Annotated in this window: 27 protein-coding genes; 9 read left to right on the top strand and 18 right to left on the bottom strand. The window is 74.1% G+C overall.

Annotation, left to right across the window (positions count from 1 at the left end; all coding sequences use genetic code 11):
- Positions 1–24: 24 nt before the first annotated feature.
- The gene (locus ADY01_RS04410; RefSeq protein ID WP_049565760.1) at positions 25–2655 is read left to right on the top strand and encodes an alpha-L-rhamnosidase; all 2631 of its coding nucleotides are present in this window, start codon (positions 25–27) and stop codon (positions 2653–2655) included.
- A gap of 24 nt (positions 2656–2679) precedes the next feature.
- Here the strand turns inward: ADY01_RS04410 and ADY01_RS04415 are convergent, their stop codons facing one another.
- Positions 2680–5577, bottom strand: coding sequence for a glycoside hydrolase family 2 TIM barrel-domain containing protein (locus ADY01_RS04415; RefSeq protein ID WP_049565683.1), 2898 nt, complete (start codon positions 5575–5577; stop codon positions 2680–2682).
- Between the two features lie 157 nt (positions 5578–5734).
- Between ADY01_RS04415 and ADY01_RS04420 the strand changes: the two genes are divergently transcribed.
- Positions 5735–6118: a beta-L-arabinofuranosidase domain-containing protein gene (locus tag ADY01_RS04420; protein WP_234320056.1), complete on the top strand. Its 384-nt coding sequence runs from the start codon at positions 5735–5737 to the stop codon at positions 6116–6118.
- On the opposite strand, the gene ADY01_RS04425 is transcribed toward ADY01_RS04420, so the two are convergent.
- Together ADY01_RS04425 and ADY01_RS04430 are read right to left on the bottom strand one after the other, a co-directional pair.
- Positions 6102–8765 carry an alpha-L-rhamnosidase gene (locus tag ADY01_RS04425; RefSeq protein WP_049565689.1) on the bottom strand — a complete coding sequence of 888 codons (2664 nt, stop codon included), beginning with the start codon at positions 8763–8765 and terminating at the stop codon, positions 6102–6104. The genes ADY01_RS04420 and ADY01_RS04425 overlap by 17 nt on opposite strands.
- A gap of 24 nt (positions 8766–8789) precedes the next feature.
- Positions 8790–9548 carry a DeoR/GlpR family DNA-binding transcription regulator gene (locus ADY01_RS04430; RefSeq protein WP_049565692.1) on the bottom strand — a complete coding sequence of 253 codons (759 nt, stop codon included), beginning with the start codon at positions 9546–9548 and terminating at the stop codon, positions 8790–8792.
- Between the two features lie 197 nt (positions 9549–9745).
- On the opposite strand from ADY01_RS04430, the gene ADY01_RS04435 reads away from it, so the two are divergent.
- Genes ADY01_RS04435 through ADY01_RS04450 form a run of 4 tightly spaced genes read left to right on the top strand, consistent with a single transcriptional unit; the run spans position 9746 to position 16020 of the window.
- Positions 9746–11467, top strand: coding sequence for a beta-L-arabinofuranosidase domain-containing protein (locus tag ADY01_RS04435; RefSeq protein ID WP_049565695.1), 1722 nt, complete (start codon positions 9746–9748; stop codon positions 11465–11467).
- Complete coding sequence (locus tag ADY01_RS04440; protein ID WP_078899985.1) at positions 11461–12948, top strand: glycoside hydrolase family 28 protein; 1488 nt, start codon at positions 11461–11463, stop codon at positions 12946–12948. The genes ADY01_RS04435 and ADY01_RS04440 overlap by 7 nt, the downstream gene beginning before the upstream one ends.
- Positions 12945–14297 (top strand): glycoside hydrolase family 28 protein, encoded by a 1353-nt coding sequence (locus tag ADY01_RS04445; RefSeq protein ID WP_199826157.1) that lies wholly within the window; start codon positions 12945–12947, stop codon positions 14295–14297. Before ADY01_RS04440 ends, ADY01_RS04445 begins: the two co-directional genes overlap by 4 nt.
- Complete coding sequence (locus ADY01_RS04450) at positions 14284–16020, top strand: acyltransferase (protein WP_078899986.1); 1737 nt, start codon at positions 14284–14286, stop codon at positions 16018–16020. The genes ADY01_RS04445 and ADY01_RS04450 overlap by 14 nt, the downstream gene beginning before the upstream one ends.
- 46 nt (positions 16021–16066) lie before the next feature.
- On the opposite strand, the gene ADY01_RS04455 is transcribed toward ADY01_RS04450, so the two are convergent.
- A complete protein-coding gene (locus ADY01_RS04455) occupies positions 16067–18118 on the bottom strand; it encodes a hypothetical protein (protein WP_053170499.1) in 2052 nt (683 codons plus the stop codon).
- A gap of 160 nt (positions 18119–18278) precedes the next feature.
- On the opposite strand from ADY01_RS04455, the gene ADY01_RS04460 reads away from it, so the two are divergent.
- Complete coding sequence (locus ADY01_RS04460) at positions 18279–19766, top strand: ABC transporter substrate-binding protein (protein WP_049565702.1); 1488 nt, start codon at positions 18279–18281, stop codon at positions 19764–19766.
- Positions 19767–19793: 27 nt separating this feature from the next.
- Here ADY01_RS04460 and ADY01_RS04465 read toward each other — a convergent pair whose 3' ends face one another.
- From ADY01_RS04465 to ADY01_RS04505, 9 genes are read right to left on the bottom strand one after another with little or no spacing between them, the layout of a single operon-like run.
- Positions 19794–21017 (bottom strand): DUF5605 domain-containing protein, encoded by a 1224-nt coding sequence (locus ADY01_RS04465; protein WP_049565704.1) that lies wholly within the window; start codon positions 21015–21017, stop codon positions 19794–19796.
- Positions 21014–22429, bottom strand: a complete 1416-nt coding sequence (locus tag ADY01_RS04470) for a DUF5060 domain-containing protein (protein ID WP_049565709.1) — start codon at positions 22427–22429, stop codon at positions 21014–21016. Before ADY01_RS04470 ends, ADY01_RS04465 begins: the two co-directional genes overlap by 4 nt.
- A complete protein-coding gene (locus ADY01_RS04475; protein WP_049565714.1) occupies positions 22426–23520 on the bottom strand; it encodes a sialidase family protein in 1095 nt (364 codons plus the stop codon). Before ADY01_RS04475 ends, ADY01_RS04470 begins: the two co-directional genes overlap by 4 nt.
- Complete coding sequence (locus ADY01_RS04480; RefSeq protein ID WP_049565719.1) at positions 23517–24560, bottom strand: ABC transporter ATP-binding protein; 1044 nt, start codon at positions 24558–24560, stop codon at positions 23517–23519. Before ADY01_RS04480 ends, ADY01_RS04475 begins: the two co-directional genes overlap by 4 nt.
- The gene (locus tag ADY01_RS04485) at positions 24557–25588 is read right to left on the bottom strand and encodes an ABC transporter ATP-binding protein (protein WP_049565722.1); all 1032 of its coding nucleotides are present in this window, start codon (positions 25586–25588) and stop codon (positions 24557–24559) included. Before ADY01_RS04485 ends, ADY01_RS04480 begins: the two co-directional genes overlap by 4 nt.
- Before the next feature lie 31 nt (positions 25589–25619).
- Positions 25620–26798: an ABC transporter permease gene (locus ADY01_RS04490; RefSeq protein ID WP_078899989.1), complete on the bottom strand. Its 1179-nt coding sequence runs from the start codon at positions 26796–26798 to the stop codon at positions 25620–25622.
- A gap of 6 nt (positions 26799–26804) precedes the next feature.
- Complete coding sequence (locus ADY01_RS04495; RefSeq protein ID WP_049565727.1) at positions 26805–27806, bottom strand: ABC transporter permease; 1002 nt, start codon at positions 27804–27806, stop codon at positions 26805–26807.
- Between the two features lie 18 nt (positions 27807–27824).
- Complete coding sequence (locus tag ADY01_RS04500) at positions 27825–29819, bottom strand: ABC transporter substrate-binding protein (protein WP_049565732.1); 1995 nt, start codon at positions 29817–29819, stop codon at positions 27825–27827.
- A complete protein-coding gene (locus tag ADY01_RS04505; protein WP_078899990.1) occupies positions 29809–30771 on the bottom strand; it encodes a dihydrodipicolinate synthase family protein in 963 nt (320 codons plus the stop codon). Before ADY01_RS04505 ends, ADY01_RS04500 begins: the two co-directional genes overlap by 11 nt.
- A gap of 205 nt (positions 30772–30976) precedes the next feature.
- On the opposite strand from ADY01_RS04505, the gene ADY01_RS04510 reads away from it, so the two are divergent.
- Complete coding sequence (locus ADY01_RS04510; protein WP_049565740.1) at positions 30977–31708, top strand: GntR family transcriptional regulator; 732 nt, start codon at positions 30977–30979, stop codon at positions 31706–31708.
- Positions 31709–31715: 7 nt separating this feature from the next.
- Complete coding sequence (locus ADY01_RS04515; protein ID WP_063784111.1) at positions 31716–33653, top strand: glycoside hydrolase family 127 protein; 1938 nt, start codon at positions 31716–31718, stop codon at positions 33651–33653.
- Here ADY01_RS04515 and ADY01_RS04520 read toward each other — a convergent pair.
- The 5 genes from ADY01_RS04520 to ADY01_RS04540 form a co-directional block, all read right to left on the bottom strand.
- On the bottom strand, positions 33643–35928 hold the full coding sequence (locus ADY01_RS04520) for an Ig-like domain-containing protein (RefSeq protein WP_049565744.1): 2286 nt from the start codon (positions 35926–35928) through the stop codon (positions 33643–33645). The two genes, ADY01_RS04515 and ADY01_RS04520, sit on opposite strands and share 11 nt — an antisense overlap.
- 42 nt (positions 35929–35970) lie before the next feature.
- The gene (locus ADY01_RS04525; protein WP_049565748.1) at positions 35971–38403 is read right to left on the bottom strand and encodes a glycosyl hydrolase family 95 catalytic domain-containing protein; all 2433 of its coding nucleotides are present in this window, start codon (positions 38401–38403) and stop codon (positions 35971–35973) included.
- A 66-nt stretch (positions 38404–38469) separates the two neighbouring features.
- Positions 38470–39666 (bottom strand): hypothetical protein, encoded by a 1197-nt coding sequence (locus ADY01_RS04530; RefSeq protein ID WP_049565751.1) that lies wholly within the window; start codon positions 39664–39666, stop codon positions 38470–38472.
- The gene (locus ADY01_RS04535) at positions 39663–40562 is read right to left on the bottom strand and encodes a CoA transferase (protein ID WP_049565754.1); all 900 of its coding nucleotides are present in this window, start codon (positions 40560–40562) and stop codon (positions 39663–39665) included. The genes ADY01_RS04530 and ADY01_RS04535 overlap by 4 nt, the downstream gene beginning before the upstream one ends.
- A 119-nt stretch (positions 40563–40681) precedes the next feature.
- The gene (locus tag ADY01_RS04540; protein WP_234320057.1) at positions 40682–42544 is read right to left on the bottom strand and encodes a right-handed parallel beta-helix repeat-containing protein; all 1863 of its coding nucleotides are present in this window, start codon (positions 42542–42544) and stop codon (positions 40682–40684) included.
- Between the last annotated feature and the right edge of the window lie 98 nt (positions 42545–42642).

A 42642-nucleotide genomic window follows, 5' to 3' on the forward strand; every position in this document is an offset into this window, starting at 1 on the left:
GTCACCAAGAGCGAGGAGACCGCCGTGTCGTCCGTTGCCCCGTCCTCCCCCACCTCCCTCCAGGTCGCCGCGCCGGTCGCCGAGCACCACCGTGAACCCCTCGGCATCGGCGAGCCGCGGCCCCGGCTGTCGTGGACGGTCCGCGCCGCGCGGCCCGGCTGGCGGCAGGCGGCCTACGCCGTCGAACTGCGCGACCCGGCCGGGGCGGCGTGGCGCTCCGGCCGCCTCCCCGGCCCCGACTCCGTGCTGGTGCCCTGGCCCGCCGGCGCGCCCGCGCTCGCCTCCCGGGAACGGCGCGAGGTGCGGGTCCGGGTCTGGGGCGAGGACGGCTCCGCCTCGGACTGGAGCCCGGCGCTGACCGTGGAGGCCGGGCTGCTGACCCCGGGGGACGTCACGGCCGCCATGGTCGCGCCCGCCGTCCCGGCCGCCGCGCGGGAGCCGGACCGCCCGGTGCTGCTGCGGGGCGAGTTCACGCTGCCCGCCGCGCCGGTCACCGCCCGGCTGTACGCGACGGCGCACGGCGTCCACGAGCTGGAGCTCAACGGGGTCCGCGTGGGCGACCAGGCGCTGGCCCCGGGCTGGACCAGCTATCACCACCGGCTGCGGTACGCCACGTTCGACGTCACCGGTCTGCTGCGCCCCGGCCCCAACGCGCTCGGCGCCTGGCTCGCCGACGGCTGGTACCGGGGCCGCGTCGGGTTCCAGGGCGGGGTGCGCGCCTTCTACGGCGACGAACTCGCGCTGCTCGCCCAGCTGGAAGCCGACTGCGCGGACGGGACCGAGGTGCGCTTCGGCACCGGCGAACGGGACTGGGTCTGCCGTTACGGCCCGCTGCTGGCCGCGAGCCTGTACGACGGCGAGCGCCACGACGCCCGGCTGATGCCGGAGGGCTTCTCCCGGCCGGGGTTCGACGCCGCCGCCTGGCATCCGGTCCGCGCCGTCGCGCGCGACAGGGCCACGCTCGTCGCCCCCACCGGGCCGCCCGTGCGCCGCACCGAGGAACGCCCGCCCGCCCGCGTCCTCACCTCGCCCTCCGGCCGCACGATCCTCGACTTCGGCCAGAACCTCGTCGGCCGCCTGCGGATCCGGCCCGAAGGCCCCGCCGGCGCCACCGTCACCCTGCGCCACGCCGAGGTGCTCCAGGACGGGGAGCTGTGCACCCGGCCGCTGCGGGACGCCGAGGCCACCGACCACTACACCCTGCGCGGCGGCGGACCCGAGGAGTGGGAGCCGCGGTTCACCTTCCACGGCTTCCGCTACGCGGAGGTCACCGGCTGGCCCGGCGCGCTCGGCCCCGGCGACGTCACCGCGCGGGTCCTGCACACCGACCTGCGCCGCACCGGCTGGTTCGACTGCTCCGAGCCGCTGCTCAACCGGCTGCACGAGAACGTCGTGTGGAGCATGCGCGGCAACTTCCTCGACGTCCCGACCGACTGCCCGCAGCGCGACGAGCGGCTGGGCTGGACCGGCGACCTCCAGGTCTTCGCGCCCACGGCCTGCTTCCTCTACGACTGCGCCGGCATGCTGACCTCCTGGCTGGCGGACCTGGCCGCCGAGCAGTACGAGGACGGCACCGTGCCGTTCTTCGTGCCCACCCTGGACGCCGAGGCGTGGCGGCCGGACTGGTCGCCGTCCTGGCCCGCGGCCGTGTGGGGCGACGCGGCCGTGCTCACCCCCTGGACGCTGTACGAGCGGTACGGCGACGCCGGGGTGCTGCGCGCGCAGTACGCCAGCGCCCGGGCGTGGGTGGAGCTGGTCGCCTCCCGGCTCGACGGGGACGGGCTGTGGCGGCACGACCGGCAGCTCGGGGACTGGCTGGACCCGGCCGCGCCCCCGGACGACCCCGGCCGCGCCCTGACCGACCCGGACCTGGTGGCCTCCGCCTACGCCGCCGCCTCGGCGGGGCGGCTGGCGGACATCGCCCGGGTGCTGGGCGAGGAGGAGGACGCGCGCCGGTACGCGGCGATGGCGGCGGCGCTCCGCGCCGCGTTCACCGCCGCCTATCTGACCCCGGCGGGCCGCCTGGCCTCCGACACGCAGACCGCCTACGCGCTGGCGCTGCGCTTCGGCCTGCTGCCGGCCTCCTCGCGGCGCGCGGCGGCGGCCCGGCTGGCGCGGCTGGTCGCCGGCGCGGACCACCGCATCGGCACCGGCTTCGCCGGCACACCCGTGGTGTGCGACGCCCTCGCAGACGGCGGCGAGGTGGCCACGGCGTACCGGCTGCTGCTCCAGCGAGCGTGCCCCTCCTGGCTCTACCCGGTGACCCGGGGCGCGACCACGATCTGGGAGCGCTGGGACAGCCTGCTGCCCGACGGCACGGTCAACCCCGGCGAGATGACGTCGTTCAACCACTACGCGCTCGGCGCCGTCGCCGACTGGCTGCACCGCACCGTCGCGGGGCTGGCCCCCGCCGCGCCCGGCTACCGGCGGCTGCGCGTCGCGCCGCGCCCCGGCGGCGGGCTCACGCACGCGCGGGCCCGGCACCTCACCCCCTACGGGCCGGCGGAGGCCGGGTGGCGCGTCGAAGCCGGGCGGCTGGAGGTGGAGGCGGTGGTGCCGCCGGGCGCGACGGCGGTGATCGACCTGCCCGGCTCGACCCCGGTCGAGGTGGCCGCCGGCACCCACCGCGTCGGCACCCCCTGGCCGCTCGGCTAGGGGCGGCAGGGAGGTCAGGAGAGGTCAGGGGAGGGAGCGGAAGAGGAGGGCGAAGGTGGTCTCCGTGGCGGCCAGCCGGTGTTCGGGCAGGGGTCCCGGGCCGCAGGAGGCGCTGCCCAGGCCGTGCTGGGCGAGGTCCAGGTTCACCCAGACGCGGTCGCCCGGCACCAGGTCCGTGGGGTGCCGGGCGACCTCCAGGTCGCGGGAGGTCCAGCGGCGGGCGGTGAGGCCGAAGTGCGGCGCCCCCTCGATCCGCAGCCCGTGGTCCGCGCCGCCGAGCTCCGCCCACCGGACCTCCGCGCGGTGCCCGTTCTCCTGCGGCACGACGTAGGGCGTCTGGAGGCCGGCGACCGTGGCCGCGAACAGCCCCACCCGGGCGGCCTCGCGGCTGTCGGGGTAGGACTCCCCCGGCCCCCGGCCGAACCACCGGACGGCCTCGCAGTCCGCCGGCAGCGCCAGCCGCACCCCCAGGCGCGGCAGCGGCAGGTCGTGCCAGGGGCCCTCGGGGACGACATGGACCTCCAGCCGCAGGCCGGGCCCGGCCGCGGTCCAGGTGTAACGGGCGCGCAGCGCCCGCTCGGTGCCGGCGGCGGCGACCCGGGTGTCCACCACCAGCCGGTCCTCGCCCGGGGCGACGCGGACGGTGCGGTGCTCCATCCGGTCCAGCCCGGCGCGGCGCCAGTCGCGCGCGAGGGAGCGCGCGCCCATGCCACGGTCGTTGTCGGTGGGCGCGCGCCAGACGTCCAGGCGGGGCCCGTCCAGCCCGAGGGGGCCGAGCCGGCCGAGCACCCCGGTGTGGGCGTCGAACAGCCCCTCGCCGAGGGCGATGGCGTCCCCGCGGCGCCGGGCGGCCCGGCCGGGGGCGGCTGGACGCGGGGGCGGAGCGGGCGAGGCGGGCGGAGCGGGCACGGCGAACTGGGCCCAGGCGACCTCGTGTCCGGCCGCGGCCCAGGGCGCGTCGTCGGCCAGTTCGGCCCGCACCGTCAGCCACCCCTCCCCCGCGGTGGCCGGCAGCCGCGGCAGCGGCAGCGCGGCCTCCCCGCCGGCGGGCACGGGCGGCACGGGGAGCTCACCGGCGGCGACCCGTTCCCCCTCGTCCTCCAGGATCCAGGTGAACCGCAGGTGGGACAGATCGCGGAACGCGTGACGGTTGGCCACGCGCACGACGCCGGCGGCCGGTTCGAGGGCAACCGGCTGGAACACCTTCTTCAGCTCGACCAGGCCGGGGGACGGGCTGCGGTCGGGGAAGACCAGGCCGTCGATGCAGAAGGTGCCGCCGTTCGGGTGGTCGCCGAAGTCGCCGCCGTAGCCGAAGTACTCGCGGCCGTCGGCGGTGCGGCGGCGGAAGCCGTGGTCGATCCACTCCCAGACGAAGCCGCCCTGGCAGCGCGGGTACGTCTCGAAGACCCGCTGGTACGCGGCCAGCGAGCCGGGGCCGTTGCCCATGGCGTGGGCGTACTCGCACAGCAGGAACGGCAGCGCGCGGCGCCTGGCCTCAAGCTCCGGATCGCCGGCCGTCTCCGGCGGCGCGGCCTCCTCGCGCCGCCCGATCCGCTCGACCTCGGCCACGGGCGCGTACATGAGGCTGTAGAAGTCGGAGTGGCGGTAGCTGCGGTCGCGCTCGTAGTGCAGCGGCCGGCCGGGGTCGCGGGAGCGGGTCCAGTCGGCCAGCAGGCCGAGGTTGCGGCCGTGGTGGCTCTCGTTGCCCAGCGACCAGACGACGACGCTGGGGTGGTTCTTGTCCCGCTCGACCATCCGCCGCATCCGGTCCAGCAGCATCGGCGCCCAGCGGGGGTCGTCCACGGGGTTGCCGCGCCAGTCCGCGTGGATGAAGCCGTGGGTCTCGATGTCGCACTCGTCCACGACCCACAGGCCCAGCTCGTCGCAGAGGTCGAGGAAGGCCGGGTGCGGCGGGTAGTGGGCGGTGCGGACCGCGTTGACGTTGTGCCGCTTCATCAGCAGCAGGTCCGCGCGCATGGTCGCCACGGACAGCGCCCGGCCGTGGTCGGGGTCGTGCTCGTGCCGGTTGACGCCGCGCAGCAGCAGCGGCGTGCCGTTGACGGTGAGCAGGCCGCCGGTGATCGCGACGGTGCGGAAGCCCAGGCGCAACGGGATCCGCTCCCCGGGGGTGGTGAGGTGGCCGTCGTACAGCCGCGGGGTCTCCGCCGTCCACGGCTCCACGGCCAGGCCGGCGGCCTCCCGCCCGGCGGGCAGGTCCCGCACGCCCAGCTCCGGCACCGTGAGCAGGGCGGGTGCGTCGGCGTCCACGGTGAGCGTGCCGCGGCCGGTGAGGTGGTCGTAGCCGGCGTGCACGAAGAAGTCGTCGACGCCGCCCGCGGGCCGCTCCAGCAGGGTGACCTCGCGGAAGATGCCCGGCAGCCACCACATGTCCTGGTCCTCCAGGTAGCTGCCGGAGGACCAGCGGTGCACGCGCACGGCGAGCACGTTGGGCCCGGGGCGCAGCGCCGGTCCGGCGTCGAACTCGGCCGGCAGCCGGCTGCCCTTGGAGGTGCCGAGGCACCGCCCGTTGAGCCAGACGCGGAAGCAGGAGTCGACGCCCTCGAAGCGCAGCACGCTGCCCGCCGCCCGCCAGCCGGCGGGCAGGTCGAACGCGAGCCGGTGGTCGCCGGTGGGATTGTCGTCCGGCACGTGCGGCGGGTCGATCGGGAAGGGGTAGGCGGTGTTGGTGTAGCGCGGGACGCCGTGGCCGTGCAGCACCCAGTGCGAGGGGACGGGCAGTTCGGTGAAGCCGCCGGCCGGCGGCCGGGGGCCGAGGAAGTCCAGCGGCGCGCCGTCCGCGGTGGCGGAGAGCCGGAACTGCCAGGTGCCGGTGAGGCTCAGCCGCCCGGCGTCGGAGGTGAACGCGGCGCGGGGCCGGCGCAGCCCGGTGCCGGGGGTGAGGTCCTCGTGGTACGACGGCATCACAACTCCCCACAAAAAGCAGAGAACGGCCGAAAACAGCTGAAAGGGTATTGACAGGGGGAGGCCGCGGGCGTCTTCCTGAGGCGATGCGATCGTCTCCCGCCCTCACGGCGCGTTCGCGCTCGCGCTGCGGGTGCCGGAGCGGGTGAGCGGGCCGGTGACGCTCACCGTGAACGGCCGGCGGCACGAGGTGCCGGACGGCGCCCGTTCCGCCACCGTGCGCCGGACGTGGCACGAGGACACCGTGCGCCTGGAACTGCCCCGCGCGCTGCGGGCGATACCCCTGCCCGACCGGCCGGAGGCGGTGGCGTTCCGCTACGGACCCGAGGTCCTGGCCGGGCTGTGCGACGAGGGGCGCCGCCTGGTCGGGGACCCGGCCCGTCCGGAGACGCTGCTGGCCCCCGACGAGGAGCGCGACCCGTTCGCCTGGCGGGGCTCCTGGCGCGCCCGCGGCCAGGACCGGGGGCTGCGCTTCGTGCCGCTCCACGAGGTGGAGGAGGAGAGCTACGCGGTCTACTTCCCGGTCACGCCCCGGCGGTGAACCGCGCGTCGCCCGGCCCGGCCTCGTAGACGGCGCGGGCGCCCTCGACCCCGAGCGCCCGCGCGCCCGGCGGCGCCGGGTCCGGGGCGGCGCCGCCGGGCAGCGGCACCTCGACGCGGGCGGGCGCCCCCGGGGGAACGGTGACGTCGAGGAGGAGGCCGCCGCCCGGCGGGCGCCGCCAGGCGCTCCGGACCCGGCCGCGGGGGGTGTCGTACCAGGCGTCGACATGGGTGAGGTCTCCTACCGGGGTGGGCCGGATGACGATCCGGTCGAAGGCGACCGAGTCGTCGGCCTGGCGGATGCCGGCGAGCGAGGCGGTGAGCCACTCCTGGATCGCGCCGAGCATGAAGTGGTTCTGCGAGGAGCCGCGGGTGGGCCCGTCCCAGCGTTCGGTGAGCGCGGTCGCGCCGTGCGCGATCTGGTAGCCGTAGCTGGGGTTGTCGGTGCGGGTGACGAGGTCGTGGACGACGTCGTCACGGCCGTGGGCGGAGAGCGCCCGCAGCAGCGAGGGCAGGGCGATCTCGCCGACCGTGACGTGGTCGCCCTCGGCCCTGATGGCGGCGACGAGGTGGCCGAGCACGGCCGCGCGCTCGGCCGCCGGCACGACGCCCATGTCCAGGGCGAGGGCGTCGGCGGCCTGGCTGCCGGTGGCGTAGGTGTGCTCCCCCGGGTCGAAGAAGGCCCGGTGGAAGGCGTGGCCGACGCGGTCGGCGAGCGCCGCGTACTGACGGGCCTCGCCCTCCCGGCCCAGGACCGCGGCGATCCGGCCGATCGTCGTGGCGAGGCGGTGGTAGGCGTAGGTCGCGGTGACGGCCTTCGGCGTGGAGGTGTCGAAGGCCATCCAGTCGCCGAGGCCGTGGGAGAGCAGCTCGCCCTCGGCCCGGGTGGCCAGGTGGTCCAGATAGCGCCGCATGTGCGGGTAGTGGGCGCGCAGTGTGGCGGTGTCGCCGTACCTGCGGTGGAGGAGCCAGGGCGCCAGGACGATCGCGCCGCCCCAGTTCGGGTCGTCGCGGAACTTGTCCGCGAAGACGGTGTACTCGGGCGCGATGCCCGGCACGAGTCCGGAGTCGGTCTGCGCGTCCGCCATGTCGCGCACCAGCTTGCGGTAGTACGCGGCGACGTCGTAGTTGTCGGCGACGGCCGGGAAGACGAGGTGGGTCTCCTCCAGCCAGCCGAGCTTCTCCCGGTGCGGGCAGTCGGTGAGGACGCTGTACATGTTGGACTGCACGGCGCGGTCGACGAGCCGGTGGATGCCGTTGACGAGCTCGTCGGAGCAACGGAAGCCGCCCGCGGGCGGGTTGGCGGCGCGCAGCACGTGGGCGCGGACGGTGCCGGTGGTGGCGGGCCGGGGAAGTCCCTCGACCTGGACGTAGCGGAAGCCGTGGTAGACGGTGACCGGGTGCCAGACCTCCGGGGTCTGCGGGTCGCCGCCGCGCAGCGTGTAGGTGTCGTAGCAGGGGCGGCCGGTGAAGCGCTGGTTGACGGTGCCGTCCTCGTTCAGCAGCTCGGCGGGGCGCAGGGTCACGGTGGTGCCGGCGGGCCCGGCGACGCGCAGCTCCGGGCGGCCGGCGACGTTGACGCCGAAGTCGACGACGTGGACGCCGGGCCGCGGCTCGGTCACGGAGACGGCGGTCAGCTCCTCCACGACCTCGACCGGCGGGTGGGCGCGGGCGGTGAGCGTGACGTCCGGGGCGGGCACGACCACCGCGGGGCGCCAGCCCGCCCGGACGGCGGCGCGGTCGGCCCCGTGGGCCCCGTCGGCGCTCGGCACGTCCCAGCCGGGCCGCTCGCGGCGGGCGTCGTACTCCTCGCCGCCGAACCAGTCGGAGAGGGTGACGGGGCCGGCCGCCGTGCGCCAGCTCTCGTCGGTGACGAGGGTGGTGAAGGAGCCGTCGTCGGCCTCCACGCGCAGCACCGCGAGGAGCCTCGGCAGGCCGTAGCTGACGTGCAGCTTCTGGTAGCGGCCCGGCACGTCGGGAACGTGGGCGATGCCGCCGGCCAGCTGGAAGCCGACGGTGTTGGCGCCCGCCCGCAGCGCGCCGGTGACGTCGTAGGTGGCGTACAGCAGCCGCTTGTCGTAGGCGGTGTAGCCGGGTTCGAGCTCGGCGGCGGCGACGCGGCGCCCGTTGACGGTGGGGTGGTAGACGCCCAGGGCGGTGGCGTACAGGCGGGCGCTGCGGATGGGCGGCTTCAGGTGGAAGTCGCGGGCCAGCAGGGGCATCGCGCGGTCCGGGTCGTGTTCCGCGGTGGCGGGCGGGGCCCACTCGGGGGCGGTCACCCAGCGCGCGCCGCCCCAGTCGGCGGGCCGGAGCAGCCCCGTCTCCCACACGGCCGTCCGGCTCCAGGCGGACGCCACGTCGTTCTCGTCCCACACCCGGACCCGCCAGCAGGCCCGCCGGCCGGAGCCGAGCCGCCGGCCGGCGTAGGGCACCGCGACCCCGCGTTCGCCCGCCACCCGGCCGCTGTCCCACAGGTCGTGCTCGCCGCCGGCGAGTCGGCCGGGGGTGGACGCCACCTGGATCCGGTAGGCGCGCTGCCGTCCGGCGGCGAGCCGCCAGGAGAGGTCGGGGCGTTCGGCGTCGATGCCGAGGGGGTCGGTGAGGTACCCGGTCCTGAGGTGGGTCGGCGCGGCGGGGGCCTCTGCCATGTCAGGTCTCCTGTCTGCCCGTTGTCAGGCGATCACCAGCTCGACTCCGCTCTCGCGGCACAGCCGGGGGTAGGGCGGCGGGGGCTCGACGTCCGTGACGAGCACGTCCACCTGGTCGAGGCGGGCGACGGAGATCGTCTCGGTGCGGCCGAACTTGGTGTGGTCCATGACGACGATCACCGTCTCGGCGATCTCCAGCATCGCGCGGCGCACCTCGGCCTCCTCCAGGTCGAAGAAGGTCAGGCCGCGCTCCGGGGTGAGTCCGCCGCAGCCCAGGACGAGCTTGTTCACGTGCAGCTTGCGGATGGTCTCCGTGGCGAGCGCGCCGACCAGGCACATCTCCGGGGCGATCACCCCGCCGGCGAGCAGCACCTTGGCCGAGGTGCCGGGCGCCTTGCGGAACTCCCCGGCCACGTGGATGGAGTTGGTGACGACCACCAGGTCCCGGGTGCCGCGCAGCGCGCGGGCCACGCTGTGCGCCGTGGTGCCGGTGTCGATCGCGACGCTGTCGCCGTCCTGGATCAGCCCGGCGGCGCGGGTGGCGATGCGGAGCTTCTCCGCCGCGCGGGCGACCGCGCGGGTCTCGAACGGCGAGCGCTCCCGGCGCACGGCGCCGCCGTGCACCCGGCGCAGCACGCCGTCCTGTTGCAGCTGCCCGAGGTCGCGGCGGACGGTCATCGCCGAGACGCCGAGGCACCGGGTGAGCTCGGCGACCTCCAGGCGTTCCCGCTCGTCCAGCATCCGCAGGATGACGTCCCTGCGCGTCCGTCCGCTCTCTCCCATGCCCCTCCGCCTCGTCTCGACCCGGATTGTTCGAGTGAACAGAAGCTAGAGCGGTACCCGGTCCGCGTCAACCGCGCCGATCGCTCGCGAGATGAATATCCATCCAGCTGTCCGGCCTTGTTGACGGCGGCGACGGCCGCTCCTAGCCTGTCCCGCATTCGTGTTCGTTCGAACATTGAGAACGGTGTGAGGGATCCATGCCCGACATCCCGGCGACGTTGCTGCTGGAGGAACGCGCCGAGCAGGCGATGAACGCGGTCACCGGACTCGCCGACCCCGAGCTCGGCCACGTCCCCTTCTTCAGCGCCGACCTCCTCGCCGAACCGGCCTCGCTCGTGCACGGCGACTACGACTACGGCTCCAGCCACGGCCGCCTCACCGACGCCTGCGTCCTCGCCCGGCAGATGACCGGCGCGTCCTGGTGGCGCGAGACCGAGGAGCGTTACAAGGCCACCCTGCTGGACCTGCTGGCCGAGGACGGACTGAGCTACCGGCGCACCCACCCCCGTGGCCACTGGGCGGCGCACGCCAACCTCATCGACCAGCGCGCCACCCTCCTCGCGCTCACCACCTGGTACACGGACAGCGGCGACGAGCGGGCGCGGCGCGCCGCCGACCGGCTCGTCGCCGCCCTGCGGCGGATCGCCGTCAAGGAGCGCGACGCGTGGTACTACCCGGCCTCGGAGTGGACCCCGCGCGGCTGGCCCTCGGACAACGCGGTCCACCTCCGCCTGGCGCCCGACCCGGCCACGTTCTGCGGCCGGCTCGTCATGCCGCTGCTGCGCCACCACCAGGCGACGGGCAGCGCCGACGCCCTGGAACTGTGCGGCTGGTTCACCCGGCTCATCACCGAGCGGAGCGGCGTCTTCCTGCCCGACGGCAGCTTCAACCCGGCGCTCGCCTACCGCAGCGGCCACTTCCACACCCGGCTCGGCACGCTGGACGGCATCGCGCGGTACGCGGTCCACACCGGCGACCACGCCCTGACCGCGTTCGTGAAGAACGCCTTCGACTGGGCGCTGACGCAGGCCACCGCCTTCGGCTGGACCCCGGGCGACCTGGCCGACCAGCGCCACGAGCACGAGACCTGCTCGCTCGTCGACCTGATCGGCATCGGCACCACCCTGGCCCGCGCCGGGCACACCGGGTACTGGACGGTGGTGGAGCGCTTCCTGCGCAACCACCTCGCCGCCTCCCAGCTCACCGACACCGACTGGGTCCGCTCGGCGCCCGACCGCTCGCTGGACACGCCGGGCTGGGAGACCCACCACCGCGTCGGGGAACGGGTACGGGGCGCCTTCGCCGGCTACGGCGCGCCCAACGACTACGTGTGCGACGTGGCCCTCGGCCGCGGTCACACCAGCGACGTCCAGGCGTGCTGCGTCGGCTCGGGGGTGCGCGGCCTGTTCACGGGCTGGAACGCGGTGCTCACCGGCGACGAACGGCTCCTGCGCGTCAACCTGTTGCTCAACCGCGGCAGCGGCCTCGTCGACGTGCTCAGCCATCTGCCCCACGAGGGCCGGGTGGACCTCGACGTGCGCGCCGACTGCCGCGAGCTGCGGCTGCGCGTGCCGCCCTGGGCCGGCTGGGCCCACCTCGCCGTCGCCCGCCGCCCGGCCGCCGGCCCGCCCACCACCGCCTCCGGCCGGGAGCCGGGCCTGTGGGCGCCGGACGGCTACCTCCGGCTCGAACGCCCCCGGGCGGGCGAGCGGATCACCGTCACGTTCCCTCTCGCGGAGTCCACCACCGACGAAACCGCGGCCGGGCGCGTCTTCCGCGCCCGGTGGCGCGGCGACGACGTCGTCGGCATAGAACCGGAAGGCAGGTCACGTCCGATGTACAGTCCCCGCACCCTGGAGCCGAAGGCGCCACGGCGCGCCCACACGCTGCACGTCCCGGACCGGGAGTGGTCATGGTGAGCCGCCAGGAGGGACCGCGGGAGCCCGGCGCCGCGGCCGGGCCCGCCCGCCGGGCCTTCGTGCTCGGCGCGGGCTCGACCGCCGCGCTCGCCCTCGGCGTCGGGTCGGCCGCCGGAGCCGGGTCGGCCGCCGGAGCGGACGCCGGAGCGCCGGGGCCGCGGCGGCCGAGCGACGCGCAGGCCGCGGGGATCCTCGCCGGGATACGCCCGCCCCGCTTCCCCCGCCGCACCGTGTCCATCACCGCCCACGGCGCCGTGGGCGACGGGACCACCGACTGCACGCAGGCCATCGCCCGCGCCATCGCCGCCTGCCACGCCGCCGGCGGCGGCCGCGTCCTCGTGCCCGCCGGCACGTTCCTCACCGGCGCGGTGCACCTGCGCGACACCATCGACCTGCACCTCGCCGAGGGCGCCACGCTGCGCTTCAGCCGGGACCCGGCCGCGTACCTGCCGGTGGTCCACACCCGCTACGAGGGCGTGGAGTGCCTCAACTACTCCCCCTTCGTCTACGCCCACGGCTGCCGGAACATCGCGCTCACCGGCAGCGGGGTGATCGACGGGCAGGCCGACGACACCCACTGGTGGGACTGGACCAGGGGCCAGGACGGCGGGCCCTCGCCCGAGAGCGGGGACAAGACCGCGCTGCGCGCCTGGGCCGAGCAGGGCGTGCCCGTCGCGGAACGGGTCTTCGGCGCGGGCCACCACCTGCGGCCGAACATGATCCAGTTCTACGACTGCCGCGACGTGCTCATCGAGGGCGTGACGGTCAAGGACTCGCCGATGTGGAACATCCACCCCGTGCTCTGCCGCAACGTCACCGTCCGGGGCGTCACGGTGGAGAGCCCCGACGGCCCCAACAACGACGGCTGCAACCCCGAGTCCTGCGCCTATGTCCTGATCAAGGACTGCGTCTTCAACACCGGCGACGACTGCATCGCCTTCAAGGCCGGGCGTGACGCCGACGGCCGCCGGCTGAACGTCCCCTGCCACAGCGCGCTCGTCGAGGGCTGCGAGATGCGCGACGGCCACGGCGGCGTCACCATCGGCAGCGAGATGACCGGCGGCGTCCACAACATCCTCGCCCGCGACTGCCGGATGGACAGCCCGCAGCTCGACCGGGCGCTGCGCCTGAAGTCCAACCCGGTGCGCGGCGGCCACATCACCGACGTCGTGTTCACCGACATCACCGTGGGCACGGTCGGCGACGCCGTGATCGAGATCGCGCTCGACTACGAGAACGTCGACACCGGCGACCACTACCCGGACGTCCACGGCATCGCGGTGCACCACCTCACCGCCGAGTCGGGCACGCTCGCCTGGAACCTGCTGGGCAACGACGCCAACCCCATCCGCGACGTGCTGCTGACCGACTGCGCCTTCGAGGGCATCGAGGAGGGGTACGTCACCGAGAACGTGGAGGGCCTGGTGCTGCGCGGGGTCACCGTCAACGGCGCGGACGTCGGTGACGGAGGAGGCGCGTGAACGCCTCACCGGCCGACCTGGCCAGGCGACAGGCCGACGCCATCGCCGCGCGCGTGCGCCCGCCGCGCTTCCCCGACCGCGAGTTCCCGGTGACCGACCACGGCGCCGTGGGTGACGGGACCACCGACTGCACGCGGGCCATCGCCCGCGCCGTCGCCGCCTGCCACGCCGCCGGCGGCGGCCATGTCATCGTGCCCGAGGGCACCTGGGCCACCGGCGCGATCCGGCTGCTCTCCGGCGTGGACCTGCACCTGCGCGCCGGGGCCACGCTCGCCTTCAGCCGCGACCCGGCCGCGTACCTGCCGCCCGTCCTGACGCGGTTCCAGGGCGTGGAGACCTACGGCTACTCCCCGCTCGTGTACGCGCACGGCCAGCGGAACATCGCGGTCACCGGCGCCGGCGTGCTGGACGGCCGGGCGGACCCGGACCACTGGTGGCCCTGGTCGGGGCAGGAGGAGTTCGGCTGGCGGCCCGGCCTGCCGCAGCAGGAGGACGACTGGCCGCTGCTGTGGCGGCAGGCCGAGCGGGGCGACCCCGTCGAGGAGCGGGTCTACGCCACCGGCCACCACTTCCGGCCCAACTTCCTGGAGACGTACCGCTGCGAGAACGTCCTCGTCGAGGGCGTCACCTTCGTGCGCTCCCCGATGTGGGTCATCCACCCGGTGCTCTGCCGCGGCGTCCTCGTGCAGGACGTCACCGTCGACAGCATCGGCCCCAACAACGACGGCTGCGACCCGGAGTCCTGCCGGGACGTGGTCATCCGCGGCTGCGTCTTCAACGCGGGCGACGACTGCATCGCCGTCAAGTCGGGCCGGGAGGCCGACGGCCGCCGGGTGAACGTGCCCAGCGAGGACATCCTCATCGAGGACTGCGTCATGCTCCACCGCTACGGGGCGATCACCCTGGGCAGCGACATGACCGGCGGCATCCGCAACGTGTTCGCGCGCCGCTGCCGCATCGGCGGCCCCGGCCTGTACTTCGGCCTCTACATCAAGACCAACTCCGTCCGCGGTGGCTTCGCCGAGAACATCCAGCTGGACGAGCTCACGGTGACCCACCTCACCAAGGAGTTCCTCACCTGCGACTTCCACCGCGGCGAGGGTGACACCGGCGCGTACCCCCCGCGGGTGGCGAACATCGGCGTCCGCGACGTCACCGTCGGGAAGGCCCGGCGCGCCATCCTCGCCCAGGGTTACCCGCACGCCCCCATCCGCGACCTCCGGCTGGCCGACTGCTCCTTCGCCGAACTGGACGAGGCCGACCGGCTGGAGCACGTCGAGGGGCTCATCCTGGACGACGTCACCCGGCCGGAACCGACCCCCGAGGACGCCCCTCATGACGCCACCTGACACCCCAGGCCCCGACCCCGCCCCCGTTGCGCCCGACCTCGCGGCGCCCGGGACCACGCCGGGGCGCCACGACTGGTGCCCCTGGTTGTACTTCGGCTCCGCCACCGACGCCGAGCGCGGCGCGCAGCGCGCCTGGCAGCGAGGGCTGACCGAGCGGCTGGCCGCGCGGGGCGGCGAGACGGAACTCACCGGGGACGTCTACCTGTCCCCCTGGGCCGGGGTCCTCACCGACCGGCTGACCATGGGGGAACGCTCCTACGTCGCCGCCCACGCCTACGTCACCGACGAGGTGACGATGGGCCGCGACTGCACGGTCAACCCCTACACGGTCGTGCGCGGCCGGGTGCGCATGGGCGACGGGGTACGCGTCGGGGCGCACAGCTCCGTGCTGGGCTTCAACCACTCGGCCGCCCCCGACCGGCCCGTCCACAAGCAGCCGCTCGTCTCGCGGGGGATCGAGATCGGCGACGACGTGTGGATCGGCTCGCACGCCGTCGTCCTGGACGGGGTCTCCATCGGCGCGCACTGCGTGATCGGCGCGGGCGCGGTGGTCACGCGCGACCTGCCCGAGTGGTCGGTCGCCGCCGGCAACCCGGCGCGGGTGCTGCGCGACCGCAGGGACCCCCCGGCGGCGCGCGCCGCCGGGGCGGCGGCGGGGCCGCGCTGCCTGGAGGCGCGGCTGGAGGGATTCGCCGCGCGCGCCCGCGAGCAGGCGCCGCGGGTGCTGGCCCGCTGCCTGGGCGAGGCACCCGACGGCAGCCCGGCGTACACCGACCGGCCGGGCGCGCCCCGCACCGTCCGGGCGGACTGCGACGCCGTCGAGATCGCGCACCTGCTGCTCGGCGGCCGGCCGCCCGGCATCGGCGCCGAGGACCTGGTCGCCCGGCTGCGCGGGGCGCAGGACCCGGCGACCGGACTCGTCCCCGAGCACGGGGCCGGGCCGCCGACGCTGGACGACGACAGCGCGATGTACCACATCCTGTGCGTCGGCTACGCGCTCACGCTGCTCGGCTCCGGCTTCGAGCACCCCGTGCGGGCGGTCCACGAGCTGAGCCCGACGGAGCTCACGGCCCGGCTGGAGGCGTTGCCGTGGGAACGCGCGGCCTGGCGCTCGGGCCACTGGGTGGACGGCGTCGGCACGGGAATCCTGGTGAACCTGGAGGGCTTCGGCCTGCGCGCGCCGGCCGCCGACACCCTCTTCGGCTGGCTGCTCACCCATGCCGACCCCTGGCACGGCCTGTGGGGCAGCCCCGGCGCGGAGGACCGCTGGCTCCAGCCGGTCAACGGCCTCTACCGGCTCTCGCGCGGCACCTTCGCCCAGTTCGGGCTCGGGCTGCCGTACCCGGAGCGAGCCGTGGACACCGTCCTCACCCACAGCGCGGACGCCGCGTTCTTCGGGGCGGGCCGGGGCAACGCGTGCAACGTCCTCGACGTCATCCACCCGCTCTGGTCGTGCGCCCGGCAGACCACGCACCGGCTGGAGGAGGGCCGCCGGTGGGCCCGCCGGCAGCTCGACCGCCTGCTCGACGGCTGGCGGGACGGGGAGGGCTTCGCCTTCGCGCTGGTGCCCGGCGCCGGGCCGCGCCATCAACCGGGCCTCCAGGGCACCGAGATGTGGCTGGCCATCGCCTGGCTGCTGGCCGACCACCTCGGGGTGAGCGAGGCCCTCGGCTACCGCCCGGCGGGCGTCCACCGCCCCGGCCCGGCCCGCCTCGGCCTGTAGGGTCCGGCCTTCGGGACCCGGCCGCGCGCCGCCCCGGTGGCGGGGGTCAGCCCTCCGCCGCCGGGGCGGCGCGCAGGCGCAGGGCGTTGGCGAGCACCTGGGCCGTCACCCAGGACGGGTTCCAGGTGTTGCTGGTGCCCCGCGCCTGCCAGTGGGTGGGGAAGAAGCCCTCGGCCTGCTCGCCGGGGCCGTCGAAGTCCCACTCCCCCGGCCGGGCGCAGATGCCCTGGCCCATCGCGTGGATCATCGTGTCGGCCAGCGCGGTGTACTCCGGGCGCCCGGCGAGCTCGCCGAAGCGGGCCAGCTCGTGGACCGGGAAGAACACGTCCACGTGGTGGTTCTGCACGCTGACGGCCGGCCACCCGGTGGCGTCGAAGCCGCGCTCGCGCAGCGGGGAGCCGGGCGGGTAGGCGGGATTCCACTGGTAGACCCAGGTGAGCAGCCAGTCGGCCGCCGCCGCGGCCCACGCGCGGTAACGGCTCTCGCCGGTGAGCAGCAGCAGTTCGTAGGCGCTCAGGAAGAACGCGATGCCCCCCTCCTTGTCCTCGCACGCCGCGTCCAGGGTGGCGTGCGCGAAGGGCGTGGCGAAGTCGTCGGCGTGGGCCCGCTGGTAGCGCCCCAGCAGCTCGGCGGCGGTGGCCAGGAGCGCCGGTGAGGGCGTCACCCGCTGGGCCCGCAGCAGCGCCAGGACGCACGGCAGCCCCGCGGCGCCCGGCGGCTCGGGCAGCGGCGCCCCGTCCGCCGAAGCCCAGCCGAGCGGCACCAGGCCGTCGGGGAGCAGGCCGCGGCACACGGCGTCGAGCCCCTGGTCCAGGGCGGTGACCCAGGATTCCGGCACGGCGCGGCCGTGCTCGCGCAGCAGCGCGATCACGTCGGCCAGGTCGCCCAGCGTGTCGCCGAACGCGCGCGCGGAGACGAAGGGGCGGCCCCCGCGCTCGAACCCGGTCCAGCGGCGCTCCCCGAGGTGATAGAAGCTCAGCCGCAGGCCGGGCGGCGCCCCCCGGGCGCTGCCGTCGAGGTAGAAGTCGACCGCGCGCCGGCAGCGCTCCAGCCGCCACTCCTCGCCGCGTTCGAGGCCGAGCCGCGCGTCGCACCACGCCAGCCGCAGGCACTGGCCGGTCCAGCCGTACATGAAGCCCGGCGCGTGGCCGGGCCCGGGGAACTTCACGTACCCGGCGGCGCCCGCCGCCTCGCGCCAACGGCGGTCCAGGGCCGCGGTCTTCAGCTCGACGATTCCGTCCAGGGACAGCGGCCGGGCGCCGGAGGGCGCGTACCGCCGCAGCCCGTGGTGGACCAGGTCGCGGAAGCCGTGGCCGGGGCGCTCGGGCCGCCCCCAGCGCAGGGCGTGCCGGAGCGTCAGGGCGGCGCCGGGGGCGAGGTCGCGGTAGCCGCCGTGGTGGGGCGCGGTGGTCGCCTTGTGCGTGTAGGCCACGTCCGGCCGGCCGTCGAACATCACCGGGCCGCTCAGGGCGAGCAGGGCCGTCCCCTCCCGCGCGACCGCGCCCAGGGAACCCTCGCCGGGGTCGCGCGCGTACAGCGTCAGGAAACGGTCGCCGCCGGGACCGTGCCACTCCGCGTGGACGCCGGGGACGGGCAGCCGGTGCTCCTCGACGACGAGCCCGCCGCCCCGCGGGCCCACGCCGAGCCGGGGCACGGTGCGGTCCGGATCGGCGGAGGGGTTGCCGCGGTAGAGGACTCCCGGGAGGGTCACCGAGGCGGCCGTGGCGTCCGGGAGGGGAAGCGCCAGGCCGACGACGACGTCCCGCAGCGGGCGCTCGCCCGCGTTGCGCCAGGTCACCTCCGTGTGCAGCGCGCCCTCGCCGAAGGCGAACGTGGCCTCGGCCTCCAGCGGGCCGACGGCGCAGCGCGCGGTGAGCCCGGCGCCGGAGCGGTGGACGGTGGTCCCGCCGGCGCCGGGGAACGCCGGGCGCCAGGGCCGTCCGACGGAGACGGCCAGCAGGTCCCCCAGGCCGGCGGTGAGGTAGCGGCCGTCGTCGCGGGACAGGCTCAGCCGCGCGTCCGGGCCCCCGGCCTCGATCTCCAGGACCATTCCCTCGCTCTCGACGCGCAGCGTGCGCGCCGCCCCGGATGCGTTCATGGCTCCCCTTTCGTCCGGCGGCGCGGACTCGTGCCACGCACTGGGCGCTGCACGAGTGTTGACGCCCCTGCCGCTCCACCCCGGATAATGGCATTCATATGGTATGCCACCTCGTGCACAACTGGGCGTCTCAATCTCCGGCAGAAGGAGCAGTGTGACCATGAGTGAGGGCTCGAAGGCCGAACGGAAGGCCCGACCGCTGTCCCGCAGGACGTTCGTCGGGGCGGGCGCCCTGGCGGGTGCCGCCGGCGCCGGCGCGTCGCTCCTGACCCCGGGCGCGGCCGGGGCAGCGGCCGTTCCCCGCGCACCCAGCCGGTATGCCACCCGCTCCGGAGCGGCCTGCACCCCGGTCCCCAACCGCTACGACGAGCCGTTCGAGGTCTGCGACGACGAGCTGTTCGTCTTCGTCGCCAACTACAAGCCGTTCGAGATCGCCGGCTTCTTCGACACCGTCATCGGGAACGGGCTGGCCGCCGCGTTCCCCGACGTCCCGCTGAAGGTCGCCGTCTGGGACCAGCCGGTCCGCTACGAGGACCTCCAGGCGGCCGGCGTGGTCCCCGACATCATCATCGACGACCCGCGCCGGCGGATCGACCGCGACCTGGAGCCGCGCGGCTGGCTGAGCGACCTCACCGGCGACCTGGCGAGCGCCGGCATCGACCTCGGCACCCTCAACCCGGCGGCGGTGGAGCTGATCAGGTCCCGCTCGGACGGCGGCGTCTACGGGGTACCGCTGCTGGTCGACGACTTCGTGCTGCTCCACAACAAGAAGATCTTCGACCGCTTCGACGTGCCGTACCCGACCAACGGCATGACCTACGACCGCGCGTTCCGGCTGGCCGAGCGGCTGACCAGGGAGGTGGACCTGGTCGCCTACAAGGGCTACCTCCAGCACCCGGACAACTACCTGGACTTCAACCAGCTCGGGCTCTACCCGTTCCTGGCGACCGGCAGCGAGAACCCCGCGCCGGAGGACATCCGGGTGGACATCACCTCGGCGGGCTGGCAACGGCTGGGCGCCAGCATGGAGCGCTTCCTGCTCATCCCGCGGAACATCTTCACGTCCGTGGACGACTTCTTCCAGACCGGCCATGTGGCCATGGCCGTCGACACCCTCTGGAAGTTCAACGCCTACGCGCTGAACGAGATGTACATCGACCCCGCGGACCTGGAGCAGTGGCGGGGTCTGGCGGAGAACGTCGACCTCGCCGTCACCTCCGTGCCCGTCCTGGGCGGGGGCGAGGAGTCCACGTACCAGCCCAACACCCTCGCGGCCTACCTGCCGCCGCAGTCGGCCAAGCGGCGGCAGGCGCTCGACGTCCTGAAGTGGCTCGTCTCCGAGGAGGCGCAGGTCACGCTCTCCTCCTACGGCATCAAGCCCGCGCTGCGCTCCGACGCCGTCGTCGACGCCTTCGGCAGCGCCTCCCCGGCGCTGGCCGGCATCGACACCTCCGGCGTCTTCTGGGGCGACAACGCGGCGGTGAGCGGCTACGAGCAGACCGAGTACTGGGATCTCCCGCTGTACATGGTCTTCCGCCAGCACGTGCTCAAGGACGGGCTGTCCGTCGCCTCCGCGCTCACCGTCACGGAGACCGAGGACATCCCGAACTACATCCGCGCCCAGGCGGAGGCCGGCTTCGACTGGTGAGGGCGGGGCCGCCGGGCGCCGCGCGGCTCAGGCCGCGGGCGCCCGGCGGATCCGCACCGCGTGGTAGGGCAGCGCGGGAAGCGCCACGTCGAAACGGTCGGCCGACACGGTCACCGGCGCGCCGACCGTCATGTTCCAGACGTCGATCACCTCGACCCGCCAGGTGCCCTCGCCCATCCGGAAGTGGCGCACCGGATACCGGTGCGGGCCGAGGTACTGGAGGCAGTACGCGCCCGGCACCTCGACCGTCGAGGCGTCGTAGTACCCGGGCTCGTGCCGCAGGCCGGGGGGCGCGTCGGCGAGGATCTCCCGCAGGAAGGCGAGGCGCGCGGGCGCCTCGCCGCGCGGCGCGCCGCCGTGCGTCCGCCAGGGCCGCGCCCCGTAGGACTCGCCGTGGGTGGCGTGGCCGCCCTGGCACACCGCCTCCCAGATCCGGGAGACGAGCTCGGGCGCCGGCAGGCTCAGCTCGGGCTCCTGGGCGTCCCCCTCGGCGCCGCAGTCGTCCAGGATGACCGGCTTGCCCAGGTCCGCCACCAGTCCGGCGACGGCCCGCGGCTCCTCGTGCCGCACGCTGGCGTGGGTGATCCAGGGGGCGCCGAAGTCGGTCTCCGGGCCGCCGTGGACGGTCAACGGGTGCCGGCCGTGATCGAACTCCAGGACGGTGGCCTGGAGTTCGGCGTCGTGGGGCGCGCGCCACCAGACGTTGCGGAACGCCGCGAGCCGGGAGACGGTCTCGGCGACGTCCCGCCCGTGCAGCGGCACCTCGGCCTCGATGCCACGCGCGAGCAGGCCGGTGACCTGCCGCTCCAGCCGGGCGAGCGGCGTCCCGGCCGGGCAGCGCAGACGGACCCGGTTGAACGGCCCGGCCGCCAGCGCCCGCAGGGTGGGCTCGGTGACCTCCGCCACGGTGGTGCTCAGGGGGTGGAAGGGAAGGCCGTCCGCGTACCGGAAGCCGAGCCCGCCGACCCGCACCGGGCCGTGGTTGCCCGGCCGGGCGGCGGTGCACAGGAAGGCGCCCTCCGCGCCGGCGCCGCGGTAGCGCCACACGCCCTCCTCGTCCGGCATGAAGCGGACCGCGCGGCGGCCGGAGTCGTCGGTGAAGCCGGCGGCGGTGAACCGGCGGTCGCCGTGGACGAAGACGACCTCCGGGCCCGTTCCCGGCCCGGCCGGCGGGCCGGGGAGAGGGAGCTCCAGGACGCCCCAGCGCTCGACCTCCCGCGACGAGCGCGGCGGGTTCGCGGTGTCGTTCACTCCGCCCTCCGGATCCTCAGGGCCATGTCCGGCCGGCCGTTCAACGCCACCCGGAGGTGGTCGCGGTGGGTGCCCTCCAGGGCGGTGACGGTCATGTCCCAGGTGTCGACCAGGTCGACGCGGTAGGCGGCGCCCGGCGGCAGCGGGACGTCCCGGTGGGCGGGCCGGCGGTCGCCGAAGAACTCCAGCCAGTACTCGCCCCGCCGCCGCGCCGCGGGGAGGTCGGCGGGCCCCTCCTCCAGCAGCCGGCGCAGGAACGCGACACGCGGCACGCTCTCGCCGCGCAGCCGGCCGCCCCGGGAGATCCAGGTGGCGCCGCCGAGGTCGGCGTCCGGGTAGCACTCGCCGTGCCCCACGTACCCGCCGGCCACCGCCGCGTGCCAGAACTGGCGGGTCAGCGCGCGGGCGGTGAGGTTCCCCCAGCGCCGGTCGGCCAGGCCCTCGTAGCCGATCTCGTCGATGACCACCGGCTTGGGGCAGCGTGCCATCCACCGGCCGGTCAGCCGGGCGTCCCAGTGCTGGATGCTCTGGTGGGTGATCCAGGGCCGGGCGAAGTCGTAGATCCGCTCGTAGGCGTACATCCGCGTGCCGTTGTGGATGGACCGCGGGCGCTGGTAGGGGTCGTTCCGCTGGACGAACCGGCCCAGCAGGTCCCAGTCCTCCACGGTCTTGGCGCGGTTGAAGTCGTACTCGTTGGCGATGGACCACCACACGTTCCGGTAGGCGGACAGCCGCGCCAGCGTGTGGCGCAGCAGGAAGAGGTCCTGCTCGCGGCTCATGTCGTCGACCCCCCAGTGCCCCTCGTCGTAGGGGTGGAAGAGGATGACGTCCGCCACGATGCCCAGCGCGAGCAGGTCGCGCACCCGCCGCTCGAAACGGGCGAAGAACCGGGGCTCGATGCGGGTGCGATCGAGCGCGCCGGGGGTGTCACCGGGGAAGGCGAGCAGCGGCGGCCTCATGTGCCGGGTGGGCAGCAGGCACATGCGGACCTTGGTGAACGGCGAGGCCGCCAGGGAGCGGAGGGTCAGCTCCTCGGCGGCCTCGTCCCCGTCGTGCGTCCAGTGGTAGCAGGTGGTGCCCAGGGGGAGGTAGCGCGTGCCGTCGGCGTACGCGAACCCGGTGCCGGCCACCCGCACCGGGCCGTGGTTGCCCACTCCCGGCGGGACGCATTCGAACGTGCCCTGCCTGCCGTCGAGTTCGGGCACGTCGGAGCGGGTGACGTAGTGCCAGGTGCCCTCCCGGTCCGGCATGAACCTGATCCGGTGGCGGCCGTCGCCGTCGTAGAAGCCGTCGGCCTCCACGACCCGGTTGCGGTACTGGAACAGGGCGCTCAGCCGCACGTCGGTGTACGGGTTGCCGTGCGCCGGCCCGTCGAGGTCGAGTTCGAAGACCCCCCACCGCTCCACGGTCACGGGCCGGTCTCCCCCGGCGCGGGCGCCGCCCTGACCCAGTCCTCGTGAAGGCGCACGTACTTGATCGTCTTGCGCAGGAAGGAGTAGGCGAGGTGCAGCGCTCCGTCGCGGGTCTGGACGACGCTGGGGTAGGAGTAGCCCAGTTCGTTGTCCCGGTACTCCTCGTCGGCGGTCTGGACGTCGCGGCGGTGGGGCCAGGTGCGCCCGCCGTCCTCGGACAGCGCGAGCGTCAGCGGGGTGCGCAGCGCCTTCTTGCGCCGCCCGGCGCCCTCGCCGACCCAGCGGAACTGGTCGCGCTCCAGCGAGGCGTCGTTGTAGAGAAGGGCGAGGGTGCCGCCGGTCAGCCGGGTGAGCTGGACGGCGGAGTTGTTGTTGGGCAGCTCGGTCCTGGTCGGCGGCTGCCAGGTCCGGCCCAGGTCGAAGGACTCCGAGGCGTGGATCCGGTCGGCGGCGCGGCTGCGGAACATCGCGAACAGGCTCCCGTCGTCCCGTCGCACGGCGGTCATCTGCACCAGGTGGCCGCTGCCCGGCAGGTCGTGCTCGCGCCACGTCCCGCCGCCGTCCTGGCTGATCATGACGGTGCTGTGCTCACCGCCCGGGCGGCACCAGTAGGCGGGCAGCATCCAGGAGCCGTCGGGGAGCAGCAGCGGGGGGTTGCGCACGAAGATGCCGGGCCCCTCGAAGAGGACGCGCGGCTCGCTCCAGGTCCGGCCGCGGTCCGGCGAGGTGCGCACGACCAGCCGCGCGGTCTTCTGGTCGTGCGGGGTGTTGGAGGGGTGGAAGAGCCACACGGTGCCCTCGGCGTCCTGGGCGAGGACCGGGTTCTGCTCCGAGCGCTCCGGGTCCTGGGCCAGCCGCAGCGGCGCCGACCAGCGCTGCCCGCCCCGGCTCAGCCGGGAGAGGACGACGTCGGTGCCCGCGTCGCCCTCCTCGGGGCCGTTGAACCACGCGCACAGCAGGTCCCCGTCGTCCAGTTCCAGCAGGTTCGCCGCGTGGCTGTCGCCCGGGTGGCGGACGGGCAGCAGCGCCTCCCGCAGCGCCGGGTCCCGCTGCGAGGTGCGGACCACGCCGTCGAAGCGCGGATCGTTCACGAGCCGACCCCTCTCAGTTCGAGCTCCTCGGCGAAGTGGCAGGCCGCCGTGCGGCCGGGGCGGATCTCGCGCAGCGCCGGGACCTCGGTGGCGCACCGGTCGCGGGCGTGGAAGCAGCGCGGGTGGAAGGGGCAGCCGAACGGCACCCGGGAGGGGTCGGCGACCTCGCCGCGCAGCACGATCCGCTCCCGGCGGCGGGCCGCCGGGTCCGGGTCGGGGACGGCGGACAGCAGCGCCTCGGTGTAGGGGTGGAGCGGGCCGCCGTACAGCTCGTCCGTGGCGCCGGTCTCCACCACCCGGCCGACGTACATGACCACGACCTCGTCGGCCATGTACTCCACCACGCCGAGGTCGTGGGAGATGAAGAGGTAGGTCAGCTCCTCCTCGTCCTGGAGGTCCTTCAGCAGGTTGAGGATCTGCGCGCGCACCGACACGTCCAGGGCGCTGACCGCCTCGTCGGCGACCACCAGCCGCGGCGAGAGCGCCAACGCCCGCGCGATGCCGACGCGCTGGCGCTGGCCGCCGCTGAACGCGTTGGGGTAACGGCGCATGTGCTCGGGGCGCAGGCCCACCCGGCGCAGCAGCTCCGCGACCTGCTCCTCCAGCTCCTCCCGGCCGAGGGAGCGGTTGACCCGCAGCGGCTCGCCGACGATCTGGAGCAGGGTCATCCGGGGGTTCAGCGAGGCGAACGGGTCCTGGAAGACCATGCGGATCTTGCTGCGGTACGGCTTGAGGGCCGCCTCGTCGAGCGCGGCCAGGTCCACGGTGGTGCCGTCGGCGGGGTCGCGGAAGAGGATCTCGCCCGCGGTCGGCTCGTACACCCGGAGCAGGCAGCGGCCCAGGGTGGACTTGCCGCAGCCGGACTCCCCGACCAGGGCGACGGTGCGCCCGCCGGGGACGCGCAGGTCGACGCCGTCGACGGCCCGCACGTGTCCGGCGACGCGCCCCAGGAGGCCGCGTCTGAGGGGGAAGTGCTTGGTCAGCCCGCGCGTCTCCAGCAGCGCGACGTCCTCGCGCGGGGCGGCGGTGGTGCGGGTCACGGGTCCATCCTTTCCCGGCGGGGGGCTGACGCGCCCTCGGCCTCGTAGAGCAGGCAGCGCACCTCGCGGTCCGGCTCGGGGCCGACCACGGGCGGGGGCACCGTCACGTCGCAGCGCCCGGCCATGAACTCCTCGCAGCGCGAGTGGAACGGGCAGCCGGACGGCCGGTGGTAGGCGTGGGGCACCATCCCGCGGACGGGTCGGAGGCGTTCGCGCGCCCCGGAGCCCAGCTTGGGGATCGAGCGCAGCAGCGCCTTGGTGTACGGGTGGCGGGGGGAGCGGAAGACGGACATGACGTCGCCGCGCTCGACGACGGTGCCCAGGTACATCACGGCCACGCGGTCCGCCATCTGCGCCGCCACCCCCAGGTCGTGGGTGATCAGCATGACCGCCATGCCGAAGTCGTCCTGGAGGGAGCGCAGGAGTTCCAGGATGCGGGCCTGGGTGGTGACGTCCAGGGCGGTGGTCGGCTCGTCGGCGATGAGCAGTTCGGGGTTGCAGGCCAGGGCCATGGCGATCATCGCCCGCTGGAGCATGCCCCCGCTCATCTGGAAGGGGTACTGGTCGACGCGGCGCCGGGGGTCCGGGATCTCCACCCGGCCGAGCAGGTCGATGGTGCGCCTGCGGGCCTCGGCCTTGGTGACCCGCTCGTGGAGCAGGATGGCCTCGCCGATCTGGTTGCCGAGGGTGTGCATCGGGCTCATCGACGTCATCGGCTCCTGGAAGACCATGGCGATGCGCTTGCCCCGCACGGCGCGGACGGCCCGTTCGTCGGCGGGCACGAGGTCGATCATGCCGTCCGGGGGCTGCCTGACCCAGATCTCACCCCCGGTGATCCGCCCCGGCCGGTCGACGAGGCGGAGGATCGAGCGGGCCATCACGCTCTTGCCGCACCCCGACTCGCCCACCACGGCCAGGGTCTCCCCCCGGGCGATCTCCAGGTCCACGCCGTCCACGGCCTTGACCACGCCGTCGTCCAGGGTGAAGTGCGTGCGCAGGCCCCTCACCCGCAGGACGGTCTCGCTCACGGCAACTCCTTCGGCTCGGTGCGGGGCGGTCTCACTTGTACGGATCCGCGGAGTCGCGCAGCCCGTCGCCCACGAAGTTCATGGCCAGGACGGTGACGAACACCGCGAGACCGGGGAGCATCAGCCACGGCGCGGTCTCGATGGTCCGCACGTTCTGCGCCTCCTGGAGCAGGACCCCCCAGCTGACCGCCGGGGACTGGAGGCCGAGGCCGAGGAAGCTCATGGCGGTCTCGCCGAGGATCATCGCGGGCACGGCCATGCTCAGCGAGGCGATCACATGGCTGGACATGGAGGGCACCATGTGGCGGAAGATGATCCGGCGTCTGCCGCACCCGTCGAGCCGGGCCGCGATCACGAAGTCGTCCTCGCGCAGGGACAGGAAGCGCCCGCGCACCACCCGGGCCAGGCCCGTCCAGCCGATCACCGACAGGATCGTGGTGATGGCGAAGTACCGCATCAGCGGCCCCCAGTCGGGGGGCACGGCCGCCGAGAGCGCCAGCCACAGGGGCAGTGTCGGGACCGCCATGAGGAACTCGATGAGGCGTTGGATCGCGGTGTCGGGGGCCCCGCCGAAGTAGCCGGAGATGCCGCCGAAGAACAGTCCGAGCACGAAGCTCACGACCACCCCGATGAGCCCGATGGACAGCGAGACCCGCGCCCCGTGGATGATGCGCGACAGCAGGTCCCGCCCGGATCTGTCCGCGCCGAGGAAGTAGGCCCGCTGGTCGGCGTCCACGGGGCCGAAGAGGTGGCGGTCCATCGGGATGATGCCCCACATCTCGTACGACTCCCCGCGCGGGAGGAGCCGGAGCGGGATCCTCTCCGAGGTGTCGACGGTGTGCACCTGCTCGAACGTCTCCGGGTCCCGCCGGGTCTCGAACCCGTGGACGTAGAGGTCGATTCCCCCGGTGAGGCTGAAGTCCACCTGGATCGTCTGCGGCGGGGCGTAGGTGAGCTCCTCGTCGGTGGCGCTCGCGGAGGCGGGCGCCAGGAACTCCGCGAAGACGACGACGAGGTAGACGCCCAGGACCACGACCGCGCCGCCGACCGCCAGCTTGTGCTTGCGGAACTTCCGCCAGACCAGGCGCCACTGCGAGGCGCGGCCCAGTTCGAGGTCGGCGCCGGCCTCCCCCACCGGCGGCTCCTCGGGCGAGGCGCCGCCGGTCTCCCGCCGGCCCTTCCTGGCCAGCGCACGGGGCCATGACAGCATGCGCGCTCACTTCCCCTCGTAGCGGTACCGGATGCGGGGGTCCCACCAGGCCAGCATCAGGTCGCTGATGAGCGTGCCGACGACGGTGAGGGTGCTGAGGATCAGCACGAAGCTGCCCACCAGGTACATGTCCTGGTTCTCCACCCCGCCGAGCAGCAGTGGTCCCGTCGTGGGCAGGCTCATGACGATCGAGATGATCGTCTCGCCGCTGATCAGGCCGGGCAGCAGCCAGCCCACGGTGCTGAAGAACGGGCTGAGCGACATCCGCACGGGGTACTTCAGCAGCAGCTTCCACTCGGGCAGGCCCTTGGCGCGGGCGGCGACCACGTAGGGCTTGTACAGCTCGTCCAGCAGGTTCGCCCGCGTGATCCTGATCAGTCCGGCCGTCCCGGACATGCCGATGATGAGCACCGGCAGCCACATGTGGGAGGCCAGGTCGAGCAGCTTGCCCAGGTTCCACGCCGCGTCCTGGTACTCCGGTGAGAACAGTCCCCCCGGACTCTGGCCGAAGTACCGCATCCCCACGTACATGAAGAGCAGGGCGAGCATGAACTCGGGGACGGCCATGCCGACGAAGCCGAAGAACGTGGCGAGGTAGTCCCCTGCCGAGTACTGGCGCACCGCGGAGAGGATGCCGATCGGGAAGGCGATCGCCCACACGAACAGCAGGGTGCTGACCGACAGGAAGAACGACAGGCCGACCCGGTCCCAGATCAGGTCGGAGACCGGTCTGCCGTTCCAGGCGAAGGCCTGGCCGAAGTCACCGTGCAGGACGATGTTGGTGATCCACTTCCAGTACTGGGCGAAGAAGGGCTGGTCGAGTCCGTATCTCGCCCGGAGCGCCGCCAGTTCGCCGTCGCTCATCAGCTCGCCCCGCGCCTCGGCCTGCGCCTCCAGCGTGGAGACGTAGTCGCCGGGTGGCAGGCTGACGACGAAGAAGGAGACCAGCGAGATCGCGAACAGGGTCACGACCATCAGCAGCAGGCGCCGGACGAGGAACGTCAGCATGTTCTCTCCCCGCCTCCGTCACGCCTCGTCGGAGATGAAGTACTGCTCGGGGTTGGTCGGGCCGGGGGCCTGGTAGGCCACGGCGCCGGTGAAGGAGTCCGGCACGTTGTGGAAGCTCGTCTTCACTACCCCGTACTCGGTCGGCGGGGTGGAGATCCCGATGTAGTAGAACTCTTCCTTCGTGATCTCCAGGATCTGCCGGGCGAGGCTGGTCGCCTCCTCCGGGTCGAAGGTCAGGCGCATCTCGTCGAAGAGCTCCAGCTGCCGCCTGACCCGCTCGGGCGGCTCCGAGCCGTCGCGGCCCGAGCGGGTGTACCACTTGGCCCACTCGGAGGCGAAACGCGAGGAGCCGCGCGGGTTGGAGGGCAGGTAGTAGTGGTTGCCGCCGGCGCCGGTGCGGATGTCGAACGGGCCGCCGGTCCAGGTGGCCAGCTCGGACTCGCCCGCCTCGACCCGTTCCCAGTAGAGCGTCTCGGCCATCCGCTGGATGGTCACCTCGACGCCCACCTCCCGCCAGTCGGAGCGGATCAGGTCCAGCGCGTCGACCTGGTCGGCGTAGTCGGAGACCACGAGCACGTTCAACGAGAGGGACCCGCCGTCCGCGCGCCGCCGGATGCCGCCGCCGTCGCGCTCGGTGAAGCCGGCCCGGTCCAGGTACTCGTTCGCCAGGTCCACGTCGTAGGCCGTGTACTGCTCGCCGAGCTCCGCGTCGTGCAGGTCGCTGCCGGGGATGGGCGCGCACTGCCAGGGCTGGCCCTGCCCCCCGTAGATGGTGTCGATGATCTTCTGCCGGTCGATCGCGTGGGACAGGCCGATCCGGACGTCCTTGTCGGCGAGGATCGCGCGCAGACCCGCGTCGGGGTGGGTCCGGTTGAAGCCGATGATCATCGTGTTGACCGTCTCGGGGACGAGGTCGACCAGCTCGTAGCCGCCCTCGTCCTGGCTGTCGGCGATCACCGGCTTGTTGCGGATGGTGCCGAAGTGGTAAAGCTGCATGTCCAGGTCGCCGTTGGAGACCTTGAGCACCTCGACCTCGACGTCCTCCACCACCTCGCACACCATCTTGTCGATGTAGGGCAGCTGGCTGCCGTCGGGATCGACCTTCCAGTAGTACGGATTGCGCTCGGCGACCACGGAGGAGCCCTCGCCGACCTGGTTCCTCGCCAGCCAGCCGTTGAGCGTGGGGAGTTCGGGGTTCGACCACGGCTCGACCTGGACCGCGATGTAGTCGACCCACCGGTTGAACCCGGCGTCCTGGGCCACGCGCTCCGCGTTCTCGTTGTACTTGGCGTGGATCTGCTTCAGGTAGTGCTTGGGCAGGCACATCACCGCGCCCGAGGTGCCGGCGATCTGCTCCAGGAAGCCCGCCTTGGGCTCCTCGTAGACGTAGCGCACGGTGTGCTCGTCCACCTTCTCGAAGCGCGCCGGCTGCCCGGAGCGGGAGAGCCACAGCTCGTAGATCGAGTCCGGGTGGAGCTCGGGGTAGACGTTGTAGTCGTTGAAGGCGAAGTCGAAGTCGTCCGCGGTGACGGGCTCGCCGTCGGACCACCTCAGGCCCCGGCGCAGGGTGAAGACGTACTCCCGGCCGCCGTCGACCACCTCGAAGCCCTCGCAGACGTTCGGCAGGATCTCGGTGGCGGCCGACCCCTCCCAGTGCGGCGCCCAGCGCACCAGCGGCTCGTAGCCGAGGGTGCGGCGCAGCCAGGGCAGGTCCTCCTGGGTGAGCATCGCCGAGTGCCAGGTGCCGCCGTAGACGCCGGTCCGCTCCAGCGGCTGGACGACCAGCGGGCTGGCGGGCAGGCGTTCCTCCACCGGGGGCAGCTCGCCGCGCTCGACCCGCTCGCGCAGCGAGGGCGCCTCCTTCCCCTTCGGCCCGGAGCTGCTGTCCTCGCCCGCGGGATCGGTGTCGAAGAAGCCGCAGCCGGACGCGGTGGCGACCACGAACAGCCCGACACCGCCGCGCAGCAGGTCCCGTCTGTGCAGGGCCCGGCCTGATATCCGTTCAGGTGTCATCTCCACGCTCCTTCGCGGGAACCGCCGACTCCAGCTCACGGACCATCGGCACCACCGTCGAGGAGAGGCGCCGCCGCTCCTCGGCGTCGAGGAGCGCCAAGGGCTCCGCGGCGTGGTCGGCGTCGATGTGGCCGAGTTCGGCGAGGACGAACTTGTAGGTGCTGACGGCCGTGGAGAGGGTCGGCGCCCGGCGTGCCAGGCGCATCGCCTCCAGGAGGTCGTCGAGCTGGTCCTGCATCAGCCGGGCCCGCTCCCAGTCGCCGGCCCGCGCGGCGTCGTACAGGGCCACGAGGTGCCGGGGGGTCAGGTTGGCCAGCGAGGAGGTGACCCCGGAGGCGCCCACGAACAGGGAGATGTCGCTCACGGCGCTGCCGCCGGTGAAGCACCGCAGCGGCGAGCCGGCAGCGGCGGCGCGGCGCACCAGCCGCCGGAACCAGGCCATGTCGCCGTCGCTGTCCTTGATGCCGGCGAGCACCCCCTCCCGGGCCAGCGACACCACGCAGTCCGCCGTCAGCGCGAGCTTGGTCAGCCGCGGCATGTGGTAGGCGAGGATCGGGAAGCCGACGGCCTCGGCGACCCGGCGGTAGTGGTCGCGATGCTCCTCGCGGGTGAACTCGGCGAAGTAGGGCGCGATGACGGAGACCTGGTCCGCGCCGGCCTCCACCGCGGCCCGCGCGTGGCGGACGGTGAGCCGGGTCGCGGTGTCGCCCACGTGGGCCACCACGGGCGCGCGGCCCGCGGCGGCCCCGGCCGCGACCCGGACGGCGACGGCGCGCTCACCCGCGTCCAGGGCGTGGAACTCGCCGGTGGTGCCGTTCATCCAGAGCCCGTGGACACCGGAGTCGAACAGGTGCCGCAGGTGGCATTCCAGCGAGCGGGTGTCGACCGCCCCGTCCGGGCTCATGGGCAGGATGACAGGGGCGATGACGCCATGAAGATTCCGGAACGGCATAGGCACCCCAGAGGCATGTCAGCGGTATGCCATGAGTGTGCAGGGCGGGTAATATAGCGTCAACCCTCGTGCCACCGGATTCTGCTCGGCGGCGGGACAGGAGCGGGGCAGACGACCGATCGACCAGCGGCATACCATGAGCCCCAGCCGGAGGGGGCCGGGCCGAGCGCCCGGACACCCCGTCGTGGAGCGCCAGGGAGGCGGCATGATCTCACCGAGAACGACATCGGCCCAGCAGGGGTCGGCGGCCTCGTCCGCGGCGCCCGCCGCCGAGAGCCTGGAGAACCACGCGCGCAGGGCCCTGGTGGAGTGGCTGACGAAGGAGCGGCCCGCCCCGGGCCAGCCCGTGCCGGTGCGCGAGTTCGCCCGGCGGCTCGGCATGAGCCGCACCCCCGTCCGCAGCGCGGTGGGACGCCTGTACGAGCGGGGCCTGCTGGCGTACGACGCCACCGCCGGCTTCACGGTGGCGATCCCCTCGCTCTCCAGCATCTACGAGCTCTTCGAGCTGAGGCTGATGCTGGAGTCGCACAGCCTGCGGCTCTTCGCGGAGCGCACCGACCGGGAGCCTCCCGCGCGGCTGCGTGAACTGGTCGACGAGGCCGAGGAGTTGTCCCGGCTGTCGCTGCGCGACCCGGAGCGGTACATCGAGTTCCGGGAGAACGACGGCGCCTTCCACCGCGCCCTGGTCGAGCTGGGCGGCCTGCCCATGATGCTGGACCTTCACGACGACCTGCACCTGAGCATCCACGTCACGCGCACCGGCATGGAGGCCCCCATCACCGCCTCCCGCCTGAACGCCGCCGTCTCCGAGCACCGCGCGATCGTGGACGCGCTGGAGAGTGGTGACCGGCTCGGCGCCCGGGAGCTGCTGGAGGCGCACATCCTCCGGGTGCGCGACCAGACCATCGCCTTCCTCGCCCGACCCAGGATGGAGTGAACGCCCCATGGACGGACCCGCTCTCCCCTCCCCCACCGCCCTGACGACCCACCGGCCGCCGAGGCCGTCCCACCTGCGGCTGACCGGCGGTCCCTGGCTGCGCTGGCAGCGGGTCAACCGCGAGGTGAGCCTGCCGCTGGCGCTGGAGTGGCTGGAGAAGGCCGGCAACCTGCGCAACCTGCGGATCGCCGCGGGCGAGGCGGAGGGCGAGTACCGCGGCCCGGTGTACATGGACTCGGACGTCCACAAGATCCTCGAATCGGCCGCCTGGGAGCTGGGCCACGGCCCGGACGCCGCCCTGTCGGACTTCCTCGCGCGCACCGCGGGCCTGCTGGAACGGGCTCAGGAGGAGGGCGGCTACCTCGACTCCCACTACCAGGTGGCCCAGCCGGACGGGCGCTGGACCCGGCTGGTGGACAGCCACGAGACGTACTGCGCGGGGCACCTGATGCAGGCGGCGGTGGCCGCGCACCGCGCCGGCGCGGACCCGGACGGGCGGCTGCTGGCGGTGGCCCGGCGCTTCGCCGACCTCCTGGCCGACACCTTCCTCCCCGGCCCGGGGCCCGGGCTGGACGGCCACCCGGAGGCGGAGACCGCGCTGGTGGAGCTGTACCGGGTGACGGGCGAACGGCGGTACCTGGAGCTGGCCTCCGCGTTCGTCGATCGCCGGGGCCACGGCCTGGTCGGCCGGCACAAGCACGGCTCGGCCCACCGGCAGGACCACCTGCCGGTGCGCGAGGCACCGACGCTGACCGGGCACGCGGTGCGCGGCCTCTACCTGGAGGCGGGGGTCGTCGACGTCGCGGCGGAGACGGGCGACGCGGCGCTGCTCGCGGCCTCCGCCGCCCGCTGGGCGGACATGGCGGCCACGAGGACGGCGCTGACCGGCGGGCTCGGCTCGCGGCAGGTGGGCGAGGTCTTCGGGGAGCGCTACGAACTCCCGCCCGACCTGGCCTACAACGAGACCTGCGCGTCGGCCGCGAGCGTCCAGTGGAGCTGGCGGCTGCTGCTGGCCACCGGGGAGGCCCGGTACGCCGACTTGATCGAGCGCACGCTGTACAACGCCTTCGGCGCGGCTCGTTCCGCCGACGGCCGGCGGTACTACAAGGGCAACCCGCTGCAACGCCGGGCGGACCACGCGGAGGCGGTCGGCGATCCGCGCTGCCGCGACGAGTGGTTCTTCTCGGCCTGCTGCCCGCCGGCCGTCACGCGCCTGGTCGGCTCGCTCGAACACTACGCGGTGACGGTCTCCCAGGACGCCGGTCAACCCGCCCTCCACCTCCACCAGTTCGCGCCCCTGGAGCTGTCCTGCCCGCTGGCCGGCGGCGGCCTCGGGCTGCGCGTGGAGACCGGCTACCCCTGGGAGGGCGGCGTCGCGGTCACCGTCACGCAGGCGCCCCCCGAGCCGTGGGCGCTCGCCCTGCGGATACCCCCGTGGAGCGCGCGGACCTCGCTGGAGGTGAACGGCGAGCGCCGCCCCGTCGAACGCGACGAGCGGGGCTACGCCGTGCTGCGCCGCCTCTGGCGCCCCGGCGACACGGTCACGCTCCACCTGGACGTGGCGCCCAGGCTGACCGTGCCGCACCCGCGGGTGGACGCCGTCCGCGGGTGCGTGGCGGTCGAGCGCGGGCCGCTGGTCTACTGCTTCGAGCAGGTCGACCAGGAGGCGGGCACCGAGGTGGACGACCTGGCGCTGCCGCCCGGCGTCACGTTCACGGAGCACGCGCGCGAGGACCTCGACGGGGCCGGACGCACCGTGGTGCTGCGGGCCGAGGCGGTGGCCGTCACGGGCGAGCACGAGGCGGGGCTGCCGTACCGCAGGCACGGCGGGCCGCATGCGGCTGACCTCAGGCGGCCGACGGCCGTCACCGCGGTGCCCTACTTCCAGTGGGACAACCGCGGCGACGGCGCGATGCGGATCTGGGTGCCGCTGCTCAGCGGTTGATCCGCACCTGGCTGAACGTGGCCGTCGTGTAGTTGGCGGTCAGGTTCGCCTCCTTGTTGGCGTCCACCACGAGCCCCGCGTAGAGGTCGGGGCCGATGGAGATCCGCTCGTAGCCCACGCGGGTCCACTGGAGGGAGTCGGGTGAGATCTCCGCGGTGAACTCGTCGCCGCGCAGGGTCACCCGCAGCCAGTAGGGCTGGTCCTGAAGGACCTCGCCCTCCTCCCAGGGGTAGGTGCCCACGCTCATCTCCTCGCCGGTCGAGGCGATGCGCTTGCAGACGCCGACCAGCCCGTCCGCCGAGACGGCGACGCCCATCAGGCAGAAGGCGGAGTCCTCGGTGAGGTTCTCCCGGATCATGATGCCGCCCAGCACGTCCGCGTAGACGGGGCTCACGGAGTCGACCCGGGCGATGATCTCCACCACCTCGTCGTCCGGGGCCTCGATCGGCTGGTAGACGTAGTGGAAGGAGTCCCGCCGGCCACGGATGCGGCCGGAGCCGCGCACCGTGAACTCCCCGTCGACCAGCGCCGCCGCGCCCGGGATGGGCACGTCGCCGATGTCCACGGCCGTCCAGGGCCCCAGGTCGGTGACGCGGTTGACGTGCACCGGCACCCCGCTGGAGGTGGTGGCGGTGCCGGTGCCGTCGGTGGCCAGGACCGTCAGGTAGTGCGTGCCCTCCGGCGCGTCCGGCCACGTCAGCCGGTACGGGGCGGCGGTGCTCTCGCCGAGCTTCTCCGCGCCGGCCCAGAACTCCACCCGCGCGATGCCGGCGCCCTCGTGCGCCGTCGCCTCGGCCGCGATCACCACCTCGTGGCTGCCGGACTCCGTCGTGAGGACCGTGTGCGCCGCCGGGGAGGTGATCGAGGCGGCCGGGTTGGGTGCGCCGGCGGGGCCCAGTGAGTTGAGGTAGAGCTCCAGGTGGGTGTAGCCGGTGGCCGGGTCGACCGTCGCCGCGTCGGCCGGGTCCCGCGGGTCCAGGCCGTGCGCCCGCTCCCGGTCGTCGGGGATCCCGTCGTGGTCCCGGTCGGCGGGCGGGGGCACCGCAGCCAGGGTGACCAGTCCCCCCACCTCCGTCTGGGAGTTGATCATCCGGCCCGTCCCGGCGCGCACGTCCGCGACGAGCCGGGCGTCCACGGCGTCGCGGCGCGGCAGGGTCGCGCCCGCGCCGTCGAGCACCGCCGCGTACGCCTCCTGCGGGGTCTGCCGCTCGATCTCGTCGGGGAAGGCGACGGGCTCGTCCAGCAGCGTGACCCCGCCGACGGGGATGTCCACGCCGAGCGCGTTGTCCGCGGTGATGTCGGGATGCCCCTCGATGACGTTGCCGGCGACGTGCCAGGCGCCGCCACGCCCGGGGGCGACGAGGACGGGGGCGATCTCGGCGAGGGTGTCGGGGCCGGGCTTGTAGTAGTTGTCGGCGATGTTGACGCCGACGGCCCACTCCCCGCCGTAGCACGAGGTGTAGCCGTAGTTGTAGACCACGTTGTTGCGCAGGTCGGCCCGCAGGTCCACGTCCTCGACGAAGCTGAAGCGGGGGTTGCGGCCGCCGTTGTGGATCAGCAGGTTGTGGTGGAACGTGACGTTGTCGCCGCCCCACAGCCCGCCGTAGCCGTGCCGGCCCTTCTCGTGCGCGGACATCGTGAGCCCCTCGGCGACGATGCACCACTGCACGGTGACGTTGCGGTTCCCGTAGGTGGAACAGGTCTCGTCCACGCCCCAGCTGAAGGAGCAGTGGTCGATCACGACGTCCCGGCGCCCCTCCATCTTGAAGGTGTCGATGGGGGTGCCGAGGGCGTCGGTGCCCCGGAAGCGCAGGTGGCGCAGGATGACGTTGTCCGCCTTGATCTCCGTCTCGTTGCCCGCGACGCAGATGCCGCCGCCGGGGGCGGTCTGCCCGGCGATGGTGAGGTTGGACCCGGTGATGTCCAGGCCGCCCTCCAGGTGGATCGTCCCGGAGACCCGGAAGACCACGGTGCGATCGCCCGCGGAGACCGCCTCGCGCAGCGAGCCGGGCCCGGAGTCGGCGAGGGTGGTCACCTCGTACACCGAGCCCCCGCGGCCTCCGGTGGCATGCCGGCCGCCGCCCTGGGCGCCGGGGAACGCGGGCACGTCCGCTGCGGCGGCGTCCGCGCCGCCGGCGTCCGCCTCCCCGCGGGGCACCGCGCCGCGGGCCACGCCGCCGAAAGCGGCGGAGCCCACCAGGGTGCCGGCCGCGGTCACGAAGGCACGCCGTCCGAAGGTCATGTGCCGTGCGGCCCTTCCGTTGGTGTCGGTCACGTTCGTCACTCCTCTTTCGGTGGGGACGGCCCGGGGCCTTCGCTACGCCGGGTGGAGCACGTACGTGCCCCCGGGCCGGGTGCCGAAGGCGACCACGTGGTCCTCCGGCCGGTCGGGCTCGGCACCCGTGACGTCCACACGCCCCGGCGTGCGGACGCGGACGGGGTTGCCCAGCCGGGAGCGCACGACGGCCCGCGTCACGCCGGACGAGGCCCACTCCAGGTCGATCTCGAAGCCGCCGCGCGCCACCAGCCCGCGGAAGGAGCCGGCGGGCCAGGCGGCGGGGAGGGCGGGGAGCAGCTCCACCTCGCCCGCGTGGCTCTGCATCAGCATCTCGGTGATCCCCGACACGCCGCCGAAGTTGCCGTCGATCTGGAACGGCGGGTGCAGGTCGAAGAGGTTGGGCGCGGTGCGGGCCGGGGTGAGCAGCTCGGTGAGCCGCTCGTAGGCGCGCACGGGGTCCAGCAGCCGCGCCCACATGTTGATCTTCCAGGCGAGCGACCACCCCGTGCCGGCGGCGCCGCGCAGCTCCAGGGTCTTCACGGCGGCGGCGGCGAGCTCGGGGGTGCCCCGGGGGGTGATCTGCGCGCTGGGGAACACCCCGTACAGGTGGGAGACGTGCCGGTTCTTGACGAGCGCGGCCTCCTCCCAGTCCACCAGCCACTCCTGGAGCTGGCCGAGGTAGCCGATCTGCATCGGCGCCAGCCGGCCGCGGACCTCGCCGACCCGCTCGGCGAGGCCGCGGTCCCGGTCGAGCACGTCGCTGGCCTGCCGGAACGCGTCGAAGAGGTCACGCAGCAGTTGCATGTCCATGGTCGGCCCGGCGCAGATGCTGACGCTCTCGCCCTCGTCCTGGTGGTGGGTGACCTCCGGCGAGTGCGAGGGGTTGGTGACCAGCCAGCCGGTCCGCGCGTCCTCGACCAGGGTGTCGAGGAAGAACCGCACCGCGCCCCTCATCACCGGGAAATTGCGGGCGAGGGATCCGGTGTCCCCGGTGAAGAGGTAGTGGTCCCACAGCATCAGGCTGACCCAGGCGCCGCCGGTGGGCCACATGCCGTACTGGGCGTAGTCCACGGGCGCGGTGCCGCGCCAGCCGTCGGTGTTGTGGTGGAGCACCCAGCCGGGGGCGTCGTAGAGCGCCCTGGCGGTGCGCGCGCCGGACTCGGCCAGCTCGTGGATCATGTCCACCGCCGGGTCCCAGCACTCGGCGAGGTTCGCGGGCCCGGCCGGCCAGTAGTTCATCTCGAAGTTGATGTTGACGGTGTACTTGGACTCCCAGGCCGGGTTCATGCTGTCGTTCCACAGGCCCTGGAGGTTGGCGGGCTGGCCGGGGGCGCGGGAGCAGGAGGCCAGCAGGTAGCGGCCGTACTGGAAGTACAGCGCGGCGAGTTGCGGGTCGCCGCCGTCCGCGAAGAGCCCGATCCGCTCGTCCGTGGGCAGGGTCACGCGGTCGGAGGTGCCCAGATCGATGTCGACGCGGGTGAACAGCCGCCGGTGGTCGGCCACATGGCGTTCCCGCAGCCGGGCGTAGGGCTTCCCCGCGGCCGGCTCCAGGTGGCGGCGGGCGCGGGCGACCGGGTCGGCGCCGACGTCCAGGTAGCTGCGGTAGCTGGTGGCCAGGGAGATGACCAGGGTGACCGCGTCGGACTCCGCCACGGTCAGGGCACCTTCGGCGCCGGTGCTCACCCGCCCGCCCTCGGCGACCGCGCGGGCGACGGCGCGGAAACGCACCGAGCCGGGGAGTCCGAACCAGTCCCCGCTGATCCCGTCCAGCGCGATCGTGCTCGCGTCGACGGCCGAGCCGGTGGCCCGCTGGGGGGTGGTGAACCGGGCCGTGAAGCCGACGGCCCCCGGGGCGTCCGCGGTCAGCCGCGCGACGAGGACCTGGTCGGGGGCGCTGGCGAAGACCTCCCGGGTGTGGCGCACGCCGCCGCGGGTGTAGCGGACGCGGGTGATGGCGGTCTCCAGGTCGAGCTCGCGCTCGTAGTCGCCGACCTCGCCGGCCCCGGCGAGGGCGAGTTCGAGGTCGCCGAGCACCTGGTATGCCGCCTGCTCGGAGGGGGTGCCGAGGAAGTGGGCGTCGGCGAGGACCTGCGCCTGGTGCCACTTCTCCTCCACCACCAGGCGGCGGATCTCCTCCAGGTACTCCCCGGCGTCGGGCCGGGCGTAGTCGTGCGGGCCGCCGGCCCACAGGCTGTCCTCGTTGAGTTGCAGGCGTTCGGTGCCGGTGCCGCCGAAGACCATGGCGCCGAGGCGGCCGTTGCCGACGGGGAGCGCCTGGAGCCACTCCCCGGCCGGGGCGGTGTACCACAGCCGCAGGGGGTTGGGGCCGTGTCCGCCGGCCCCGGGCGCTCCCCCGGGTGTCGCCCCGTCGGGGGCGTGCTCGGCGGCCCCGGCGGTCCGGGCGGACAGGGCGGTGGCCGCAGCGCCGGCTCCGGCGGTGGCCAGGACATGGCGTCGGGAGAACTCAGGCATGGGTCGGCTCCGGTCGTGTCTCGGGGACGGCGCGGTCGACGGCGGTCGGCGGCGCCGGGTCCGTGGTCATCGGCGTCTTCCCGCACGGTGGCGGGCGTCGAGCTCGTCCAGCAGCGCCCGGTGCGGTCGGCCCTCGGCCAGCCCCTCGCGCAGCAGCTCCGAGGCGGCCTGCTGGAACGAGGGGTAGCCGGGCCAGCGCGGGCGCACCCAGGCGCGCTCCACGGTGGCGAGGGTGGAGCGGTAGAAGCCGCCCCACTGGTCGTTGGTCCAGGGGTCGGTCCAGGCCGACCGGGCGGCGGGCTGTCCGCCGGTGACGGGGAACAGCCCGCGCTGCACCGGGTCGGCGAGCAGCCGCCGGAGGTGGTCGCGGACCGCGGAGCGCGCGGCGGCGTCGCCCGTCCGCCGGCTGGAGACCGCGAGCCCGGTGCCGCCGAGCACGCTGCCCGGGGGGTCGCCGGGCAGCCAGGCGGGCGGGGCGGAGAACGCCAGCGGGTAGGGGCCCGAGCGCGTGTAGGTCACATAGCCGTGCACCAGCGGGCAGTACCCCGGTCCCTGCCCGGCGGCCATCGCCCGCAGCACGGCGACCGGGTCGGCGGAGCCCAGCCCCGGCGGGGTCCTGGCGGCGAGCACCGCCATGGTCTCCAGGGCGGCGAGCCCCTGTTCGCGCGGGAACGGGCTGTCCTCCTCCCCGTCCCGGGCGGGCTCCCCGCCCTGGGCCAGGCAGAGCGAGAGGAAGGTGAGGAAGGCGTGCGGCCCGCCCAGGCAGAGGGTGACCGGCACCTCGCGTGGCAGCGCGCACACCTCTTCCCAGGTGCGGGGCAGGTCCCGCTCCCCCATCAGGTCCGGGCGGACGGCGGCGACCTGGGCGGCGGCGTCCAGCGGCAGCGCCCAGGTGCGGTCGTCCAGGACGTAGCTGTCGAAGCTGGGGCCGACGCTGCGCTCGCGCCAGGCCGCCAGCTCGGTGGGGCCGAAGAGCACCTCCATCGCCACGAGGCAGCCCGCCTCGACCGCGCCGCCGAGCCCGGAGTGGTCGACGACGAGGAGGTCGTAGTCGGCGGCCAGCGCGGCGATCGGCGTCGACTCGAACCCGGACAGCGGCTGCCGGTCCCAGCGCAGCGGGCGGCCGACCGTCTCGCATCCGGGCGGCACCGAGGCATCGATCCGGCTCAGCTCCTCCAGCGGGCCGTAGCCGCGCGGGTGGTCCCACGTGAGGCCGCGCAGTTCGCCGACCGCCGTGGGCGGCGCCATCGCCGGGGCCGTCATGACGCCTCCCCGCGGACGCCGAGGGAGTCCTCGGCGAGCAGCGGCCACATCCGGTGCCCGGGTCCGCCGGGGCCCGCCCGGGAGCCTTCGCGCCGGGCCCGCGGGGCGGTGCCGTTCCCGGGGTCAGGGGAGGCGGGCGCGGCCTCGACGCCGTGCCGCGCGAACGTCTCCAGCCACTCGGCGGTGGTGCGGCGCGGCAGCCGCAGCCGGACCAGCGCGGTGATCTCCTCCCGGCAGTTGTGGCCCTTGGCCTCCCGGCCGCCCAGTTCGGGCAGGTCGAGGGCGTCGCCGAGCGGGTCGAGCGGCGGCATGGCCAGGGCGAGATGGCCGTCCTTGGTGGCGAACACCCGCCGCGGGGCGCGGACCCGGGTGTGGCCGGGCGCCCCCGCCGCTCGCGCCGGGTGCCCGGCGGTCACCGAGACGAGCCGGCCCTCGCCGGTGCGCTCCCGGTGCAGCAGGGCGCCCAGCGTCCCCTCCATGGCCGAGTCGGCGGCGAGCGTCTCGTCGGCCTGCGGCCCGGTGGCGCCCCGTTCGCAGACCGCGACATAGACGAGGCCGGGGTTGGCCCGGCGGATCGTCGTGTGGTCCACGCCGAGCCGCTCGGCCACACCGGGCGGGTAGTCCTGGAGGAGGACGTCCGCGTCGCGGGCCAGGGCGAGCACCACCGACCGCCCCCGGGCGGTGGCGAGGTTCACCGTGAGGGACAGTCCGTCGCGGGCGGGCGGGGGAAGGGCCGCGGCGGGTCCGGTGGCCCGCGCCCGGCCCTCCCCGGCGTGGTCCGGCCGCTGCTCCACCGTGACCACGTCGGCGCCGAGGTCGCCCAGGCGCCTGGCCGTCCGCGGCCCGGCCCTGGTGACCGACAGGTCGACCACCCGGTAGCCGTCCAGAATTCCCATGGTGCTTCCCTCCGTTGTCCCGTTGTCCCGATATCCCGATATCCCGATATCCCGATGTCCCGATGTTCGTCGTCCGCCCGCGGTGGGCCGGTGGCCGTTCCGGCCCGTTCAGGCGGCCGTCAGTCCGTCGCCTCGGGCACCGGGTAGGGGAAGGAGTCGTCGACGCCGATCCGGTCGTACTCCATCCGCGAGGTGTCGAAGCCCTCCTGCCAGTTGGCGTTCTCCACCGTGTTGCACTGGTAGCTCTGGTACTTGTCGTCGGTGACCTCGCCGACCTCGATGTCGGCGAAGCTGAATCCGCAGCCGCCGGCGTCCATGTGCACGCCGCGGGTGCCGCTGTCGGGCATCGAGTCGTCCGGGATGACGTCGCCGATGACGACCTGCCGCACGTGGTTGTCGATCGGGTGCGGCTCGGCGTTGTCGACGCCGTAGGTGTAGAAGGCGCCCATGTCGCCGCTGTCCAGCCCGACTTCCTCGATGCGCAGGTACTCGAAGACGTTGTCGCGGGCGTAGTTGTCCTCGGCGGCGACCTCGGGGCGCACCTCCAGGCTCACCCCGTAGCGGGCGCTGTGCTCGATCAGGCTGTGGCTGACCACGTTCCGGCCGGTGTTCATCAGCTCCACGCCGGAGGCGTCCCCGGGCACCAACTCGCCGTAGTGGGTGATGTAGTTGTTGGTGAACAGGTGGCCGTAGGAGGTGTCGCCCTCGCCCGGGTAGGGGCCCTCGACCTTGATGCCGTCGGCGCCGATGTTCTCCAGCAGGCTGCTCTCGACGGTCAGTCCCTCGTTGGCGAAGAGGGCGTAGACGGCGTGGTAGCCCGTGTCGGAGATGCGCATCCGCGACAGGGTGATGTCCCGGCTGTTGGTGACCGTCACCGCGCCGAAGCGGTTGCGGGGCATCTCGATCTGCCGGTCGTACTCCGGGTACTCGTGGGCGTAGCCGGAGTCGCCCTCGCTGATCCAGCCGAAGCGGTACCAGTCGACGAAGTCGCTGTACTGGAGGGCGAGTCCGTCGAAGGTGATGTTCTCCACGCGGTGCTCGGGGCTGCTGCCCGCCAGCTCGATGAGCGTGTCCGCGACCGGCGCCATGATCTCGGCGTCCTCGATGTCGCCGCGCGGCTTGTAGTAGAGCTGGCCCGCGTCGTAGTCGAGGTAGTACTCGCCGGCCTGGTCCAGGAAGTCCAGGGAGTTCTGGAGGAAGTACCGTGATCCGCTCCGGCTGTTGATCAGCGCGTAGCGCGTCCAGTGCTCCATGGTCAGCTGGTTGTCGTCCCAGGAGGGGTTCTGGATCGGCACGGTGTCCGTGAACCAGCTCCAGCTGCCGCCCGACCAGATGAAGACCTCGGCGTCGTCGAGGTCCCAGGTCGGGTCCCACTCACCGGGGTTGGAGTACAACCACTGGTGCACGGCCTCCTTTTCCGGCTCCTTCAGCACGGAGAACAGGTAGGGCGCCCACTCCTCGTCCGTGGCGCGGTTGGGGTAACGGGCGGTGGTGGCCCGCCGGCCGTCCTCGAAGAGAGTGTGGAACGGGTTGTCCGTGCCGACCTCGGCGCGGTAGATGCCGTCCTGGTACTCCTCCCAGTCGGTGACCCGCTCGGCGCCGACGACACGCGCCTCGCCGGGGCCGTCGTAGCTGCGGTAGACGACCTGGTGGCCGCGCGTTCCCGAGTCGTTCTCGTCGAACTCCAGGGCCTGGTCCACCTGGTAGTCGCCGGCCCGCAGGTTCACCACGATGTCGCAGCGCATCCGCCGGGTCAGGCCCTCCTCGCGCAGGTGGTCGCGGGCGTGCTCGATCGTCTGCCAGGCGTCGTCCTTGTCGCCCTCGGCCCGGTCGCTGCCGTCCGGGGAGACGAAGAACTGCCGGGGCTCGCACGCCTCGGCGGCGGTGCTGGCGTCCCCGGGCAGCGCCGCGCCGGCGACCAGCAGCAGGGTGCTCGCCGCCAGCGCCGGAAGGCTCCGGTTGCGTCTACGGGTTCTGGACAAAACGGGATCTCCTTGTGTCTCGGAACGGCGGCTCGTCCGGTCCGGGGAACGGGGGGTGTCCATGCGGCTCCGAGGGTGCGGGAGCCGGGGCCGGTATC

It is taken from the genome of Streptomyces sp. SBT349 (genome assembly GCF_001083795.1).
GTDB lineage: Bacteria > Actinomycetota > Actinomycetes > Streptomycetales > Streptomycetaceae > Streptomyces.

Bases quoted from the DNA above. Each gene is read 5' to 3' on its own strand.
- ADY01_RS04495 (WP_049565727.1), bottom strand. From the start codon at position 27,806: ATGCTGACGTTCCTCGTCCGGCGCCTGCTGCTGATGGTCGTGACCCTG.
- ADY01_RS04415 (WP_049565683.1), bottom strand. From the start codon at position 5,577: ATGCCGTCGTACCACGAGGACCTCACCCCCGGCACCGGGCTGCGCCGG.
- ADY01_RS04450 (WP_078899986.1), top strand. From the start codon at position 14,284: ATGACGCCACCTGACACCCCAGGCCCCGACCCCGCCCCCGTTGCGCCC.
- ADY01_RS04500 (WP_049565732.1), bottom strand. From the start codon at position 29,819: ATGACACCTGAACGGATATCAGGCCGGGCCCTGCACAGACGGGACCTG.
- ADY01_RS04425 (WP_049565689.1), bottom strand. From the start codon at position 8,765: ATGGCAGAGGCCCCCGCCGCGCCGACCCACCTCAGGACCGGGTACCTC.
- ADY01_RS04440 (WP_078899985.1), top strand. From the start codon at position 11,461: ATGGTGAGCCGCCAGGAGGGACCGCGGGAGCCCGGCGCCGCGGCCGGG.
- ADY01_RS04535 (WP_049565754.1), bottom strand. From the start codon at position 40,562: ATGGGAATTCTGGACGGCTACCGGGTGGTCGACCTGTCGGTCACCAGG.
- ADY01_RS04510 (WP_049565740.1), top strand. From the start codon at position 30,977: ATGATCTCACCGAGAACGACATCGGCCCAGCAGGGGTCGGCGGCCTCG.
- ADY01_RS04515 (WP_063784111.1), top strand. From the start codon at position 31,716: ATGGACGGACCCGCTCTCCCCTCCCCCACCGCCCTGACGACCCACCGG.
- ADY01_RS04435 (WP_049565695.1), top strand. From the start codon at position 9,746: ATGCCCGACATCCCGGCGACGTTGCTGCTGGAGGAACGCGCCGAGCAG.
- ADY01_RS04460 (WP_049565702.1), top strand. From the start codon at position 18,279: ATGAGTGAGGGCTCGAAGGCCGAACGGAAGGCCCGACCGCTGTCCCGC.
- ADY01_RS04505 (WP_078899990.1), bottom strand. From the start codon at position 30,771: ATGCCGTTCCGGAATCTTCATGGCGTCATCGCCCCTGTCATCCTGCCC.
- ADY01_RS04530 (WP_049565751.1), bottom strand. From the start codon at position 39,666: ATGACGGCCCCGGCGATGGCGCCGCCCACGGCGGTCGGCGAACTGCGC.
- ADY01_RS04455 (WP_053170499.1), bottom strand. From the start codon at position 18,118: ATGAACGCATCCGGGGCGGCGCGCACGCTGCGCGTCGAGAGCGAGGGA.
- ADY01_RS04430 (WP_049565692.1), bottom strand. From the start codon at position 9,548: ATGGGAGAGAGCGGACGGACGCGCAGGGACGTCATCCTGCGGATGCTG.
- ADY01_RS04490 (WP_078899989.1), bottom strand. From the start codon at position 26,798: ATGCTGTCATGGCCCCGTGCGCTGGCCAGGAAGGGCCGGCGGGAGACC.
- ADY01_RS04525 (WP_049565748.1), bottom strand. From the start codon at position 38,403: ATGCCTGAGTTCTCCCGACGCCATGTCCTGGCCACCGCCGGAGCCGGC.